This window comes from Ulvibacter sp. MAR_2010_11, assembly GCF_002813135.1.
GTDB lineage: Bacteria > Bacteroidota > Bacteroidia > Flavobacteriales > Flavobacteriaceae > Altibacter.
The window spans coordinates 807,230-863,305 of the sequence record NZ_PHTY01000001.1 but is presented as its reverse complement, the minus strand read 5'-3'; the positions used below and the strand labels follow the sequence as shown (position 1 = coordinate 863,305).

Genomic DNA, 56,076 nt, shown 5'->3' with positions numbered 1-56,076 from the left:
GCTATCGCCTCAATTTGTTATAACGAACCCGCGGCGGTGGTTGATGGAAACGTCTATAGAGTACTTTCCCGGGTCTTTGGCATTTTTACTCCTATAAATGAAACTCGGGGCATTAAGGAATTTAAAGCCTTGGCACAGGAATTAATAGACCCTGAGCAACCGGGAAGGTACAATCAGGCGGTTATGGAATTTGGAGCCCGCTATTGTGTGCCTCAAAATCCCGATTGTGAAGGTTGTATTTTTAATGATCGTTGCGAGGCATTCAGGATGAAAAAAGTTGGTGAGCTACCGGTAAAAATCAAGAAGCTACAAATTAAAAAACGCTACTTTAATTATATAGTACCAATTTCGGCAGACAATAAAACAATTTTACAACAGCGCAAGGGTAAAGGAATCTGGCAGCAACTGTATGAGTTTCCTCTTATTGAACAGCCTTCCGCAGTAAATATTGAAGAGCTAAAACAACTGGAAGAGTTTCAAACCTTTTCAGCAAATTATTGCGCGGAAGATACGGCCTTGTATAATGAAACACCGATTGTGCATAAACTATCGCACCAGCACTTGTATACCCATTTTTGGATTGTGGAAGTATCCAACTTAGAAGAGAAGGGGATTCCATTTTCTGAAGTTTCCGACTTTGCTGTTCCCGTACTAATACAAAACTTTATTTCAAATTTTTCTCAATGGAATCATTGAAAAATTAGCTATATTTAAAACGCATGCTATACCTTTGTATATTAATTTAATTTGAAGATTATGAGTGGGACATTAAACAAAGTAATGCTGATTGGGCATACGGGAGATGACGTAAAAATGCACTATTTTGAAGGCGGTGGGAGTATAGGTAGATTTCCACTTGCAACCAACGAGTCGTACACCAATCGTACTACCGGTGAAAAGGTAACCAATACCGAATGGCATAATATTGTAGTGCGGAATAAGGCTGCTGAAATTTGCGAAAAGTACTTAAAAAAAGGAGATAAGATTTACGTAGAAGGTAGGTTAAAGACCCGTAAATGGCAGGATGACCAGGGCAACGATCGCTACAGTACCGAAATTCAATGTGTCGATTTCACCTTCTTAACACCCAAGGGTGATATGGGAGCAATGCCCGACAACAATTCGGCAGCGTCCAATGCTTCGGCTGAATCGAACAATAAGGCACCTCAGGTTGAGCATTCTATTGGAGAGGACAATGACGATTTGCCCTTTTAATGTTTAACGAAACCTAACACATTGGATATAGAGCCTCCTAGTTTATTATTTTTTGCTTTAGTTGACGTTACCCAAATACCCAGTATCGTTTTATTGATTGTTTTGCTAGGCTGTTCTGCACTTATTTCAGGCGCCGAGGTTGCTTTCTTTTCCCTTGTAACAACCGATTTTGAAGGAAGCGACGAGAAATCACCATCCAAAAAAATGGCGATTGTCAAAAAATTGTTGTCAAAACCCAAAAAGCTGCTGGCTACAATTTTGGTCGCCAACAATTCCATCAACATCGCTATAGTTTTATTGTTCGAATCGCTTAGTTCTATTTGGTTCGAAGATTTGAATTATCGCCTTAATTTCTACTTTTTTCAGATAGACGCGGTTTTTCTTGTTAAAATTGGAGTCGTAACCTTTCTAATTTTATTATTTGGAGAGATTCTTCCTAAAGTATACGCAAGTAGGAACAGGGTATCCTTTTCGGCACTAATGGCATATCCTCTTAATGTGTTGGACAAATTGTTTGCACCTTTAAGTCTGCCCATGCGGTCTGCGACTATTTATCTGCATCGAAAATTCGGGAAACAAAAATCCAATCTTAGCGTGGATCAGTTATCACAGGCGCTCGAACTAACAAGTCAGGCAGATACAACCCATGAGGAACAAAAGATCTTAAAGGGAATTGTTACCTTCGGAAATACCGATACCAAACAGGTGATGAAGCCTCGAATGGAAATATTCGCACTGAATGAAGAAAGTACTTTCAAAGAAATTATGCCCGACATTATTGCAAGAGGGTACTCCCGAATTCCTGTGTATAAGGACAATATCGACACCATTACAGGGGTATTGTATGTAAAGGACCTTATTCCGTTTATAGACCGAAAAGTTTTGGATTGGAAATCGTTGAAACGGGATGCTTATTTTGTTCCCGAAAATAAAAAGCTGGACGATTTGCTGAATGAATTTAAAGACATGAAAATGCACTTGGCGATTGTGGTGGATGAATATGGAGGAACCAGCGGACTTATCTCACTGGAAGATATTATTGAAGAAATTGTAGGTGAGATTAGTGACGAATTTGACGATGAGGATCTAATTTTTTCGAAACTAGACGAACACACCTTTGTTTTTGAAGGTAAAACACCTTTAAAGGATTTTTACAAAGTGATTCAGGTGGACAACGCCGAACTTTTTGAGGATGCAAAAGGCGAAGCCGAAACTCTAGCCGGTTTTCTGCTGGAAATATCCAAAGGCTTTCCGAAGAAGGACGAAGTAATATCTTTCCATCATTATGCGTTTACTATTGAAGCATTCGATAATAAACGCATCAAACAAATAAAGCTTTCCATTGTGAACTAAAACCAACTATGCGCATTTTCCTTATATTTTTTTGTATTGTTTTTTGCAGTTCCTGTGGTGACGATGTGGTGGTAAAACCCGGCGCTATGCTTCGGTTAGAATATCCTATGCCTACTTACAAAACTGTGAACATGGACTGCCCTTTTACTTTCGAAATAAACGAACACGGCTTAATGCAACTAAAAAATAATTGCTGGGTAAATATTGATTACCCGGGAATGAAGGCCACCATTTATATAACATACCGCTCCATTAAAAATAACAATCTGGATTCGTTACTGTACGATGCACAAAAGCTTACTTACGATCATACCATAAAAGCAGATGCAATTATAGAACAGCCTCGTGTGGATTCCATTCATAAGGTTTACGGAATGTTTTATATGATTAATGGAAATGCCGCAACCCAGTCTCAATTTTATGTCACCGATAGCATTCGCCATTTTGTAACAGGGTCGCTTTATTTCGAATCTAAACCCAACTTCGATTCTATTTATCCTGCTGCTGTTTATCTTCGGAATGACATACGTAATATTATGGAGACTATTTCCTGGAAGAATTAATTCCTTTCCCTTGCTGTTTTTAAAATTCAGTATTTCTCTGAAATAGAGTCTGCTTCGATAGAATTTACCAAACAATCATGCCGAAAGGTTAATAAAAATTGAATAGAAGGTTAATTCTTAATTTTTTTTCCGAAATTTATAGAAGTCATATTAGTAAAATTATGGGAAGATATTATATAAAATACAGTGTTGGCATTGCCATAGCGCTTATTGCCTATTTCTTATTGACGAAGCTCTTAGGCCTGCATAAATACCCAATATTAAGTGCGGTAAATGCAGTTATTTTTGGGGCGGGAATATTAATGGCAATGAAAAAGTACAAGTTGGACAAGGCCAATTTTAAATATGAAAAAGGTTTTCAAATAGGGCTCTTCACCGGAGGAATTGCCACAATACTGTTTGCAATCTTTATGGCGATATATATTTTCCAGATCGATACCCAATTTGCACATGCCATTTTGGATTCGTGGGGATTAAATTATAATAAGGGCGGACTTATAGTAATAACTTCACTTGTTATGATGGGCTTTTCAACGACATTGGTGCTTACTTTGGCATTTATGCAATTACTTAAAGAATCGTGGAATCCGCACTCCTAAATACCTCTCCTTTTATTTTACGGAAACTATTTGCGGTTTAATTAATTAGAATTATATTTGCACCCGCCTTAGCACAAGCAAGGTTGGCTTTTATCAGAAGGATAGAAGAATTTGTATAACTAATTATAATAAACGATTACGCTATGTACGCAATTGTAGAGATAGCAGGGCAGCAAGTAAAAGTTGCGAAAGACCAAAAAGTCTTTGTAAATCGTTTGCCGGTAGAAGAAGGAAAAACTGTTTCTTTTGACAGTGTACTTCTTATTGGTGACGGAGACAAAGTAACTATTGGCGCCCCGGCTATAGACGGCGCTCAAATTGGAGCAAAAGTCGTGAGACACCTAAAAGGTGACAAAGTTATTGTTTTCAAAAAGAAACGGAGAAAAGGCTACCAGAAGAAAAATGGTCACAGACAAGCGCTTTCTCAAATTGTAATTGAAAGCATTATAGCTTCAGGAGCAAAAAAGGCTGCTCCGGCAAAAGCTGAAAAAGCTGCGCCAAAAACCGAACCGAAAAAAGAAACCAAAGCACCTGCACCGAAAGCTGCAGTGGCTAAAGCTGAGCCTAAAAAGGCAGCAAAGGCTGAACCAAAGAAGGAAACCAAAGCTCCTGCTGCAAAAGCTGCTCCTAAAAAGGCCGCTTCGAAAGCAGACGATCTTAAAAAGATTGAAGGAGTTGGACCAAAAGCAATGGAAGCAATGGTAAGTGCAGGTTTAGATACTTTTGCGAAAGTTGCAAAGGCAAAACCTGAGGCGATTGCTACTATTTTAACCGATGCAAGTTCAAGAATGGCTCATTTGGTAACCGATACCTGGCCGGAACAAGCTAAATTAGCTGCAGACGGAAAGTGGGACGAATTAGAAGCCTTACAAGCAAAATTAGACGGCGGGAAAAAATAATCCCGTTTAAGTATAACAATATAAAATCTTAAGAAAATGGCTCATAAAAAAGGAGTTGGTAGTTCTAAGAACGGTAGAGAATCTGAATCGAAACGTTTAGGCGTGAAGATTTTTGGCGGACAAGCAGCCAATGCCGGGAACATCATCATAAGACAAAGAGGAAATACACACCATCCAGGTGAAAATGTATACGGTGGAAAAGACCATACCCTGCACGCGAGAGTAGATGGGATAGTAAAATTCACTAAAAAGAAAGATAACAAATCGTACGTTTCTATCGTTCCAAACGCAGAAGCTTAAGATCTTGTTTACAATACGTAAAAACCTCAGCCGGAAACAGCTGAGGTTTTTTTGTTTAACTACTTTTCTATTTTTTAGTGAGTCGGGAGTTTTTCAAATTCTTCCTTACTTATTGGATTGGCCAACAAAGTCCACCTAGTATTCTCCGGAAAATGAGTGAGAATAAAACTTTGTGGCTTGGTTAAAAACCAAAAGGTATCGGGAGTATTCGTTTTACCATGACTTCTCGCCATCGTTATATCAAGCAAATGCCATTTACCATCAATTTTAACCGCATTCCAGGAGTGATTTACTTTTTTAGAAGACTTTGAAATATCGTATTTTTTACTGTACCCGTGAATCACTTCGGAAGAAATCCCAACTTCTTTGCACAGGTCCTTGAATAAAAAGGCATAGCCTCCACACAAAGCTTTTTTGCGTTCCAGGGTTTTCTTAATTACATTAGCTTCGGAAGTATAGAACTCCTTTTGCAATTTTGCACTGTTGCTCAATTCATAGTCGTACGAGATATTTTTAGCAATCCAATTAAAAATGGCGCCTGCCTTTTCCAGATCGGTCGTTGAATATTTAGTAATATTCCGGGCAAGATTTGCGGTGGAATTGGTTGCTTTGGGAGCTTCTCTTGCTCCAATAACATTGCGTTGGGCAGTTGTAATTTGTACTGCGCCAACAAACAAACAGATAAAAAATATAAAGATTGCGTTCTTTTTCAATATTGTAATGCTAAGTGTAATACAAACGCAGGAATTGTTATTTTATTGAATAAAAAAACCCTCACAAGAATATGAGGGTTTGGTTATAATAAGATCTTGAATCAAGTTCAGGATGACATAAATTAGTAACGGTAGTATTCAGGCTTAAATGGTCCGTTTACGTCAACACCAATATAATCTGCTTGGTCTTTACGTAGCTCTGTAAGTTCAACTCCAATTTTTTCTAAATGGAGCATTGCCACTTTTTCGTCCAAATGCTTCGGAAGCATATACACTTTGTTTTCGTAGTTATCGCTGTTTTTCCAAAGCTCAATTTGAGCCAAGGTTTGGTTGGTAAACGAATTACTCATTACAAAACTAGGGTGTCCTGTTGCACAACCCAGGTTTACCAAACGCCCTTCAGCCAAAAGAATGATATCTTTACCATCAATGGTGTATTTATCAACCTGTGGTTTAATTTCCACTTTGGTATTTCCGTAGTTTTTATTCAACCAGGAAACAGCAATTTCATTATCGAAGTGACCAATGTTACAAACAATGGTCTTGTCTTTCATGGCTTTAAAGTGCTCGCCGGTTACAATATCCTTATTTCCGGTAGTGGTAATAACAATATCGGCCTTCTCGAGTACATTTTCCAGGCGCTTTACCTCAAAACCGTCCATGGCAGCCTGTAAGGCACAGATAGGATCGATTTCAGTAACGGTAACAATAGATCCGGCACCTTTAAATGAAGCAGCAGTTCCCTTTCCAACATCGCCATATCCGCAAACAATTACACGTTTTCCCGCCAACATAATATCTGTCGCACGTCTTACAGCATCTACTGCACTTTCGCGACAACCGTATTTATTATCGAATTTAGATTTGGTCACACTGTCGTTTACGTTAATGGCAGGCATTACCAAAGTCCCGTTGGTCATACGCTCGTACAAACGGTGTACTCCGGTTGTTGTTTCTTCAGAAAGACCTTTGATTCCCGAAGCCAACTCAGGATATTTATCGAATACCATATTGGTAAGATCTCCTCCGTCATCCAAGATCATATTTAATGGCTTACGATCTTCTCCGAAGAAAAGAGTTTGCTCGATACACCAGTTAAATTCCTCTTCGGTCATACCTTTCCATGCATACACGGGAGTACCTGTAGCAGCAATTGCAGCAGCGGCCTGATCCTGTGTAGAAAAGATATTACAAGAACTCCAGGTTACTTCAGCACCCAAAGCCTGTAATGTTTCAATTAAAACGGCTGTTTGTATGGTCATATGCAAACAACCGGCAATACGAGCTCCTTTTAACGGCTGCTCATTTTTGTATTCTTCACGCAATGACATCAAGCCCGGCATTTCGGCTTCAGCCAACTCAATTTCCTTACGTCCCCAATCTGCAAGGGAAATATCTTTTACTTTATACGCCGTGTAAGGCACTGTTTTAGTAGACATATTACTATATTTGAATTTATAATTTAATGGTTTCCGAATAACTTTTCGGATTGCAAAAATACATAATATCTGTAACATTATATGCCACTTTACAAAACTATAACAGTTACACCCGGCACTAAAGTCCTCATTTGGAAGATTGAAGAATCTTTTGAGGCACTATCCGAAGGAATTGCACTAACAGGGCATTGTAGAACACGCGTTGATGGTATGAAAAGCGACCTGCATCGCCGCGGATTTATGAGTGTTCGGCATTTATTGGCTGCTGGAGGGTATACAGACAAAGACTTGTATTACGACGAGTACGGAAAGCCACATTTAAAAGACGATAAACATATTTCGATTACTCATTCCTTTATTTTTTCGGCCATTATTATTAGTGATACCGAAGTGGGAATCGACATTGAAAAACAGCGTAACAAAATTTTAAAAATTGCACATAAGTTTACACCTATCGAAGAATATCGAACCCTTGCCAACGACGATGCCATTATGCGCAAACTTACCATGGTTTGGGGCGCTAAGGAATCGTTGTACAAAAGTTTTGCGACACCGGGAGTGAGTTTTTTGCAACATATTTATGTGGAAGATTTTATGTTGGAAGATATGGCTTCTACTGCCACAATCACTTTTACCGACAAAACCGAGACTTATAAGGTTTGGTTTTTGGAATTTGAAGGCTTCACCTGTGCCTATGCCTTAATTTCTGAAGAAGAGTAACAATGGGGCAACACCATTACCATGCATTGCTGAAGAGAATCGCGGAAGAAAAAAAAAGTCTGGCCGTCTTGATAGATCCCGATAAATTCGAAATTTCTGAAGCTGCTGCTTTTCTGAAAAAAATTCCTTTTGAAACAACTCATCTTTTCGTGGGGGGTAGTACAGTTCCTTACGGTCATTGTGAAGCTACGGTAGAAGCTCTGAAACAATATACAAATTTTCCGGTCTTTTTGTTTCCCGGGGATTATACCCAAATTACCGGCAGCGCAGACGGAATATTATTTCTCTCATTATTATCAGGGAGAAATCCGGAATATTTAATCGGGCAGCAGATAAAATCAGTTCCCAAATTACAATCAACAAATCTGGAAATAGTACCCACCGCCTATTTATTATTGGATGGCGGGAATAATTCGGCTGTGGCAAAAGTCACCGAAACAGAGCCAATAAGTCAGGATGCAATAGAGAAAATTGTACAAACCGCTTTGGCCGGACAGTATATGGGCGCTAAATTAATTTATCTCGAAGCAGGAAGCGGAGCGAAGTTTCCGGTACGACCCGAAATTATTTCAGCAGTAAAAAAAAATAGCAACATCCCACTTTTAGTGGGAGGCGGCATACGAACAGAAGTCCAAAAACAAGCTGCATACAATGCGGGAGCCGATTTGGTAGTAATGGGGACTGTGTTTGAAGAATAGTAAATAATCAAAACTCGCGACTGCCATGCCCGTTCCATGCAGGCGGGCGCTCGAAGAGACATTGTCCGGTCGAGCGCAGGCGAGACCTAATTAAAGATAGTAATTATGAATATTTCAGTAGAACTTACATTAACACCATTGCAAGACGATTACGAACCTGCAATCATAAACTTTATCAAGGCTTTGAGAGCTTCGGGATTAACAATATTGGAAAACCCGCTTAGCACACAGGTGTATGGAGAGTACGATACAGTAATGGCGGTGCTTCAAAAAGAAATGAAAATAGCTCTGGAAGCTGTTGAAAGAGGTTTGTTGTATATAAAAATTGTAAAATCGAATCGAAGCGATTATGAACCACATTTTTGAGACTCTTTTTGGGCAATACAGGGGATATGAAACCTTAGATATTGTGCTTGAAATCATTGCCATATTCTTCGGATTTTTATCGGTTTGGTTTTCTAAAGCGAATAAAATCTGGGTGTTTCCTACCGGAATGATCAGTACGGTTATTTTTGTCTACCTATTATTAAAGTGGTCTTTATTAGGCGATATGCTTATCAATGCCTATTATTTTATCATGAGTGTTTACGGATGGTACATCTGGACCCGAAAAGTGGATCCCACACATTTTACACCAATTACCACAACCACAAAAAAAGAGAAGACCTATTCGGTATTTATATTTGTGGCGACACTGCTATTTGTTTTTATTGTGTATAAGGTGTTCGATAAATGGAATCACTGGACTGCCTATGTAGACACCCTTACTACTGCCATCTTTTTTGTAGGAATGTGGCTTATGGCAAAACGGAAAATTGAAAATTGGATTTACTGGATTATTGGGGATCTCATTTCGGTGCCTTTGTATTTTTACAAAGGTTTTACTTTTACGAGTATTCAATACTTTATCTTTACCGTTATTGCGATATTCGGTTATATTGAATGGAAAAAATACCTGCACAACAAACTTCAGACTGCGTAAAAATTGTATTGTTTGGTCCCGAATCTACGGGTAAAACAACGCTAGCCAAAGACTTGGCAGCAACCTTTAATACACAATGGGTGCCCGAATATATGCGGGAATATTTGGAGAAAAAATGGAGCGATACAAAAGAAAAATGCACAAAGGAAGACCTTGTACCCATTGCCATAGGTCAGATGAACGCTGAAAATGAAGCAACAAGAAAGGTAAATCAGGTATTATTTTGTGACACTAACTTGTTGGAAATCAAAGTGTATTCTGAATATTATTACGATGGATATTGCCCTCCTGAAATTAAAAACGCTGCCCTCGATAACATCTACCATTTCTACTTTCTTACCTATATAGACACCCCCTGGGTTTTTGATAATTTACGCGATAGACCCGATGACAGGTCTGAGCTATTTTGTATTTTTGAAGCAGAATTAAAGCGTTTAGGGGTGCCCTATTTTACATTGAAAGGCTCACATTCTGAACGATTACATAGTGCCATTCACCAAATTCGAAAATTACTTAAGCAGAAGACTTGATGCTCACTAAAAAAGACCTTCAACAAATTGAAAATCATGGCTTGTCTGTTGATAGTATCGTTAAACAACTTGAGACATTTGCACGTGGAATTCCATATATACAAGTTATTACCGCAGCTTCGGTGGGAAACGGAATTGAAGTCATTCCCGAAAAGAGTGGCGAGAAACTAATCGAATTGTATGAAAAGAAGAAGAATAAACTGGAAGTTGTAAAATTCGTACCTGCTTCGGGTGCTGCTACACGAATGTTTCAGTTTTTGCATCAATTTTTGGAAGAGTACAATCCTGAAATCGAAAAAGTCAACAAATTCATTAAAAACGGTGATCGGCGAGAATTAGAGCGCTTCTTCAGCTCGCTTAAAGATTTTGCCTTTGTAAATGACGTTCGAAAAAAAATACGAATTAATTACCCCGATTATAAACACTGTACCAAGGGGACACGTTGGTATTATTTTGTAAAAACAATGTTAGAGGAAAGAGGATTGAATTATAGCAATCTTCCCAAAGGACTTGTTCCTTTTCATAAATACTCCAAATATGCAACCACAGCCTTCGAAGAACAATTGTATGAGGCCGCATTTTATGCTTCGGTAAAAGACGAAGCCTTTTTACATTTTACATTTTCGGAAGATCATGTTCCTCATTTTAAGAATAAATTTAATGATGTGCAGAAGCGGGTTAGTAGAAAAACGAAAACAAACTTCAATATATCCTATTCGTTTCAGAAAAAAGAAACCGATACCATAGCCGTGACCCCCGAAAACAAACCTTTTAGAGACGAGGAAAACAACTTGGTATTCAGACCTTCGGGACATGGTGCTTTACTTGAAAACCTGAATGAAATAGACGCGGATATTATATTCATAAAGAATATCGACAATGTGGTGGCGGAAGAATATGTGGAACAAATTACCGCCTATAAAAAATTGCTGGCAGGAAAATTACTTTGGCTTCAACAAAAGGTTTTTGCGCATTTACGACAGCTCGATAATGAAGAAATTAGTGCAGTAACGTTGAATGAAATCAAGTCGTTCTTATGGAATGAATTAAGTATAAAAGATATTCCCGAAAGCGCCGGAGAATTAAAATACATTCTTAACAGACCCATTCGCGTGTGCGGGGTAGTAAAAAATACAGGCGCTCCCGGAGGCGGCCCATTTTGGGTAAAGAGCGAAACCGGCAATATCACCTTACAGATTGTGGAAACAGCGCAGATAGATATGAACGATTCTCGTCAAGGGAGCATCGTTGCTGAAGCGACTCATTTTAATCCTGTGGACATAGTGTGTGGGGTTCGCGATTATAATGGAGACAAATTCAACCTTACCAAATTTACCAATCCGAAGGCAGGATTTATTTCAGAAAAATCTCAAAACGGAAAACATCTTAAAGCACTTGAACTTCCCGGTTTGTGGAACGGCGGCATGGCCAATTGGAATACCGCTCTCGTCGAAGTACCTATCGCCACTTTTAATCCAGTAAAAACTGTAAACGATCTTTTACAAAAGGAACATCGTCCCAACGCATAATGAATGCCGAATTACTTAACAGAGAGTTTCAATACAAGGCGGTCCGCAGTAGTGGCCCGGGCGGACAGCATGTAAATAAAACCGCCACCAAAGTTGAAATAAGTTTTTATATTGACGCTTCGGAAGCGTTAAGCGACATCGAAAAAGAAAGACTAAAGAAAAAATTAGCTTCCAGAATTTCTTCGGAAGGTGTGCTAACCCTGCAATGCGGCGAAACCCGTAGTCAGTTTCGAAATAAGGCAATCGTTTTGGAGCGCATGTTAACCTTGCTGAAAGATAGTCTGAAGGTTTCCAAACCCCGAAAGAAGACAAAACCTTCACGGAATGTCATCGAACGCCGACTGCAGGCCAAAAAGACACAGGCTTTAAAAAAAACTAATCGCAAACCGCCAAAGATTGACTAATTAATTATCTTTGCCCTACATCTCAAAGGGGTGCTAATTGGTTTTGAAACTTTAAAAGTAAAAACAATTGGCTGAGATTATACCCAATGAACCTGGGCGGGTAATGCTGCCAAGGGATTTGGACACTAAGTTGTCCATAGCGTATAACCCTATTATTTCCTATGTGGATTTAATAGGTTTTTTTATGAACTATAACTAACAAAGAATAATTACCCCTTTTATTCGTAACCTATTTATTACGAATGAAACATTTCATTTTTTCTTGCCTTATTTTTTCAATCGGTTCACAACTAGTTGCACAAAGTGTAGTAGTCGATTCCACCAAAGTAGAAAGCCTTGAGGAGGTAATTGTCAAATCGGTTCGAGTGGCAGCCGATTCACCCATTACACATTCCAATCTTGAAAAGGAGGAACTGGAAAAGCGTAATTTGGGGCAGGATATTCCTTATTTGCTCAATTATTTACCTTCGGTGGTAACTACCAGTGATGCCGGAGCGGGTGTAGGGTATACCTATATTAGAGTGCGGGGGAGTGACGGTTCTCGTGTTAATGTTACCCTTAACGGAATTCCTTTTAACGACGCCGAAAGTCAGGGGAGCTTTTTTGTAAATCTCCCCGATTTTACCTCTTCGGTTCAAAATTTACAATTGCAGCGAGGCGTTGGAACTTCCACCAATGGGTCCGGAGCCTTTGGAGCCAGCTTGAATATGCTAACCGATGCAGTTTCAGAAACGGCACAGGGTGAATTTGCAAATTCCTTCGGATCGTATAATACCCGAAAGCATACAGTAAAATTTAGTACCGGTTTGCTCAAGGAACACATAGAAATTGCCGGAAGATTGTCTACTATCAAGTCTGACGGCTATATAGACAGAGCGAGATCCGATCTTAAATCCTATTTCCTACAGGCAGCGTTCAAAGACCATAACACACTTATTAAAGCGATTACTTTTGGTGGAAGAGAAGAAACCTATCAGGCGTGGAACGGAATAGATGCCGAAACACTCGTAAATGACAGAACATTTAATCCTTCAGGAATGTACACCGATGCTGAAGGAATTGTTCAGTTTTACAACAATGAAGTAGACAATTATGCTCAGGATCATTATCAGTTGTTATGGAACCAACGCTTTAATAATAACTGGAGCAGCAATCTGGCGATAAATTACACCTATGGAAAAGGTTATTTTGAACAGTATAAGGAAGACGAACCCTTTGAGTATTACAATTTTGAACCCATCGTGATAAATGGAGAGACCATTGAAACAACCGATTTGATTCGGCGAAGATGGTTGGACAATGATTTTTACGCCATAAATGCGAATGTAAATTATAGGGACAACCAAGTAGATATCACAACAGGGGCTTTTTTCAGCAAATATATGGGCGATCATTTTGGCGAGGTAATTTGGGCTCGCTTTGCAAGCGATAGTGAGATTAGAGACCGGTACTACTTTGGAACCGGAGACAAAAATGAAATTAGCATTTTTTCGAAAGCCACCTGGCGCCTCGATGACCAATGGAGTGTTTTTGCCGATTTGCAGGGTCGATTTATAACGTATGAAACGTCCGGACTCACTTCCGATAAGTTGCCGTTGGAAGTAGATGAAAGTTATCAATTTTTTAATCCGAAGGCAGGCGTTTCGTACCAGGTGAACATCAAAAATCAGTTGTATGCTTCTTACGGAAAGGCGCATCGGGAACCGCGAAGAAGTGATTTTGAACAAGGTATTTTTACCCCTGAAAAATTAGACGATTTCGAATTGGGATGGCGATATGTCTCAGAAAATACCACCGTGAACAGTAATTTGTTTTATATGGATTATACAGACCAATTAGTGCTTACGGGGGCTTTGGATGATGTAGGAGCACCCATTAGAGCAACCAGCGGAAAAAGTTATAGAGTAGGACTTGAAATTGATGCTTCTGTTTCAGTTTTACCGAATCTGCAAATACGACCTAATATTGCGATTAGCACCAACAAGAACAAAGATTTTATAACATCAAGAGATGGCGAATTGGTAAATTTAGGGAATACAGATATTTCGTTTTCACCACAATTTATTGCAGGAAATATGATAGCATATACACCTGTAAAGAATCTTGAATTAGGGTTTTTGTCGAAATTTGTCGGGGAACAGTTTATGGGAAACATTGATAGTGAAGTATCCAAACTGGATAGCTTCTTTATCAACGATCTTAGTGTTAATTATACTTTGAATCGGATTCCTTATTTGGAATCAATTGTCTTTTCGGGATTGGTAAATAATATTTTTAATGTAAAGTATGTTTCCAACGGGTATTTTTATACCTACGATGACGATTTCAGTGATCCGGGAACTATTACTACTGTTGAAGGTACCGGATATTATCCGCAGGCAACAACCAATTTTTTATTGGGAGCAACCGTGAAATTTTAGTTTGAAATTTGAATATTATTCCCCGTTCTGTTAGCGAGATATTGTAACATAGGATAGCGATTTTCATTGGTTTGGTGCTGTCCCGTAACAATATCGTACGAATTATCATCATTACAAGGGCAGGTGGCAATAATCCCCTCAACCGTCATTTTGGAGCAGTTACTGGGCGTATGGTTTGGATCGCTTAGCTCAAAGGCTGTGTATAAGTCGTTATTTACATTGTAAACTACAATACCTCTAATTCCTTGTGAATTAATAATAATGCTATTCCCGGGAAAATTTAAAGGATTGTATTCGGGCAGATTTAAATTCAGATTTAAACTTACGAGGGGATCAATCAAATACGGGTTGTCGTTTCTCACTCCATCATCCTTTTTACAGGATACAACCAGTAAAAGCGTAATTATGAATAAACTTATTTTCATAGATAAAAAAATTGTGTGGCGAAAGTACAATAAAATGCCCAAAATTAAATTTTTAGTATATTTGTGATACGAAATCCCGTTACCTATGGGATTTTTTTAATTCCTGCCAACCAACTATCGTCTGCCTGCCGCTTGGCAGACACAGGATACACAAAAGGCGGGAATCTTTATGAATAGATAGCGAGATTATTTTTTATACAAACGATGAAGTTATGAGTAAAGTATCTTATTACACTGCAGAAGGACTTAAAAAATTGAGAGATGAGCTGGATCAACTACGTGATATCGAACGACCCAAAGCCTCTCAGGCTATCGCTGAGGCACGTGACAAAGGCGATTTAAGCGAGAATGCCGAGTATGATGCGGCCAAAGAAGCGCAGGGTATGTTGGAGATGAGAATTTCGAAAATGGAAGAAACTGTTGCCAATGCGAGACTTATTGACGAATCACAACTCGACACCTCGAAAGTATTGGTGCATTCCAATGTTAAGATTAAGAATATAAGCAACGGCACCGAAATGATGTATAAATTGGTGGCGCAAAGTGAAGCCGATTTGAAAACCGGCAAGATATCGGTAGATTCCCCCATAGGGAAAGGACTGCTGGGGAAGAAAGTAGGTGATATTGCCGAAATACAAGTCCCTAACGGGGTAATGAAGTTCGAAATTTTAGAAATTTCCAGAAACTAATCATGGCGTCGATCTTTACAAAGATAATTAATGGAGAAATTCCTTGCTACAAAGTAGCAGAGGACGAGAACTTTATTGCGTTTTTGGATATTAATCCCAATGCAAAAGGACATACACTTTGTGTCCCCAAAGAAGAAGAAGATAAAATTTTCGACATGGGGGAGCATATGTACTTACAACTAATGCAGTTTTCTCGTAAAGTTGCTATTGCCTTAGAAAAAACCGTTGCTTGTAAACGCGTAGGGATGGCGGTAATTGGCCTGGAAGTACCTCATGTACATGTACATCTTATTCCTTTGAATGATATGAAAGAGATGACTTTTACATCCAAGATTGAAATGGACCCGAAGGCGTTTTCTAAACTGGCTAAAAAAATTAAAGGAAATATTTCTTAATTGCTTAACAATAACACTACAAGTGTAATAATAAGAGTAATAACTACGGCAATAAGTATATAGGTTAGCATTTTAAGCCTAATTCCCGCCTTTTTTTCAACAACCAATTTCTTGTTGTATTGATATACTCGCTCAATATCGTCGGTCCAGCTTACAGGATAGATAGTCGTTTTACAGGTATGGCAATATAGGGTTTCCGCAATGCTCGGGGAAGCTTTGGTATAGTATTTTGTATCGTGTTCTTCCTGAGAGAATGTAATTTCCAATCCGTCGGTTGCAAAGCATTCGGGACAATTATTTGTGAGGCGGGCTCTATGTAAAATATGATTTGTAACGTTCATGCTACGAATACAAACGGAATGAAATTTCCATTATTGTACCTTCTTCACGAGAGCTTTTTAAAACACGAATCTTGCCGTCGTGGTATTCTTCAACTATTCGCTTTACCAAGGAAAGTCCCAATCCCCAGCCACGGCTTTTTGTGGTAAATCCCGGTTGAAATATTTTCGAAAAATTCTTTTTCGGAATTCCTTTTCCGCTATCGGCTACTCGTACCAACGCATATTTTGAGCTGCTTTCAATAGTGACCAAAATTTTCCCTTTCCCTCTCATCGCATCGATGGCGTTTTTAACCAGATTTTCAATGGTCCAGCTGTATAACTGCGGATTTAACGCGACGTACATCGGCTCGTCCAATACTTCCAGTTCAAATTCGATAAGTTTCGAACTTCTACGCTTCAGGTAATCAAACGTTGTGCGAGTTTCGGCAACCAAATCTTTCCTTTCTAACTTCGGAATTGAGCCAATTTTCGAAAAACGTTCCGTTATGGTGCGAAGACGATCTACGTCCTTCTCTATTTCAACCACATACTCCGGATTGATATTTTCGGTTTTTAAAATTTCGGTCCAGCCTACTAACGAAGACAAGGGAGTGCCAATTTGATGCGCCGTTTCTTTCGCCATCCCGGCCCAAAGTCGATTCTGCTCGGCCGATTTCGACGTTTGATAAAAGAAATACAAGGCGACAAAGAAAAGCAGAATGATTAAAATTAAAACAGCAGGATAGTATTTCAACTTATTGATGGTGGGGGAATTTCCGTAGTAAATCGTCTGAAGCACTTCTCCTTTATACGTTACTTCAATGGGTTTATTTTCGGAAGCAAATACCTTGGTGAGCGCCTTCCTGCTTTCCCGTAATTTTGCAGGGTCTTTTTCCTTTTCAACCATATTTCGCACATCGTTATACGAATCTTCCCGGTGCGTATACACAATCATGGGCGTTGTGGTGTTACTCTGCAATACTTCCAGCACCAGATTGTTAATTTGACCCTGACCCAACCCGACCTTTTGAAATTCTTCCTGTGCAGAAGCCCAAACTTGCATTTTCGCACGTTCATTTTCCTTAAGTCGGTTGAAAAAAACATAGGTATTCCACAAAATCAAACTAATGATAAAGACCGATACGACTATAAAAAACCAGCGGGTAAGTACATTCTTATTTTGCATGCGAGGCCATCTTGTAAAATCCTTAGCTGTAATTAACCGGCCCAACCAAAAAGCAGTTCCTTTTATAAGTTGCGGCCTCCACAAAGGGGTATAAATATAAACGAAATATGTTAATATTATTGTACAATCAAATTTTTAGAAACTCTATACTTTGGGTACATTTGCAAGCAATGATTTCAATTAAGCCACAAGACATTAGCACCGGAAAATTACACGGCTACCTTTTAGGTGCTGTTTCGCCCCGGCCTATTTGTTTTGCAAGCACTATTGATGCCGAAGGCAATGTAAATTTATCGCCTTTTAGTTTTTTCAATGTTTTTAGTGCCAATCCGCCAATTATGGTTTTTTCTCCGGCGAGAAGGGTACGGAACAATACTACAAAACACACCTTAGAAAATGTTTTGGAAACTAAGGAGGTGGTAATTAATATTGTAAATTACAGTATGGTTCAGCAAATGTCGCTGGCTTCCACCGAATATGCCAAAGGCGTAAACGAATTTGTAAAGGCAGGTTTTACTGAAATTGCTTCGGAAATTGTGAAACCGCCCAGGGTTGCAGAAGCTCCCGTCCAATTTGAATGCAAAGTGTTAGAGGTGGTGGCATTGGGAGACAATGGCGGTGCAGGAAATTTGGTAGTTTGCGAGGTAGTTAATTTACATCTGGACGAAACTATTTTAAATGCGGAAGGACATATAGACCCCAACAAAATTGATACAGTTGCAAGAATGGGTGGCAATTGGTACAGTCGCGCAAAAGCGGGACTATTTGAAGTTCCCAAGCCGTTGTCCACCTTAGGAATTGGAGTAGATGCCTTGCCGGAAGCAGTTAGAAATAGTAAAGTCCTTACGGGAAATGACCTCGGGATGCTCGCCAATGTAGAAGAATTACCTGCTGAAGCCCTTGTTTTTATAAATGCTTCGGAAGCAGTCCATAAAAAAACACAAGCATTTTTATGTGATGGAAAAATTACGGAAGCCTGGCAGACGCTAACAGCAAGATAAAATTTTCAGAATAAAAATAAATAGTCAATAAAATTAGAACAATGGAAGTACAAGGAAAGATTAAACTGATAGACGAAACGAAAACCTTCGGAAGCAACGGTTTCAGAAAGAGAGAGCTGGTAGTTACTACCGAAGAGCAGTATCCGCAAGACATTATGATCGAGTTTGTGCAGGATAAAACCGAATTACTTAACAGCTTTCAGGTAGGACAAAATGTGAAGGTAAGTATCAATTTACGAGGCCGTGAATGGACCAATCCTCAAGGAGAGGTAAAGTATTTTAATTCTATTCAGGGATGGCGAGTTGAGGCTTTAGATGCTTCAGTATCGTCCAATATGCCGCCAATGCCACCCGAGGATGCCTTCGAACCTGCCAATGACCTTAATGAAGACGATCACGATGATCTGCCTTTTTAATACGATTACAGGTCTAAAAAGCATGAATCCCACCCACTAGTGGGATTTTTTTATTTTAGCAATTTGTGATTTGTGTAGTAAAAACTCAATAAAAATTGCTTTATAACCTTTAATTTTTGTTTCGGAAGTAGTGTATTATTATTGGGTCTGTGGTTACATTAAAAGAGAAACCCCGTTTATATTATACTGTTAAATACAATAGTAACGAGGTTAGTTTAGTGGTTATACTTTTTTGAAAAATCGAATACAATGATGACTAATTAACTGTATCAAAAAAGTATTTAAAGATTGTAAAAAAAGTTTGAACGGCAAATAAGAATTCGACTTTTAACATACCAAAAATAGCAGTAAAATGTATTTTCTTAATTCAGAAATGGTATTTCCTTCTGTCACCGAAGCTTCCGAGGACGGACTACTGGCTGTGGGAGGAGATGTTTCGGCCGAAAGACTTCTGCTTGCATACCGCTCGGGGATATTTCCCTGGTATGATGTAGACAGCCCTATTTTATGGTGGAGCCCCGACCCCAGAATGGTGTTATTTCCACACAAATTAAAGGTGTCTAAAAGTCTTCAGAAAACAATAAACAGTAAACAATTCAGTATTACATTCAACAAGGAATTTACAGAGGTAATTACAAATTGTTCCAAAGTTCAGAGGAAGGGACAGCAAGGCACCTGGATCACTCACGAAATGATAGCCGCCTATTCACAATTACATTCTTTAGGTCATGCGATCTCCGTAGAAGTATGGCAGGAATCTAAATTGGTTGGCGGACTGTACGGCGTTGATCTTGCCGATAAAAGAATATTTTGTGGAGAGAGCATGTTCAGCCATGTCTCCGATGCCTCCAAAGTAGCATTTTACTACTTGGTTGCTTTGTTACAATCGAAGGAATATCGTTTAATTGATTGTCAGGTGTATACCGGTCATTTAGAACGTTTTGGAGCCGAAGAAATCCCCAGAGAATTGTTTTTGAGCTATCTTAACTGTTAAGTTCCCAGTGTATTGTCCTAGAATAGTTTAAATAAAGTATATTCGTAATCTAATATAAAGTGTTTATTATGAAGCGTTTTTACCACGGCCTGATTTTAGTTATTATCTTTGTTTTATTCACACCTTTGGCTATCTCACAGCAAAAGGAAGTTCTTCCGAAAGGCTTCACCGATACCGAAAAGGGATTAATTTCTGAATTTCAGTTTACCTCCTCCCAATTTACACCTCCGCCTACCGGTCCGGTTCGCGCGGCAGCCGAATGGGAAGAAATAGAATATCTGGTAATTACCTGGGAATCTAATTTTCAGAATATACTTCGGCAAATTGTTGCCGTTGGTGTTGAGGAGTGTAAGGTGATTATTACCACTCAAAATGAGGCATCAGTATCTTCCTATCTCACCGCCGGAGGTATCGATCTTACCAACGTAATCTTTATGGATGAAGACTGGGATAGTATTTGGATTCGGGATTATGCCGGGAACACTATTTATTCGGACGATGTGGGTGAATTGGCTTTGACCGATTGGATTTATAATCGCCCAAGACCCAATGATAATGTAATGCCTTCGGCACATGCCAGTTTATTGGGATTGCCAATTTATATAACAGATACGGCTCCTAACGATTTGGTGAATACCGGTGGAAATTATATGTCGGACGGAATGGGAAATGCCTTTGCTTCAAATCTAATATTAGACGAAAACGCTCCCGGTAATCCATATGGGGTTTCAGCTAAAACAGAGGCCGATATCGACTTGATTATGCATGATTATATGGGAATCCAGAATTTTATTAAAATGGAAACCCTTCCTTACGACGCTATTCACCATATAGACATGCACCTCAAACTCCTGGATGAAGAAACATTGATGGTAAGTCAGTATCCTGAAGGAGTTGCAGACGGCCCACAAATTCAGGAAAATATAGAATATGTATTGAATAATTTTCAGTCACCTTTTGGCACACCCTACGATATTGTATGGATCCCTGCACCTCCGAGTGCCGGGGGACAATATCCCGATAACGGCGGTTCTTATCGCACCTATTCTAATGCAGTGTTTGTAAATAAATCTATAATTGTTCCTACCTACAGACCGGAGGTTGACGATCCGGCTTTGGCGTTATGGCAAGAGGCAATGCCAGGATATAATATCGTTGGAATTGATGTAGACAATCCGGGTGAAAACCTAATCGCTTTATTTGGTGCTATACACTGTATCACACATAGTATTGGTGTAGAAGAACCCTTGTGGATTGTGCATCAACCGGTAGACGAAGCCAATCAGAATTCCACCGTTGCCATCGATGCTATGATAAAGCATATATCGGGAGTGAACAATGCAAAGGTGCTTTGGAGAGAAGTAGGTTCGGGAACGTTTAATGAAACGCCGATGACATTTGTAAGTGGCGATAATTGGACCGCAAATCTTTCCATCACATCCAACAATATTGAGTATTATATTTTGGCGGAAGCAAATTCAGGCAAGGTATTGGCACGGCCTATTGTTGCACCGGATGGTTTTTGGACTATCAATGTTGAAAATCTTTCGGTAAGCGAATGGGCACATAATAATATTTCGGCACCCTATCCAAACCCCACCTACGGGAATGTGTCTTTTAAACTGAATAACATTGGCGGTCCCATACATGTGACTATCCATAATTTATTAGGGCAACAATTGTTCGAGACCGATATAGAGAATGGAAACGGCGTTATAAATTTAGATCTTAATTCAAATTGGAAAGGAACCTTGTTTGTAACTTTCGAAGGAGACTTCGGAAGGGTAAACAAGAAAATAATCAAGCTATAGGAAATCTTTTTAGAAAATTCAATTTTAAGGAAGTCGGGACAATATTTGGTATTGTTTCCTGTTTAAAAATATGTCTAACCTTTAAAAAACCTGCTTTTTATCGAATTTATTTGGATTACACTCAAATATATAACATATTTACCGTCAATAATTTAACGCCCTAAATTATGAAACTAAAGAACCTACTTATATTCACTGCCTTGGTATGTATTTCTTTTACAGCCATTTCCCAGACCGAAACTAAGAAAAAGACCAACGTCAACACCGATGTCGATGTGACTGTGGTGTACGAACAAGTTGTAAAAGAAGGTTATGGAACTGCCTTTATTTACAAGGAACTGGCGAATGCTTATTATTTTAAGAACAATCATTTAAAAGCCAAACAATGGTTCGAACAATTGTTCGAGGTTGAAAAACCAACCGATGAAACGCTAAAATTTCGGTATAAGCAAACCTTGAAAGCTTTGAATATTGCCATTGCTTCCAATCAGTACCTCTCTACCGCAGAAGTTTCCAATTAATCATACCTCCTCGTAACGGAAACAGCTAACCAGATGGTCATTGACCATACCGGTAGCTTGCATATGGGCGTATACCACAGTAGTTCCTACGAATTTAAATCCGCGTTTTTTTAAATCCTTGCTTATGGTATCACTTAAGGGAGTGTTTGCCGGAATTTCGGAATGGGCGTTTAATTTATTCTTAATCGGTTTGCCGTTCGTGAAACCCCAGATGTACTTACTAAAACTTCCAAATTCCTTTTGCACTTCCATAAAGGCCACGGCATTGCTAACTGCAGAATGAATTTTCAATTTATTGCGAATTATCCCGGAATCTTGAAGCAGTTTATCAATCTTAGGATGTTTGTAGGCGGCTATTTTTTTATAATCGAAATTGTCGAATGCCTTTCTGAAATTTTCGCGTTTCCGGAGAATAGTGATCCAGCTTAACCCGGCCTGAAAGGTTTCCAATATTAAAAATTCGAAAAGTGTAGCATCATCAAAAACGGGAACACCCCATTCGTTGTCGTGATAAGCCACATAAAGCGGGTCTTCCCCACACCACGTGCATCGTTGTTTTTTCATAGCCAAAAGATAGGAAGAATTCAAAAAAACAACTTATTGTTGCCCCGGAAAATTATAGCTTATGGTACCGAGTTGTTGTGTATTTCCTGGATCGGTTGTAAAACGGGCTTCCTTGGCGTATTCCAAGGCGCTGTCTATAAGACATTCGTTGGCAGTGGTAGAGGCGCTTTTGTTATATGCGGTTTTTACAACCTTCCCTAGATTATTAACCTCGATAGTAATAACTACTTTTCCCGAGCCTTCACAGGTATATACCGGATTTGGGAGATACAAGGCTTTACGATCCACAAGACTGTAGCTTATGGTAGTTTTCCGGCTTTTTGCCTTGCTCGCAGTAATCTTATCCAGTTGTTTGTTAGAACTTACTATTTTTTCCTGCGCTTCTTTAATTTTTTCCTTTGCTTTTTCCCGCTCCAAGCCATAAGTAGCGCCGGCATTATCGATGGCCTCATTCATGGCTTGCAGTTTCTCTTCGGTAGTTTCTTCGGGCTCATCGCGATTTTCTTCGAGTTCCGAAATAAACTTTTCTGCTTCATTATAGGCTCTATTGGTCTCAATAGTCACTTTTTCAGTGGCTATAGTAGCCAAATTGGTCTCCTCAGGATCAAGTTCTTCCAAAGCGTATTCTACATCGTATTGCTCCTGGGCTTCCTCGGTATACCGGGAGAGCTTAATACTATACATTCCTAAAAACAAAATCCCGAAAAGTAGGGACGTAATTAAAAAGGCGCGATATGAATAATTAAAATTCATGGGTGCAAGTACCGAAATTTTCGGTGAAAAACGGTAAAAGTGCTTAAAATTAAGTCTATTTTAACTAGTAAATTGTGCTTCAAAAGCTTCAGGTGTGATGGCATTTTCCACCGAAAAATCCCCTATTTTAGTCCGTCGTAATACCGAAAGATGCGCGCCGTTGTCCAATGCCTTTCCGAAGTCGTTGGCAAGTGACCGAATATAGGTTCCTTTGCTGCATACCACCCGAAAATTTACCAGTGGAAGATCAATTTTGGTGATTTCAAACTCTGAAATCATTACGGTGCGCGTTGGAATTTCCACCTCTTCACCTGCTCGGGCAAATTCGTACAACCGCTTGCCGTCTTTTTTTAATGCTGAAAAAACAGGGGGTTGTTGTTGGATGTCGCCAATAAATTGCTGAGTGGCGGCTTCAATTTTTTCGGAAGTAATCCCCGAAATATCGAAAGTTTGATCAATTGCTGTTTCCAGATCGTAGCTGGGCGTAGTGGCTCCCAAGGTAAAAGTTCCGGTGTATTCCTTTACCTGCGCCTGATAGGTATCTATTTGCTTGGTAAACTTCCCTGTGCAAAGTATTAATAAACCTGTTGCCAAAGGATCCAGCGTTCCGGCATGCCCTACCTTTATCTTTTTTAAATTGAATTGTTGTCTAATTAACCAACGCACCTTGTTCACCACCTGAAAGGAAGTCCATTCTAAAGGCTTGTCTATTAAAATTACTTGTCCGGTGGTATAATCTTCAGCCGTCATTAGTAAAAACTTAATACAATTGCAAGGAGTCCCACCACTATACAGTAAATGGCAAAATAGCGCAATTTGCTTTTCTTCACCAGAGAAATCATCCAGGTACAGGCTATTAATCCGCAGATAAAAGCAGCAGCAAATCCTAATCCGAGTGTCGTTAAATTAGTGCTTTCGGCAGAAAGCTCACCACTAAAAATGTCTTTGGCGATCTTTCCGAAGATTAAAGGGACCACCATTAAAAAGGAGAAGCGTGCCGCCTTGCTCTTGTCATTACCTAACAATACCGAAGTGGAAATAGTTGCACCGCTTCGGGAGATTCCCGGAAGCATAGCAATGGCCTGTGAAATACCAATAATCACGGCATTCCCAAAAGAGACTTTCTTGTCTGTATCCTTGGCTCTGTCTGCCATCCATAACAAGATTGCTGTAACAATAAGCATACAGCCTACAAAGGCAATGTTTCCGCCAAAAAGGGATTCCAGTTCTTCTTCGAAAAGCAATCCAATAACCACGGCAGGAATCATGGAAAGGCCTATTTTAAAAACGAATTGTGTTTCCTCGTTCCATTTAAATTTTAAGAGACCACTAAGTAATTCAATAACGTCCTTCCTAAAAACCACAACCGTACTCAAGGCTGTTGCAAAGTGAAGGACTACGGTAAACAATAAACTTTCTTCAGGAACCGAAGTGTCTCCTAAAAGTGCTTTGCCCAATTCCAGATGTCCGCTGGATGAAACCGGCAAAAATTCGGTAAACCCCTGAACAATACCAAGGATAATGGCTTCCCAAGCGTCCATAGGTTATTTCTTCTTATGTGGATTCAGTAAAATGGCGTAGACTTCAATACCAAAACCAATAAGTATGAGTGCAGGAGCCAGACGGATTCGTCGCCAGCTGTAGATTTCGGGATTGAAAACGTTAGGATCATCACTACCACCCCCTGTCATTAAAATAAATCCAAGCGCAATAAATGCAATGCCTATAAGCATGAATTTATAGTTTTCTCTTTCAAAAATGAAGTAACCTTTTTTTGCTTCTTCTTTTCGTTTTTGCTCTCCCATAATTATTTTAATTCTGTAATAATAATTTCGTGACTTATAGTTGTTTCAAGGCGCAAGATACCATTTTTACACAATAGTTTCTAGTAGTACAATTCATCGGTTCGCAAGTTCAGGAAACGTTGTGTGGCAAAAAATGTACTGATCCAGGTAATAAAAAATCCCATCAGGAAAATAAATAAAAACAGCACAACCAATAACAATTGATCGTCGAGTAATTGCAGTTCAGGGAAACTCCTGTTGAGGTAAAACAACACAGTTCCCATTCCAATCATCGCCAAAACAGCTCCCAGCATGCCAAGGCGTACACTGTTCCAAATAAAAGGGCGTCTAATAAACTGTTTGGTAGCGCCCACCATCTGCATGGTTTTAATGGTAAATCGCTTCGCGTATACCGAAAGACGAATGGAACTGTTAATCAGCAATACTGCAATAAAAGTGAAAAGGCCGCTTATAATCAATATCCACAGACTTATTTTCTTTACATTTTCGTTGAGCAAAGCAATGAGGGGTTTGTCGTACACCACTTCGTCCACAAAGCTTTTGGTCATAATCTCGTTGGTGATTTCTTCGAGTTTTTCGGGGGAGACATAGTCTGCCAAAAGGTGAACATCGATGCTGTTTTGCAGCGGATTGTACCCCAAAAACTCCATAAAATTCTCCCCAATGGTCGCGGTGTGCTCTTCGGCGGCCTGTTCTTTTGAAATAAATTCGGCAGATTTAGTATACTCGGCCAGTGCCAAACTTTGTTTTAGCTGTGTTATTTCAACTTCTTTGGCGCTATCCTTTAAATAGACGGTTAGGGCTATTTTTTCTTTGAAATGATCTGCTACCTTCTTGGTGTTCAAAACCAAAAGACCCAATAAGCCCAATAAAAAAAGCACAAGAGATATACTTATTACTACCGAAAAATAGGAAGAAATAAGTCTGCGTTTTTGATATTTTTCGAAAGGAGATGCCATAAATTAAAGGATTGGTGGTGTAAAAATACAATGATTTTTACATCTGCAACTATGTAACGTTTAAACTTTTGTCTTTCGTACAATAGACGTAAATTTGCTCCTTCCTGAAAGAAAGCGGATATTCCTAGAAATAAAGCAAATGAGCAAATATCATTTTAACGATATAGAGGCCAAATGGCAAAAGTATTGGGCTGAAAACCAAACTTTTAATGCTGAAAATAAAAGCGACAAGCCCAAATACTATGTCTTAGACATGTTTCCGTATCCTTCGGGCGCCGGTTTGCATGTGGGACATCCACTGGGCTATATTGCCAGTGATATTTATGCGCGATACAAACGTCACAAAGGCTTTAATGTATTACATCCTCAGGGGTATGATTCTTTCGGACTCCCGGCCGAACAATACGCCATTCAAACAGGGCAGCATCCCCGCAAAACCACCGATGAAAACATAGCCCGATATCGCGAGCAACTCGATAAAATAGGGTTTTCTTTCGATTGGAGCCGGGAAGTACGTACTTCCGATCCGCATTATTACAAGTGGACCCAATGGATTTTTATGCAGCTTTTCGAAAGCTGGTATTGTAAAAAATACGAAAAGGCCATGCCAATTTCCGAATTGGTGAAATTGTTTTCTGAAGAAGGAAATGCCAGAATTAACGCCGAATGTGAAACCAATACCACCGAATTTTCGGCAGACGAATGGAATTCCTTTTCAGAAGAACGCAAGGAAAAAATACTGCTAAAATACCGTCTTACCTACCTGGCTGAAACCGAAGTGAATTGGTGTCCTCAACTGGGAACCGTTCTTGCAAACGATGAGATTGTAAACGGGGTTTCAGAGCGTGGCGGATTTCCGGTAATTCGCAAGCGGATGATGCAGTGGAGTATGCGAATTACTGCCTATGCCCAACGTTTGCTCGACGGACTCGATACCATAGACTGGCCACAACCATTAAAGGATTCACAAACCAACTGGATTGGTCGGTCAAAAGGCGCTTCGGTACATTTTAAATTGAAGGATCACGACGGAAGCATTGAAGTGTTCACCACCCGTCCCGATACTATTTATGGGGTGAGTTTTATGACGCTGGCACCCGAACACGAATTGGTAGACCGAATCACTACCATGGAACAGCGTTTTGAAGTGTCAAAATACATTGAAGCTACAGCCAAGCGAAGTGAACGCGAACGTATGGCAGATGTAAAAACTATTAGCGGAGTGTTTACCGGAGCCTATGCCATTCATCCTTTTAGCGGAGAAGTCATTCCTATCTGGATTGGTGACTATGTGTTGGCAGGCTATGGAACAGGAGCGGTGATGAGCGTTCCCTGTGGCGATCAGCGGGATTACGATTTTGCAAAGCATTTTAATATTCCAATTCCCAATATTTTTGAAGGGGTGGATATTTCTGAAGAAGCCTTTTCAGACAAAGACACTAGCATTATTGCGAATAGCGACTTCTTAAATGGTTTAAATTATGCTGAAGCGACTCAAAAAGCAATCGAAGCTCTGGAAGCCAAGAATGCAGGAGAAGGTAAAATAAACTATCGTCTGCGAGATGCAGTTTTCTCCAGACAACGCTACTGGGGAGAACCGTTCCCGGTTTATTACAAAAACGGTTTGCCGAAACTAATCGATGCGAAACATTTACCGCTAACACTTCCCGAAGTAGAAAAATACCTTCCCACCGAAGACGGCGAACCGCCTTTGGGCCGTGCCGATGTCTGGGCATGGGATGCCAAACAGTTTAAAGTTGTAAGTAATCAGTTGATAGACAATGAAACTGTTTTCCCTCTAGAACTCAATACCATGCCGGGCTGGGCAGGTTCCAGTTGCTATATGTTCCGCTATATGGATCCTCATAACACCAAAGCGTTGGCTTCGAAAGCAGCAATGGAGTATTGGGAAAACGTCGATTTGTACGTTGGGGGAAGTGAACATGCTACCGGACATTTATTGTACAGTAGATTTTGGGTAAAGTTTTTATTCGACAGAGGGTTTCTTCCTGTAGAGGAACCGTTTAAAAAGTTGATCAACCAGGGGATGATTCTGGGGGAGAGTGCGTTTGTGCATCGTTTGGAAGGTGAGAATGTATTTGTTTCAAAAAGTAAGATTTCGGGTAGAGCTACTCAGCCAATCCACGCAGATGTCTCATTTGTAAATCTTCAAAATGAACTGGATATCAACGCCTTTAAAAACTGGAGAGAAGATTATAAGGATGCCGAGTTTATTACAGAAGACGATGGCACTTTTAAAGTTTCCCGTGAGGTCGAAAAAATGTCCAAGTCTAAGTACAACGTAGTAAACCCCGATTCGATTTGTAAGGATTATGGGGCCGATACCCTGCGGATGTATGAGATGTTTTTAGGGCCTTTGGAACAAGCAAAACCATGGAATACCGCAGGAATTACAGGCGTACATAGTTTTCTGAAAAAACTGTGGAAATTATACCATACAGGGCCGGATGAGAGCTTCGGATTCTCCTACGAAGCACCCACCAAGAACAATCTAAAAACACTGCATAAAACCATTAAAAAGGTGCAGGAGGATATTGAAAACTTCAGTTTTAATACTTCGGTTTCCACTTTTATGATTGCCGTAAACGAGTTGACCACTCAAAAATGTACTACCAAAGACATTTTGGAGCCTTTGGCTATTTTAATTTCACCCTATGCACCTCATATTGCGGAAGAGTTGTGGGAGAAATTGGGTCATAGGGAAAGTATTTCAACGGCAGCGTTCCCGAAATTTGATGCAAGTCATTTGGTGGAAAATACCAAGGAATACCCTGTTTCCTTTAACGGAAAGATGCGATTTACGTTAGAATTACCTCTCGACTTGTCCAAAGATGACATAGAGGCAGCCGTGATGTCACACGAGAAAACTGCCCATTATTTGGAGGGTCGCACCCCTAAAAAGATAATTATCGTGCCCGGAAAGATTGTAAATATTGTTGGCTAATTCCTGCGTAGGCAGGAATCGTATCTCGAAAACAAATTTGCACGATATTTGCTATCTTAAATTAAACAAATTTTAAAAATTATGATTGGATATTATATACTGGCAGGAATTATTTTTTTGGTGAGCATGTACGTAAGCAACAAGCTAAAAAGTAAATTCAAGAAATATTCTCAAACTCGTTTGCAAAACGGAATGAGTGGAAAAGAGATAGCCGAAAAGATGTTAAGCGACAATGGCATTACCGATGTACAGGTAATTTCGGTGGCAGGGCAATTGACAGACCATTACAATCCGGCGACAAAAACCGTAAACCTTAGCGAACCTGTTTACGAACAACGCAACGCGGCAGCAGCTGCAGTAGCGGCTCACGAATGTGGTCACGCGGTGCAACACGCAACAGCCTACAGCTGGTTAAAATTGCGTTCGGCCATTGTTCCGGCAGTTGGAATCTCAAGTAAGCTTTCCAATTTTGTGATCATGGCGGGATTGATTTTATCGGTTTCGGGATCACTTATTGGCAATACTATTTTCCTTGTTGGAATTATACTTTTTGCCATGACAACCGTTTTTGCTTTTATTACGCTTCCGGTTGAATTTGATGCAAGCAAGAGAGCTTTGGTCTGGTTGGAAACCAATAATATGGTGACCAAAGAAGAGCACGCAGGGGCAAAAGATGCCTTAAAATGGGCCGCAAGAACCTATGTGGTGGCAGCTTTGGGCTCTTTGGCGACCTTACTCTACTTTATAAGTATTTTCCTCGGAAGAAGATAATTTATTGAAAGAAAAAAAGGCCGCTTTTAAGCGGCCTTTTTTATTATCCTGAAACGTTATTGGGGTTGTACCCCATATACGGAACATGCTTTTCATTGAAGGTGATTCCGAAGGACTCCAATTCTTTTAGAATGGGTTCGTAGACTTCTTTGGCAATAGGAAGCAAAACTCCCGGAGTTGTAATTTCTTCATTTAGAATTTTTAACGCAGCTATTGCAACCGGTAAGCCAACAGTCTTGGCCATAGCGGTTTGAACCTGATCATCCCCTTTAATAACCATCGTGCTGTCTATTTGTTTCTTTTCACCATTAAGTTCGTAGCCGAATTTGTGATACATCACAATCATGTCTTTGTCATGCTTCTGAAGCGTCCATTTGTCTTCTAAAATACGTTGAAGCGCCAGTGCAGGCGTCGCATCTTTGATGCCTATCTTTTTTTCAGCATTAAAAATATCCAACTCCTCTAGCTTACCCCACATCAAATCGTCCTGATCAATTTTCAAATTATGACGCATTTTCAGCTCTACAGAATCGGTTGGAGAATACGGCAAGAAGAGGTTTACAAATCCTCTGTAGGTTAGATTTTCAGAATTGGGAATGATATAACTATCGTCTGTCATCCCAAGTTGCACAAACATATTCCAGGCCTTGCTAAAACCCAGGTGACGGATGGTTCCTCTGTACAGGGTTAAAATATTTTCAAGTCCGTAAATTTTTCGGTATTTCAATGAATTTCTATTGGCATACCCTTCAAATCGGCCGTGACCTTCCACGTCCAGGAATTCTGTTCTACGGAATAATCTATGATACGGAATGTACTTATACGTCCCTTCCTGAATAAATTCGGCTGCGCCTCCTTGTCCTGCCAAAATTACATTTCGGGGGTTCCAAGTAAACTTATAATGCCACAAATTGTCGTCACTTTCCGGGGCAATGAGTCCACCGGTAAACGATTCGAACAATAACATTTTTCCGCCTTCAGCTCTAATTCGGTCAATCACCTGCATGGCACTCATATGGTCGATTCCAGGATCGAGCCCTATTTCATTCATAAAAACCAAACCTTTAGCCTTTGCCTTTACATCCAGCAATTGCATTTGATCGCTTACATAAGAAGCCGTAACCAAATGTTTCCCGAATTCGATACAGTCTTTCGCCACTTCAATATGAAAGCGTGCCGGAAGCATTGAAATTACCAAATCGCTGTCATCGACAGCCTTTCTGCGCTGCGCCTCGTTAAAAACATCCAGTAAAATACCTCGGCAGTTGGGGTGCCCGTCGGTAAATTTTTGAGCGTTCCCAATGGAGATATCACCGATGGTAATAAAGAGCTCTTCGGCTTCCGATTTGTCTAGTAAATACTGAATTAAACTCGTGGCAGAGCGACCTGCGCCAATAATCAAAATGTGTCTCATTCGTGGCTTTTTTGTTACCTTTATAAAATGATTTCAGAGGGACGAAAGTACTAATTGTAAGTGTATTTTATGGAAAATATCGATAAAAAAATTGTGGTAACCGCATCGGTTTTGGCGGCAGTGACTATTGCACTTGGTGCCTTTGGAGCACACGGTTTGAAGGAATTAATTGACACAAAGGCCTTAGAGACTTTCGAAACCGGAGTTCGATATCAGATGTATCATGTTTTGGCCCTGCTAATTGTAGGATTTGCAAACGGAATTCCTATGACCACCAAAAAATGGGTTTTTCGCTTTTTTGGCTTCGGAATTCTTTTGTTTTCGGGCTCGCTTTATTTTCTAGCGTTACAAGATGTGCTCTCATTTTCGATGACATTTTTAGGTCCGGTGACACCAATCGGGGGCTTGTTGTTTATCTTGGGTTGGTTGCGATTGGTCTATGGTTTATTAACAATCAAGTAGGGATAATTATACTTTTTTAACGAATTTATCTCTGGAGGATTTACTATTTTTGTATCCAGAACAATTAAAACAAGTTATGGTCGATAAAAACCAAGCTACAAAAACAATTTCGTTGGATCAATACGGAATTAAGAATGCAAAAGTTAAGTATCAATTATCTTCACAAGAACTTCATAACGAAACACTACGGAAAGGACAGGGGACAGAAGCAAGCAGCGGGGCATTAGCGGTGAATACCGGCGAGTTTACCGGTAGGTCACCCAAGGACAGATTTATAGTTAAAGACGATATTACCCGTGATAAAGTGTGGTGGGGAAATATAAATATTCCCTTTCCTGCGCCTATGTTCGATGCATTATACGACAAGGTGACGGACTATCTTTCTGAAAAGGATGTCTATGTACGTGACTGTTTCGCCTGCGCCGATGCGGAGCATCGCTTAAGCATTCGTGTTATAAACGAATATCCCTGGTCTAACATGTTTGCATATAATATGTTTTTGCGACCGACGGAGACCGAATTGGAGCAGTTTGATGCAGATTGGTTGATAGTAAATGCACCCGGATTTATGGCAGATCCTGAAGTAGACGGAACGCGTCAGCACAATTTTGCCATTCTAAACTTTACAAAAAAAATCGCCTTGATTGGTGGTACAGGATATACCGGAGAAATTAAGAAAGGAATTTTTTCTGCGCTTAATTTTATCCTTCCGGTCGATAAGAATACCATGCCGATGCACTGTTCGGCCAATGTGGGGGATAACGGGGAAACTGCTGTTTTCTTCGGACTTTCGGGAACAGGGAAAACAACGCTTTCGGCCGATCCCGATAGAAGACTTATTGGTGATGACGAACACGGCTGGACGGCAGAGAATACCATTTTCAATTTTGAAGGAGGTTGTTACGCCAAGGTGATAAACCTTTCAGAAGAAAACGAACCCGATATCTATCACGCCATTAAACCGGGTGCTATTTTGGAAAATGTGATCATGGATGAGAATGGAGTCGTAGATTTCGCCGACACCTCCATCACTCAGAATACTCGTGTTAGCTATCCTATTTATCATATAGACAACATTCAGGAGCCTTCAATTGGGCACAATCCTAAAAATATTTTCTTTTTAACAGCCGATGCCTTTGGGGTATTACCTCCAATTTCTAAGTTAACACCCGGGCAGGCGGCCTATCACTTTATTAGTGGATATACCGCCAAGGTAGCAGGAACCGAAGAAGGTATAAACGAGCCCACGCCTAATTTTTCGGCCTGTTTTGGAGCGCCTTTTATGCCGTTGCATCCTACCAAATACGGGGAGATGTTGAGCAAGAAGATGAAAAATGCAGGCGTGAATGTCTGGTTAATAAATACAGGTTGGACCGGTGGTCCTTACGGTGTTGGATCACGTATGAAGTTAAAGTTTACGCGCGCCATGATTACTGCTGCACTTAACAACCAACTGGAAGATGTACAATATGTGCAGCATCCTATTTTTGGTCTGCAGGTACCGCAAACTTGTCCCAATGTCCCGAGTGAGGTTTTAAATCCGAAGGACACCTGGAAAAATCAGAAAGCCTACGATATTCAGGCGCAAGAATTGGCTACTTCGTTTAAAGACAATTTCAAAAAGTTTGAAGAGTTTGCCAACGACGAAATTTTGTCGGGAGCTCCCAATGGAAAATAAAGAAGCAACTTTTTATCATAAAAAAGGCTCCGCATTGCGGAGCCTTTTTTAGTATAAGTGTTTTAGAATTTATTTCTTGTTAACTTCTTTGATGTATTTTTCTAAAGCCATGGTCATGGATGGAGTTTCGGGCGTAGGAGCCTGAATGTCTACTCGCAATCCACTTTCGGTCGCGGCTTTTACAGTAGTATTTCCAAAGACCGCAATACGGGTTTCGTTTTGTTTGAAATCGGGGAAATTTTGCAGTAAGGATTCAATTCCGCTAGGGCTGAAAAACACCAAAATATCGTAATACACATCGCGTAAATCGGACAAGTCACTTACCACAGTTTTATAGAAAGTAGCCTGCTTCCAATCTACAGCCAAATCGTTGAGGACTGATGGAATTTCAGGCTTTAACTTATCGGAAGAAGGTAGTAGGAATTTTTCGTTTTTGTATTTTTTTATGAGCGGGGAAAGTTCGGTAAAGGTTCTTTTTCCCACATAGATTTTTCGTTTTCTATACACTACATATTTCTGAAGGTAAAACGCCACGGCTTCACTCTGACAAAAATACTTCATGGTATCTGGCACCTTAAATCGAAGTTCTTCTGCAATTCTGAAAAAGTGATCGACAGAGTTTCTGCTGTTTAAAATGATGGCCGTGTACTTTGTTAAATCAACTTTTTGATTACGTACATCTTTACCTGAAACACCTTCAACATGAATAAAAGGCCTGAAATCTATCTTTACTTTTTGTTTTTCAATTAAATCGAAATAAGGAGAATTTTCAACCTTAGGTTCAGGTTGAGAAACTAAAATAGTTTTCACTTTCATAAGCAGCAGTTTTTTTAAATTTACATCCTATACCAGCGCTTTATAGAGGATGATATATGGGGAAATTTCAAGTGCGCAAAGATACAAAATAAAATAAAAGAAATTGTTTAAAATTATTGTACCGTTTGTTTTGTAGCTGTAAAACAGCGCAATACAATTAAGCACTAATAACGTCAAAACAAAGATTGTCAATAGGGTTTGCGAGGGTTGATAGGTGTAAAAAAATACAAGATTTCCTACAAAAAAAACCATCGCAAAAAGGTTTCTATAGCTTAATTTCTGATATAAATAGCCGTTTATTAGGGCATCAATCGAAAAAATAGAGCCAATTATCTTCTCTATGGCGAATTTTATGCCTACAAAGACAAAATACGCTGTACAAATTTGAACAAAAAGCCAAGGATTGTTTTTTGGTATTTCCGGATTGAAAACCTTAATACACAAGTAGATAAATAGGCTAACCGAAACTACTTGACAAACAAAAAGAAGAAGGTTAAAAGGATGCTGAATTTCATCATTTCTCCCCTGGACCAAAAAATATTTATTGGTAATAGGCAGCATTACAAATTCCTGAAACCTTTTGGGGTACATTTGTTTTGCTATGGCAAGCAACACCACGCATCCAACCAGAAGAAGTGTAATCCAGTCCAATGATACAACCTGTCGCTCTACGTATTGCATGCCAATTTTAAGGTAAAGGTACTTCAAAATTGGTTTCGTAAAAGGGTTCAATTAGAATTTCTTTCACATACTATTTACTCAAAAAGAGGTACATTTGCCCAAAAAAAAAGGGGAGTATGTCCAAAGCGGTGGTGGTAATACCCACTTACAATGAAATTGAGAACATCGAACGCCTAATTCGCAATATCTTTTCGTTACAGCGAGCGTTCGATATTCTTGTGGTGGACGATAACTCGCCGGATGGAACCGCACAGGCCGTTACCAATTTGTTCGAGACGTTTCCTAACAGACTGAATATACTGGAAAGAAAAGGGAAAATGGGACTGGGGACAGCTTACATTGCAGGATTTAAATGGGCTTTGGCACGGGATTACGACTATGTTTTCGAAATGGACGCCGATTTCTCGCACAATCCCAACGATTTAATAAGATTGTACAATACGTGTTCTAAAGAGGGTGCAGATCTGGCAATTGGTTCTCGTTATGTCAAAGGAGTAAATGTAGTGAACTGGCCCATGAGTAGAGTGTTGTTGTCGTGGCTGGCTTCAATATATGTACGTTTTGTCACAGGAATGAATATTTACGATACAACTGCCGGATTTGTGTGTTACAAGCGCGCAGTATTGGAAAAAATAAATCTTGAGAAAATACAGTTTGTAGGGTATGCGTTTCAGATTGAAATGAAATTTAAGGCGCACCTGCACAAATTTAAAATTACTGAAATACCCGTGGTTTTTACAGATAGAACCAGAGGTGAATCAAAAATGAGCGGGGGGATTATTTCCGAAGCTATCTTCGGAGTGATAAAAATGAAGTTTAAAAGTCTGTTTAAAGGGTACGAAATTTAATGAAGCCTATTTTAATTAAAAATGCCAACATCGTAAACGAAGGAATTATTTTTCGTGGGGATGTGCTTATTGAAAACGATCGCATCGCGGAAGTTTCTGAAAGTATTAGTGTGAAATCTGCCGATACCAAAGTGATCGATGCGGACGGACAGTATTTACTTCCCGGAATGATTGACGATCAGGTACATTTTAGAGAACCGGGACTAACGCATAAGGCTACTATCGAAACCGAATCGAAGGCCGCTGTGGCAGGAGGAATTACTTCGTATATCGAAATGCCCAACACGGTCCCTCAAGCAACCACTATTGCCTTACTGGAAGACAAGTTTGCCATCGCCGAAAAAACCTCCTGGGCCAATTATTCCTTTATGTTCGGCGGGACGAACGACAATCTTTCGGAAATTTTAAAGGTGGACGAAACCAAGGTTGCCGGCCTTAAATTGTTTTTAGGATCTTCTACCGGAAACATGCTGGTAGACAATCCCAAAGTTTTGGAAAAAATCTTCAGTAAGACCAAATTGCTTATCTCGGCACATTGTGAAGACGAGGCTACCATTCAAAAAAATCTGGCCAAACAGATCGAAAAGTACGGAGATGATATTCCCATAGAAATGCATCCCAAAATACGAAGTGAAGAAGCATGCTATATTTCGTCTTCAAAAGCAATCGAACTGGCCAAAAAAACCGGAGCCAGATTGCATGTATTTCACCTTTCCACCGAAAAGGAAACCAAACTCTTCAGCAATAAAAAACCGCTTTCAGAAAAGAAAATTACTGCCGAGGTATGTATTCACCACCTGTGGTTTACCGAGGAAGACTACAAAACCAAAGGCACAAAAATTAAGTGGAATCCTGCCGTAAAGACCGAAAAGGACAGAGAGGGTCTTTGGAAGGCACTTAACGATGACCGCATCGATGTGATTGCCACAGATCACGCGCCACACACGCTGGAGGAAAAGGACAATGTGTATACAAAGGCTCCTTCAGGTGGACCTTTGGTACAACACGCTCTGGAAGCACTTTTTGAAATGCATCACAGAGGCCGTATTACTGTGGAGAAAATTGTTCAGAAAACAGCGCATAATCCTGCCATTTTGTTTCAGATTAAGGAACGTGGCTACATAAAAAGAGGCTTTAAAGCCGATTTGGTGTTGCTGGATCCTAATTCGCCATGGACGGTAAACAAAGAGAATATTGCCTACAAATGCGGCTGGTCTCCTTTTGAAGGCACAACGTTTAAATCGAGAGTTACACATACCTTTGTAAATGGGGCTTTGGTATACGAAAACGGAAAGTTCCCTAATCCCGGAAAGGGAGAACGTTTAACTTTTAACAGAGGATGAGATATTCTGTAATCATAATAATGTTATTCCTTTTAGGAGCCTGTCAGGATGTAAAACGCCCTGAAAAACCGGACGATTTAATTCCGAAGGAAAAGATGGTGGACATTTTTACCGATGCCTATATGATGAATGCAGCGCGTAGCATTAACTTAAAAGTGCTTAACGATAACGGAATAAAACTGGATTCGGTGCTTTATACAAAATACGGAATAGACAGTCTGCAATTTGCCAGAAGCGATGCTTATTATACTTCGAACCTTAACGGTTATATCGCAATTTTTGATGAGGTTGAAGCCCGGTTAACGCTATTAAAATCTGAGAAGGACAGTTTACAGCTCGCAGGGACCGAAAAAATAGAAGCCGCAATTAAGAAAGACAGCGCTAAGGCTGCGCAAGGCTTGATAGAACCGGCCCAAAGCGATTCTAACTAGGCATCCTTTTTAAAAGCTTCTGCAATTCGTCTTAAGGTTTCTTGGTGAGGCGTGTACGTGAAATCCACTTCGCCTTCTATTTTTGAACCGTCGTAAAATGAAACTTTACACAACGATCTTACCGTAGATTTTACGAGATGTCGTCTGCTGCCAAAAAGGCGGGATGAAAATCCGTCGAGAATCCTTAAAAACGTAAGTATGTTTTTTGAAAGCTGTTTGAAAGGAGGATTTTTGTTGAACAGAACGGCCAATTCTGAAAGCAATTCTTTATAATAAATATTTTTTGCTACTAGAACGAAATTCTTGTTGACGACAGGACTGTTCATTAAGGCGATCATTGCTTTTACAACATCGCGAACATCTACAATACCGGTACCTCCCGAAGTGTAGTAGCTTGTATTTTTTGAAGCTCTTTTAAAAATAATTCCGCTGCCGGAATCCCACAACCCTTCTCCCAAAACCACTCCGGGATTTACAATCACAGCATTCAGACCTTCCTGAGTTCCTCGCCATACCTGCATTTCGGCGCCGTATTTTGTAATGGCATACACACTGTTGTCGTCTTCGGGATTCCAAGCCGATTCTTCGTTCATCAAGAAACCGCTAGGCTCTGCACCCAATGTAGCCACCGAACTTACATAACACAATTTCTTTATACTATTTGCCAAACACAGATTTACAATATTGGCAGTGCCTTCTACATTGGCTTTTTTAAGTTTTCGATAGTGTTTGGGGTTAAAGCTAATGTAGGCGGCGGCGTGATAGACATGGGTAACTCCTTTAAATGCTTCGGTAAGGGTGGGAATGTCCAAAATATTAGCTTCCACCCATTCAATTTTTTTAAATAGCACTTCAGCATCATGAGTGTAATAGGAAAAGACTTTTTTTACGGCTTCCAGATCGCTGTCTTTGCGGTGGATAGCCCGTACCGTATTGTTGTCTTTCAGCAAGGAATACAACAAATGCGAACCTACCAAACCTGTACCGCCGGTGACTAATATCATGCTACGAAAATACTCTTTTTTGCAATACGCTTTCCTCTTTTAAAGCTTCCACCTATCTTTGCGGAAATCTTTAAATACACCACCTTGAAACTTAAGAATTTCGTTGAAGAGCTACAATGGCGCGGTATGGTTCACGATGTGATGCCCGAAACCGAAGCACACCTTATGGAACAGATGCGCGCTGCCTATGTGGGGTTCGATCCTACGGCCGATTCGTTACACATAGGAAACCTGGTTCCTATCATGCTTCTGGCGTTCTATCAGCGTTGTGGTCATAAGCCCTTTGCCTTGGTTGGAGGGGCTACGGGAATGATTGGCGACCCTTCGGGGAAGTCGAGTGAACGAAATTTATTGGATGAAAAAACGCTGCGTCACAATCAGGAGTGTGTGAGAGCACAATTGTCGCAGTTTTTAGATTTTACATCGGGAGCCGAAAATCAAGCCGTGATGGTAAACAATTACGACTGGATGAAGGAGTTTTCCTTTTTGGGCTTTATTCGCGATGTGGGAAAACACATTACCATCAACTATATGATGGCAAAGGATTCGGTAAAAAACAGAATTACAGGTGACGATACCGAAGGGATGTCCTTTACCGAATTTACCTATCAATTGGTACAGGGCTACGACTTTCTGCACTTGTATAAAAACCATCATTGCACCCTACAGATGGGCGGAAGCGACCAATGGGGAAATATCACCACGGGAACCGAATTGATTCGCAGAATTGGTGGTGGAAAGGGGTACGCACTTACTTGTCCGTTGATCACAAAAAGCGACGGCAGTAAATTCGGGAAAAGTGAAGGTGGCAATGTATGGCTTAGTGCCGAACGCACTTCGCCCTATAAATTTTACCAGTATTGGCTGAATACCAGCGATGAAGATGCCGAAAAGTATATTAAAATCTTTACTTTTTTAGACCAGAATACAATCGAATCTCTGGTAAAGGAGCATCAAGAAGCACCACATCTTAGGTTGCTTCAGAAGCGCTTGGCCGAAGAAGTAACCACTACGGTACACAGCGAAGAAGAATTGGAAAAGGCAATAAAAGCTTCCGAGATATTGTTCGGGAAATCTACTTCCGAAGATTTAAAAACACTGGACGCCAATACCTTTTTAGACGTATTTGAAGGCGTCCCACAGGCCGAGATTGCAGCTTCGGAAATTAAAAATGGGGTCGATATTATAGCAGCTTTGGCCGAAAGTACCGGATTTTTAAAGTCGAATGGCGAAGCGAGACGCGCCTTAAAAGAGAATTCCATTTCAGTAAACAAAGAAAAAGTACAAGAAGGCTATTCGATAGGGGATTCAGACCTTATCAACGGACAATTTGTACTGTTGCAGCGGGGAAAGAAGAATTATTATATCATAAAGGTTGTTTAAAGACGAAAGCCCCATCATCTAAACGATAATGGGACTTTCTACATTAACTAACTAACCAACCAAATTATGAAAAACATCTATGTTTACATAACACCTAGTTGGTCTTATTTACGATAAAAACCTTACAACGGTTTTACAAATAATTTGTTACTTCGGGATAAGGTATCATAGAGCTTATAAGCAAGGCGATGCTGTCTTTTACGATAAGGGTGATACTTATTAATATTGCCACAACAATTATCGCCACCGAGAGATTGTTTTTCTTAATTTCCTTGTACTCGTTGATTCCCTTAGTAAGGATGGAAAACAGAAAGAAAACCGTTCCGTTTATAAATACTGCCATGACAAAGCCTATAAAGAGATAAAATCCCGAATATTTGGCGATGGTAATCACGTCGATGGTCTCGGTATGATTGAGCGATAAACGCACCACGTTCGTAATAGAAGGTAAAATTTCACTTAAAATAATACCAATGGATAGTACGATCCCGGAGGTAAAAATGGTGAAAGCCAAATTGGAACCTCTTATATCCTCTTTGTTGAAAAATAGCCGAATTAGCATTTTATAGGAAATAAAAATGATAATGACTGTTACAATGAGGGACAATAATATTTCCAAAAGTGCGAGTGTAAACAGTTGTGTATTCATAGGTGTTTTATTTACTGGTTAGTACCACATCCCAATAGTTTACATCGTCCCAACCGGGGGAGAGATACCCTACTTCAAAGAATTTGGCTGTGGTTTCCCACAAAATGTATTTTTTTCCGTTGTGAATTTTTGTCAGGCCGCTTGCCGGTAGGTTAATTCCTATTACCGAGTGTCTGTAAAAGTCACTGTTGACAATGGCCACATCGTAATTAAAATGTTTTAAAATAGAATAGATTAGGACGGTGCGGGTGTCACAATCTCCTTTTAAATTATGAAGAAAGGACACAGGGTTTTGTATGCCGTACAGCACGTTTCCAATACAGCATTCGGGACATTTCTGTAAAATCTTCTTGATGGAATCTTCATAATAACTCGCCGGGTAACATTGGTTTTCAAAGACGAATGAGTAGGGAATATCCTGTATGCAGCTAACTACCATTTCTGCAAATTCCATCTGGTTGAGTTGCTTTTCGGCATTAATGGCTGCAAAGGTGCTTAGCACCAGATCCAGACTGGGCGTGTCGGTTCGGTCTATATAATCGTACAAACTTCCCCAAAAATTTCCGCCCTTAGGAGGAGCATATCTCTTAATATGGTCTTTCAGATTAAAAAAGTCACGCTCCCTAATCGTAAGACTACCACTGTAATCGTTACCGTAATTGTCTTTCCAGTTACGTTGGCTACTGAAAACCGGAATGGTGTCCAGCCCTTCAACATAGATGGTTTCCTCAACTACATCTTCGGTAGTAAAAGTGACCTGCCGACTATTGTCTTTAATGAAATTGGTGATAAAATCTACCGCGGATTTAAGAACCATAAAAACAACGAAAACTATAATTCCATTGATTAAGAACCATTTGAAGGAAGGCCTTCCAAATATTTTAAGGGTTAAAAGTATTGCTGGAATTAAAGCAAGTATCAAGGAAACAATCCCTGGGAGATTGATAAAAATTTCGATTACCCCAAAGAAAACAAGGGTAATTACAACCACAAAAACAAACCATAGACAACCGTTGGCAGGTTTTTTTGAAGAAGGACTCATTATAGTACCATTAAATTGCAGCCGCGAATATCGCTGGTGTCAAATCTACCCAAAATTTCGAAACTTCCGTCCTTATAAATTTTTCCCAGATCCTGAGTGGCTATAAACGCACAGGAATACAGGTTGGCCAGATCGATCACATTAATTCCTCCTGTTTTGTCAATAAGCTGTGTGAGGGCATCTTCAGGGTCGCGAGTGGTAATTTTCATCCATGGCGGACAAGTAAAAATGTTATTACCCTTGGAATACGCTTGTGAGAGTAATTCGGTCATGCCGTATTCGCTATGAATTTCATTTACGCCAAAACCCTCCTTTAAAACGCTGTGTAATTCGTCTTTTATCATTTCTTTCCGTTTGCCTTTCATGCCACCGGTTTCCATAATTATGGTATGTTGCAGCTGAAATTTTTGCCGTTCGAGTAAATCCAATAACGCATAGGAAACTCCAATTAAAATGGTTTTTTGCTTGGAAGCTTCCAAAAACCGAATCTTTTCTATTAATGCTGACGTATTGTCTAAATAAAATCCACTATTCGAATTCCCGCTTGCTTTTATCAGGAAATCGACCATATACACCAGCGACGATCCGCCTCTTTCCAGATAGGAGGGCAACAATGCCAGAATAGTGTATTCTGAAGGCTTTCCATAAGCCTGAGTAAAAGCTTCGGTGAACGATTTTTCGTAGAGGTTTAGGTTTGCCACATGGTGTGTACTAGGAATACTACCGGTGGTACCGCTGCTTGTAAATTTTTTTGCTACGGAAGTGTTTTCGGCCAAAACCGTATGACTTTTAAAGAATTGAATGGGTAGAAAAGGAATCTCTGAAACCTGTTGCACAGATGCTTCGGAAACCGACAAATAATCGCAAAACTCTCTGTACACCGGAACGTTTCGGTATTGAAAGCGGAACACTTCAAGTGCGGTCGTTTCAAAAGCTTCCGAAGAGGAGATTGTAAAAATATCTTTTTCTAACATGATTCTTTTAGCGGCAATCCAATTCAAAAATAGGGAATAAAAAAAGCTTCTACATAAGCAGAAGCTTTAAAATTAACAGGGAGCGTGAACTTACTTCACTATTAATTTTTTAACTGTAGTTTTATTTTCTTGCGTTAATTTCACAAAATAGACGCCGCTTGTAAGGGCTGAAATGTTCAGCAGCGAATGGGAAATTATTCTTTCCAATACTTTTTCCCCAAGAGAATTATAAATACAAACTGAAGCTTGAGAAATTTCTGAAGCTGAAATATGTACAAAGTCTGTCGCAGGATTGGGATATAATACGACTGCATTTTCAGAAATGTCTGCAATTCCCAAAAGACCTTCAAAATGTACCGAATCGAAGAAAAAAGCTTCAGCCCCTGAGTTGTTTCTGGCTTCAATAATGAGTTGGACGGTGATATCGGGACTGTTGTCAATGGTAACCGAAGCAGTTTGCCAAACCCCTTCAATTCCCAGATCGTTGATATCGTTGCCGGTTGTGTCCAATAAATCGTATTCAACTGCACTATTTATGTCTTTTACATAGATTCGCAATCGGTCTGATGCCGAAACATTGGCAGTGCCATCGCCTTCGTAACCTGTTTCAGAAACAAAATAGGCAATGGAAATGGTAGGAGAGGAAATTTGTACCGGATCGAATTCCAGAATAAAATTGCCGTCGACGTCGCTAATTTCATAGCCGTTGAGTCCGTCGGGAAACGGATTCGAGTTGTTGGGCGGACTGTCGGTCACACCAACAGTATCTCCGTCCGTAAGTCCAACCCCCGGCGTATCGTAGGGTTCGTAACGGGCGTTGAAGCCAATTTCGCTTCCGGAGGGAGCAAAATCTACAAAGGGTTCGTTGGTATTGTTAAGTAAGTCGTGAGCCACAGTGGCATCGCCGGTATCTGTGTAAGGATCGTTGAAAATTTCGGGAACCTCAAAACCGGTCCCAAAAACTTGAGCAATGGCGGAAACTCCTAAAAATAAGGGTAACCAAAAAATAATAGTTTTCATCTTTTAACAGGTATAAAAAGAAGTTAGTATATACCCGGGGAGCCATTAAAATAGCCTTGAAGTAACAAGATACTACATTTTAAAGATCAAGATGGACGTATGTTCTCGAGATTAATGAATTGTTATGTAATGGTTAACAATTGGAGTTTCAGATTACCAAAAAGTAATTAGTAGTATCTTTGATTTCTATAATGATTCAGTGATACGATGAAACGAAAAGACACAAGAATATTGTTAGTAGATGATGAGCCGGATATTCTGGAAATTGTAGGCTATAATCTTTCTTCGGAAGGGTATCAGATTGTCACGGCCGATAATGGTGTAAAAGCCATAAAGCAGGCCAAAAAGCACAAGCCCCACCTAATTATTCTGGACGTGATGATGCCCGAAATGGACGGCATAGAAGCCTGTGAGAAATTGCGAAACATCCCGGAACTCTCCGAAACAGTCATCACTTTTCTAACTGCCAGAGGCGAAGATTATTCCCAGGTGGCAGGATTTGATGCCGGAGCCGACGATTATATTACCAAGCCTGTAAAACCCAAAGTGTTGCTGAGTAAAGTAAAGGCCTTGTTACGTCGTTTTAAAGAACCCGATGAAGGCGAGACTTCCTTACAAGTAGGCGACTTGATCATAAACCGGGAAGAATATAAAATTGTAAAAGGCGAAGAGGAAATTGTCCTACCACGCAAAGAATTTGAGTTACTTTCGTTATTGGCGTCAAAACCCGGAAAGGTTTTTAAACGCGAAGAGATTCTGGACAGTGTTTGGGGAAATGAAGTTGTGGTAGGAGGTAGAACCATCGATGTTCATATTCGAAAACTACGCGAAAAACTGGGCGACGATAAATTTACAACTGTAAAAGGCGTAGGGTATAAGTTTGTAGTGTAATGGCAGGTATTTTCAAAAAAACGTACAAGTTTGCTGCATATACTTCGGCGGTAATCACACTTTTTTTGACTCTTGCCATGAGTGTTTTCTTCTATTTTAATGAATCACTTAATTATTGGTTTCTTGCAGGCTTTGTAGTTGTTTGCTATTTCTTTTCATTTTTTATTATCCAGTACAGGGTCGAGCGTTTTATCTATAAGCGAATTAAAAAAATATACGACGATGTAAGCTTGTTGGACGCCACCAGCTTGCAACCCAAGCAAATTACAACCGATATGGCGACGCTTACCAAAGAAGTGGAACGTTTCGCACATGATAAAAAGCTGGAAATAGAAACCCTGAAAGTTCGCGAAAACTACCGGAAAGAGTTTATTGGAAACATTTCACATGAGCTAAAAACACCTTTGTTTACGGTCCAAGGCTATATTCTAACCTTGTTGGACGGAGCCATGAAAGACAAATCGGTGCGTAAAAAGTATTTGCAACGCGCCAATAAAGGTGTAGAACGCCTTATCTACATCATCAAGGATCTGGATATGATTACCAAACTTGAAGTTGGGGATCTTAATCTTCACAAAGAGGACTTCAATATTCTCGATTTAATCCAGAATGTTTTCGATCTTCTGGAAATGAAAGCAGCCAAAAAAAGTATTGCCCTTACTTTCGACATCGATTACCAGGCGCCTATTTTTGTGAATGCAGACCGAGAACGAATTCAGCAGGTATTGTCTAATCTTATTGTAAATTCTATAAAATACGGAAAGTCCAACGGTACCACGGAGGTAAGCGTAGAAAAATTAGTTCGCAATAAGGTAATTGTTCGTATTACAGATAATGGAGAAGGGATTGAAAAATCGCATATTCCACGTCTGTTCGAACGATTTTATCGTGTGGATAAGAGTGGTTCCAGAAAAGAAGGTGGCAGTGGCCTGGGGCTTTCAATTGTAAAACATATTGTGGAAGCCCACGATGAAAAAATCTATGTTGAAAGTCAGATAGGCGTTGGGTCCGAATTTTCATTTACGCTCGAAAAGTCTAAATAAGGTTTCAAAATCAACTCTTTCGTTGAGGTTTTTCAATCCTTTGTAAAGTGGCACTTTTTTTAGTTTATTAAAGCTAAAATTCTCTTGTTTACACGAAGGTACCAATCCTAAACTCTTAAGTCGTTTTGCCAGGTATTTCTGCTCGTACTGTCCGGGTGTTGGAATAAAAAAGGCTTTTTTTTCCATCGCAGCAAGATCCATCACCGTGGTATAGCCCGATCTTGAAATAACCAGATCGCTTGTGTTGATAGCCTCTTCCAACTGCGCCGTTTCCATAAAATTAACAACGGTAATATTTTCAATTTGCTGTGATTGTTGCTCTTTTTCTACCATGCCTTTTACCAAAAGCACCTTGCATTGCTTTCCTTTTAATTCGGTTATCAATTTTTCTTCCAGAAGGGTACGTTGTGGTTCGGGCCCTGAAAGCAAGGCCAGAATATCGTATACCTTAGGAATATTTTTCACCTTCATTCTGCTAAGGGGGCCCAAATATTTTATGGGAAAATCGGGGTTTTTAAGATGTCCTAATTTTCCACTGAGGTTAGGACTATGCTCACAATCGGGCACCCAACACTCGTCAAATTTTTTGATACTTCTCTGGTGGATTTTACTACTAAAAAGGGTGGTGTTGCCACTTAAAACATTCAGTTGATGGGTAATAAAAACCGAAGGTATTTTTTTGTTCCGTACTCCAAATCGGTTGTCACTTATACTACCATCGATCTTACCTTCAGAAACCAGTTGTGCGATTATTTTTTTTTCTGAAGCCATTGTTTTTCGAATGTGGGGTAGTTTCAGAAAAATAGCCCATTTAAAACGACTCCCTTTTTTTGAATAAGTGATGTTATAGGAAGGTAATTCAACCGAAGTGAGCTGCGGAAACTCCTTTTGAAGCAGTAATAACGCAGCCCCGTCTGAAGCAATTATCACACTAAAATTGTGTTGCAACAGCGCATTTATAATGGGAATACAACGGGTGGCATGACCTAGTCCCCAGTGTAAAGGTGCAACCAAGATGGTTTTCTTTTCAGCCATAAAAACAAAGGTAATGATATTAGTGTGGCTTTATTATTTCCTTAATTTTACCAAATAATTACGAATACTAAGAAATAATAGCAGCGTGGGGAGTAAAAACAAATTAAAACGCTTTAGAGAAAATGAAACTTTTGCCAATGTGGTGCAACCCACTCGCGAAGAAGTTTTTAAAAATTCACATCAACTAAAAGGCAATTGGAGGGCAGGTTTTTTCAAAAACAACAACCCTATTGTGCTTGAATTGGGTTGTGGTAAGGGAGAATATTCGGTGAATTTAGCCAAAGCCTATCCTGAGAAAAACTTTTTAGGGGTAGATATCAAGGGAGCCAGATTTTGGCGAGGTGCAAAGACTGCTTTGGAAGAAAATTTGACGAACGTAGGGTTTTTACGTACACAAATTGAGCTGATAGACCATCTTTTTGCCGAAAATGAGGTAGACGAAATCTGGATTACCTTTCCCGATCCACAAATAAAATACAAGCGGACCAAACACCGACTTACCAATAAAGAATTTTTAGATCGCTATAAAAAAATTCTCAAGCCCGAAGGGGTAGTACATCTAAAAACCGACAGCGAGTTTATGCACGGATATACCTTGGGATTGCTACACGGACTTGAGGAAGAAATAGAATACGCACACCACGATGTGTACGGAACAGACCACGCTCCCAAAGAAGTTACACAGATTCAGACCTATTATGAAAGTCAGTATTTAGAGGTGAATAAAAAGATTACCTACGTTAGATTTAAATTCCGTTCCGTTTAATTTTTTTATATTCACAGGACTAACAAACCACCAATGTCTCTTATTTTAAATTTCGCGATAGGTTTTATAGCTGCATTTGTAGGTGTGATACCGCCGGGTTTTCTCAATATGTCGGCAGCTAAAATAAGTATGGCGGAAGGGCGTAAAAAGGGCCTTCTTTTTTCGATTGGGGTTTGTGTCACGGTAATAATTCAAACCTATGTTGCTCTTTTATTCGCGCGTTATTTAGACAAACATCCGGAGGTTGTCGATACGCTTCAGAAAATGGCGTTGGGGATATTTATTTGTATTACTATTTACTTCTTTTTTATAGCTAAGGACACGCGTAGAGCTGTGCCAAAGGAAATTAATAAATCTAAAACCAGCCGTTTTTTTTCAGGAATGTTTTTAGGAGCCCTTAACCTGTTGCCCTTACCGTATTGGGTGTATATTAGCATCACTTTTGCAGGCTTTGGATGGTTTACATTTACCCAACCCGAGCTTTGGGCCGCTGTCGTAGCTTCAGGATTAGGAACCTTTGTAATGCTGGGATTGTATGTGCAATTTTTTAAGAAGAAGGAAAATCAGGAAAGGCAAAGGGTAAATATGAATTATATAATTGGCGCGATTACGACGGTGATTTCGATAATTACGGCCTTCAAAATATTTAGTTACTTTTAGTATGACCGAACCGGGTTTTTTTGAAAAGGTATATCAGGTCGCTGCGCTTATTCCCTACGGAAAGGTGACTTCCTATGGCGCTATTGCGAATTATCTGGGTGCTTCCGGCAGCGCTCGAATGGTGGGTTGGGCCATGAACAATAGTCATAACAAGGATAATATTCCCGCACATCGAGTAGTGAACCGAAAGGGCTTGCTTACGGGCAAGCATCATTTTGACGGAACAAATTTAATGCAGCAATTGCTGGAAAGCGAGGGTATTGATGTAATTAATAATCAGATTCAGGATTTTGAGAAGCTGTTTTGGGACCCTTCAAAAGAGTTGTAACAGCGCCAAATCATTTCAATCTCACCACTTCATTTTCCGAAGATTTACCACTATATTTGCACTTAGAATCAATCTAAATTAGTGAGACCCAATTTTGAAGAGCTAAGCGAATTCAAAATTGCCGGTCGAACTAACCCCGACGAAGGTCGGGGTCTCAAGAGATTAAGACTCAAAAGTTTTGAAGAGCTAAGCGAATTCAAAATTGCCGGTCGAACTAAATTGTTGGTCGAACTAAGGAACATGATTGATTTGCTTATAAAAAAAAATTGAATTGTAGGAATGACTCTAAACAAACAAGACATACTAAAAGCCCTGGAAACGATCACCGTTGCGGGGGAAGGAAAAAATATGGTGGAGAGCGGTGCCGTGCAAAACGTGGTTACATTCGCCGATGAAGTAATTGTAGATCTTATCTTAACCACTCCGGCTTTACACATAAAAAAACGAGCAGAGGCCGATGTGATTAAGACCATCAAAGAAAAGGTCTTTGCAGAAGCACAAGTACAGGTTAATATCAAGGTAGAAGCTCCTGCCAAACCACAGAACCCAAATCTTATAAAAGGAAAACCAATTCCAGGGATTCAAAATATTGTAGCTGTTGCTTCGGGAAAGGGTGGAGTTGGAAAATCTACTATCACCGCTAATTTGGCCGTAACGCTGTCAAAAATGGGCTTTAAAGTTGGAATTTTGGATGCCGATATTTACGGCCCTTCTATTCCCATTATGTTCGATGTTGCTTTGGAGAAACCACTTTCGATAAATGTCGACGGGAAAAGCAAAATGAAACCCATAGAAAATTACGGCGTTAAAATTCTGTCTATCGGCTTCTTTACGCAACCCAATCAGGCGGTTATCTGGCGTGGCCCAATGGCAGCAAAAGCTTTAAATCAGTTGATTTTTGATGCGGCCTGGGGCGAACTGGACTTTATGTTGATCGATTTACCTCCGGGTACGGGTGATATCCACCTAAGCATTATGCAATCATTGCCAATAACAGGAGCTGTTGTGGTAAGTACACCTCAAAATGTAGCCTTGGCTGATGCCCGAAAGGGAGTAGCGATGTTTCAGCAGGAAAATATAGACGTACCTGTTTTGGGAATTATAGAGAATATGGCATATTTCACACCCGAAGAACTTCCGGAGAATAAATATTATATCTTCGGAAAGGAAGGAGCCAAAAACCTTGCGGAAGATTTAGAAGTTCCCTTTTTGGGTGAAATCCCCTTGGTGCAGAGTATTCGGGAGGCGGGAGATGCGGGACACCCTGCAGCCTTACAAACAGCAACTCCTTTAGAAGAGGCTTTTGAAAATATTACCAAACGGGTGGTTGAAGAAACGGTTCGCAGAAATGAGTCGCTCCCTCCCACCGAAGCAATTAAAATAACCACTATGGCAGGCTGTAGTGCAGTAAGAAAATAATATGACAACAGAAGAATTAACCATTAAAGTAGAAGAAGCACTCGATGAAATTCGTCCCTTTTTACAAAGTGACGGAGGAGATATTTCATTATTGTCCATCGACGAGGGAAAAATTGTTCGGGTGCAACTGCAAGGAGCCTGTGTGGGATGCTCGGTGAATCAAATGACGCTGAAGAGCGGGGTTGAGATGACTATTAAAAAGTATGCGCCCCAAATTGAAAGTGTTCTTAGTGTGGAGTAAACTCCCTAATTTGAAAAGGATTTTTGTAGTATCCTAACATTAACCAGGTCGTTTTACATGATAAAAACAGACATACTTATTATTGGCGCGGGACCCACGGGTCTTTTTACCGTTTTTGAAGCAGGATTATTGAAACTAAGATGTCATTTAATTGACGCCTTACCTGAACCCGGTGGACAATGTGCCGAAATATATCCCAAGAAACCTATTTACGACATTCCTGCATTTCCCGAAATTTTAGCAGGCGAATTGGTCGCCAATTTATTGAAGCAGATTGAACCTTTTCAGCCCGGATATACTTTGGGGGAGCGCGCCGAAACCATTGAAAAATTAGAGGATGGTTCGTTTATAGTTACCACCAACAAAGGAACAAAGCACCATGCTCCCATTGTGGCAATCGCCGGAGGGTTAGGGAGTTTCGAGCCCCGAAAACCTCCTATCACTAACATTGCACATTTTGAAGATCACGGGGTAGAATATATTATCCGCGACCCGGAGTTATATCGCGATAAGGATGTGATTATTGCCGGTGGTGGAGACTCGGCTTTGGACTGGAGTATTTTTCTAACCGATATTGCCTCAAGTGTCACGCTAATTCATCGTAGAAATGAGTTTAGAGGGGCATTGGACAGTGTGGAAAAAGTTCAGGAATTGAAGAATCTAGGAAAAATTGAATTGCTTACACCGGGGGAAGTAGTGGGAATCATCGGAGATTCGAAGGTGGAAGGAGTTACTATTAAATTAGGTCCTGAAGTAATTCAGCGGTCCTGTGATCATTTTATTCCACTATTCGGATTGGCACCTAAATTAGGACCTATAGCCGATTGGGGTCTGGAAATAGAGAAGAATGCTATTAAGGTGAATAATTCTTTGGATTATCAGACCAATATCCCCGGGATTTATGCTATTGGCGATGTAAATACCTATCCCGGAAAACTAAAACTAATTCTTTGCGGATTTCATGAAGCCACACTCATGTGTCAAAGTGCATACCAGCGTATTTTCCCGGACAAACGCTATGTCATGAAATATACTACTGTTGGCGGGGTAGAAGGCTTTGACGGGAGTAAAAAAGAGGCGCCGAAGGCTATCGTAAAGTCTATAGACTAGGGGTTAGGAATTAGTAAATAGTAGTTAGTAAATAGTAATTAGAGAATGGCAATTAAAAAATTTGAGGACGTTATTGTTTGGCAAAAGGCGCAAGAGTTTGCTGTTGCTATTTATTCTGAATTTACTAATTGCAAAGATTATGGATTTAGAGACCAAATAACCAGAGCTGTTGTTTCAATTTCAAATAATATTGCTGAAGGATTTGAAAGAGGAACAAATGCCGACTTTAAAAGATTTTTATATTTTGCTGTTTCGTCGAATAGTGAAGTGAGATCAATGCTTTATTTAGCCGAAAAACTTAGTTACTTAGGTATTCCACAATCTCTCATCCTTATTGAAAAGTCGAATGAAATTTCTAAAATGTTGTACGGTTTAATAAAATCAATTACTAAACCCTAACCCCTAATTACTAACTACTTAAATTGGATATAAAAATCACAATCATAGACCGCCAAGGCATCCCTCACAAAATTGATGCTCCTACCGATATGAACATGAATGTCATGGAATTGGTGCGTTCGTATGAATTGGCTCCTGATGGTACAATAGGTATTTGCGGTGGAATGGCCATGTGCGCATCATGTCAGTGTTATGTATTGAGCAATCACGAACTCCCCGAAAAAAGTGACGATGAAGATGCGATGTTAGCTGAAGCGTTTCATGTAAAAGAAAACAGCAGGTTGGGATGCCAACTTCATATTAAGCCCGAAATGGAGGGATTACAAATTGAATTGGCTCCTGAAAGTTAATTATTATTCAATTTTATAATCGGTCAAATTCTGAGGCCCTTCCAGTAAAATTCGAATCACCTTTAGCGTCCCGTCTTCAGTTGTAGCAATCTGCCATTTTATCAAGGAAATTTGTCCGTTTTCTATTTCCAGTCCGGTAATACTTCTGGGATGTACACAGCTTCCATCGTTAAAGAATGCAATTTCTCCTGGTTCGGGAAAACGGGGTCGGTGAGTATGGCCGGTTATTGTAAAAATATTGTCATTGTCAATAATCCACTTTTTTGTACGCCGCTCTACCTTTATAAGTTCACTGTAATTTTTCGCCGGACTAGTAGGATCACCAATTCCAAAAATTTGCAATTGACGCCATAAGGCCCGGACCATAAACCGATTGAATTTCCAACCTCTGTAGTTCATCCAATCTGCCTGATGCCCATGTACCATAAAAACTTCCTGGCCGGTTTCTTCATGCGTTAGCACCAAGCCTTCGGTAAAGGTAATACCCGGAAACAACGGGTCTTGCTTTCCTGTTACTTTATTAAAGTACGAAAACAGGTGTTTTTCAACATACCGCTGATTTCGATACACCATGTCGTGGTTGCCCAGCAATCTTACCAACCTGTCTTCATTATAAAAAAGACGCATTAGTTCGTATACATTCTTGTGCGCTTCCAAAATTGATTTGAATTCGATATTCTCCCACAATTCGTCACCATCGCCCAGTTCACAGTAGGTGTATCCTTCGGTGTAGTAATGTTTTAATGCGTGGTAGTAAATATTCCGGTTGTTGGCAAATTCATCTGCAAAACTATTATCGCCACGATGACAATCGCTGAAAATTATAAACTTAGAGGCATCGTTAAAAGAAATTCTTCGGGCAGTTTTATAAGCACGGGAAATTCTTTTTTGAGAAGACATAGCATTTCTTTTTTTAAAGATACTTCAAATTTCAGAATAGCTATAATTCAGAAATTAGTGAGGAATAGTGCCCTTTACTGGGTCTTCAGTTCTACTCCGTGAAAAGGGCAATACTTCCATTTTCCGGAATGTAAGACACCGTCTTTCGGACATTTTTTTTCAATCAACACACTGGCCAACGGAAGTTGCAGGTCTTTCTTAAAACGACCAAGAGACAGGGAAATGGTTTCATTTCCAACAGGATTAATGGCAAAAGTCTCTTTTGACCTATCACCTGTCATAAAAACGAAGTGCATGTTTTTCCCCATATCACCAAGCATACTTGCCATCATAGGGGAAATCATTAAAACAAAATTTTGCAAATCGGGTGCAATATCTTTTGGAGCAACTATTTTTAATTTCTCACCTTTATACGTCACACTAAAATCTTCAAGAATTTGATCCAACGAATCATAGGTTACCCCGCCAAAATATCCAATTTTACCCTTTACAACCGCAAAGAGTTCAAGCCCTTCCATAAGTTCTTTTAAGGCGTCCGCATCAGATTGTGCCGCAGTAGGATCCTGAGCATTGGATGCGTTCCAAAATTCGAAAGGAATCCACCAAACCATATCCATGGTATCGGGGTCATCACTCATAAACTGAGTTTCGGTCATTAAAGCATCGATGCTTATGTCCTTTGGATCTTTCGCCTGCCCGAATAGTGTTAATCCAAAACTTAAGAGAACGATACTAAAAATGCTTTTCATACTTTCTTACTTAAATGCGCTTAGTCCGGTAATATCAAGTCCCGTGATTAACAAATGTATATCGTGAGTGCCTTCATAGGTGATTACACTTTCCAGATTCATAGAATGACGCATAATGCTGTATTCCCCTGTAATTCCCATGCCGCCTAATATTTGTCTTGCTTCGCGAGCTATGTTAATTGCCATATCTACATTATTCCTTTTTGCCATGGAAATTTGGGGAGAAGTTGCTTTTCCTTCGTTTCGTAGCACACCCAGGCGCCAGGTTAGTAGTTGTGCTTTGGTGATTTCGGTAATCATTTCAGCCAACTTTTTTTGCTGTAACTGAAATGCTCCAATAGGTTTTCCAAACTGAATTCGTTCTTTCGAATAACGCAAAGCAGTATCGTAGCAGTCCATGGCTGCACCGATGGCTCCCCAGGCAATTCCGTAGCGTGCCGAATCTAAACAGCCAAGCGGAGCACCTAAGCCCGATTTATTAGGTAATAAATTTTCTTTGGGAACTTTTACATTGTCAAAAATAAGCTCTCCTGTTGCCGAAGCCCGAAGCGACCATTTATTATGTGTTTCGGGAGTGGTGAAACCTTCCATGCCACGCTCCACTATGAGTCCGTGGATTCTTCCGCTTTCGTCTTTTGCCCAAACAACAGCTACTTGTGCAAAGGGCGCATTGCTAATCCACATTTTGGCTCCGTTCAGTAAATAGTGATCTCCCTTATCCTTAAAGTTGGTCACCATTCCGCCGGGATTACTTCCGTGGTCGGGTTCGGTCAAACCAAAACAACCCATCCATTCACCCGTTGCCAATTTTGGCAAGTATTTTTTACGCTGTTCCTCATTCCCGTATTTCCAGATAGGATACATTACCAGTGAAGATTGTACAGAGGCAGTACTTCGCACACCACTGTCCCCACGTTCAATTTCCTGCATGATAAGTCCGTACGAAATCTGGTCCAATCCGGCTCCCCCGTACTCTTCAGGAATGTAGGGTCCAAAGGCTCCAATTTCGGCTAATCCGGAAATAATCTGTTCCGGAAATTCAGCTTTTTGAGCGTATTCTTCTATAATGGGAGATACATCACGCTTTACCCATTCACGGGCTGCGTCGCGCACTAATTTATGTTCGTCTGAAAGTAATTCGTCCAGGTTGTAGTAATCGGGAGCTTCAAATAAATCGGGTTTCATATACGTACTTTTTCGGTCGTCAAATTTAGGGTATTGCGAACGAATAACCCATTTAATTGAAGAAAAAACTTTTCAGAAAAAAGAAATCAGGCATTCAGAAATTCGGCGAGCAAACGATGAAAATGATGTACTCCTTTTTCGCGGGTGGGCGAAAAACGCCCGGCTTTATAAAACGAGGAATTCACCCCTTTTTGCACATTTTCGACTACAAATTCGTCTTCTCGTTCCACCTTTTCGAGAGCACTTCCGGCGCCTTTGTCCAGTTTGGAAGGATCGTAGACATAAGAAACAAAGGAAACCTTGGTTCTGTTCAGCGAAAGCGGTTTTACAACATTTATGGAAAGCCCCCAGGGGTAAAAATTAAACATCATATTGGGAAATACCCAATAATAATAGGCAGCAACTTTTTTTCCGTAATCGGGATGTCCTTCCGGGAAATCGAATACCTCGGTTGCCTCATTGGTATAGCCAATTTGGAGGTTGCAGTGTTCGTATACTTCGGTTTTATAAGTGCCGTAATCCAAAGTCGCGTTCAGGCCTTCATGTACAAAGGGAATATGAAATCCTTCCAGATAATTGTCGCAATACAAGGCCCAATGTGCGTGCACCAGGAAGTCTTTAGACAGAGCGTTGTTCAGTGAAAATTCGTCCAAGGGAAGAAAACCTACCCGTTCCTTCATTTTGTCCAGCACCTTTTTAAAATCGAAAGTTGGGTTGAGACCCACAAACAACAGTGGACCCCATTTTTCCAAGGGGAATTTGTGTAAATTATCACAGGGTCTCGGGAAATCGGCTGCTGTTTCAAATTCGGGCATGCTTTCAAAAGTTCCATCCAGTTTAAAGCGTCTTCCGTGATAGGTACAGATTAATTTTTTGGATTTATTAGGGTGTAAAGCCACCAGATTTCCACGGTGGGTACACACATTGGTTAAACAATGTATAGCGTCATCGGCATCCCGGGTAAGCAATAAAGGCTCTGTAAGATAGCTTTCAAGTAATACAAATGGGTAGACAGCCTGCGGAAGACTAACAAGATTCTCATCACCAATCCATTGCCAGGATTTTAAAAAAACCTTCTCCTTGATAGCGTCAAACACCTCCTGATCTCTGTAAAAGGCAGCGGGCAAGGTCTCTGCCTTAGTAATATCGGGATCTATGGTAAACTTCGCTTTCATCGATTTAATAACTGTATATTTAACATTCATTAAATGTAAGTAATTAAACTTAATTCTTTATTTCTAAAGCTAATGGGGAAAGAACCGCAAAAAATAGGACTAATAACAACGACCTCTCTAGTAGTGGGAAATATGATTGGC

General features: G+C 40.0%; 65 protein-coding genes and 1 riboswitch (2 of these 66 only partly in view). Of the genes, 41 read left to right on the top strand and 24 right to left on the bottom strand.

The window, feature by feature from the left end:
- From mutY to rpmA, 7 genes are all read left to right on the top strand, one after another.
- Positions 1-696, top strand: partial view of an A/G-specific adenine glycosylase gene (gene mutY / locus ATE92_RS04155; RefSeq protein WP_100802500.1) — the 3' portion only. The gene continues 372 nt to the left of window position 1, outside the view; the window shows 696 of its 1,068 coding nt (coding positions 373-1,068); its start codon lies off the left edge, out of view; its stop codon occupies positions 694-696.
- A 60-nt stretch (positions 697-756) separates the two neighbouring features.
- Entirely contained in the window at positions 757-1,215 is a 459-nt protein-coding gene (locus tag ATE92_RS04150; protein WP_100802499.1) for a single-stranded DNA-binding protein, read from the top strand.
- Between the two features lie 21 nt (positions 1,216-1,236).
- The gene (locus ATE92_RS04145; protein WP_100802498.1) at positions 1,237-2,568 is read left to right on the top strand and encodes a gliding motility-associated protein GldE; all 1,332 of its coding nucleotides are present in this window, start codon (positions 1,237-1,239) and stop codon (positions 2,566-2,568) included.
- Positions 2,569-2,576: 8 nt separating this feature from the next.
- Positions 2,577-3,131, top strand: a complete 555-nt coding sequence (gene gldD / locus ATE92_RS04140) for a gliding motility lipoprotein GldD (RefSeq protein ID WP_100802497.1) — start codon at positions 2,577-2,579, stop codon at positions 3,129-3,131.
- Between the two features lie 161 nt (positions 3,132-3,292).
- A complete protein-coding gene (locus tag ATE92_RS04135; protein WP_100802496.1) occupies positions 3,293-3,730 on the top strand; it encodes a DUF4199 domain-containing protein in 438 nt (145 codons plus the stop codon).
- 143 nt (positions 3,731-3,873) lie between these two features.
- On the top strand, positions 3,874-4,629 hold the full coding sequence (rplU, locus tag ATE92_RS04130; RefSeq protein WP_100802495.1) for a 50S ribosomal protein L21: 756 nt from the start codon (positions 3,874-3,876) through the stop codon (positions 4,627-4,629).
- A 36-nt stretch (positions 4,630-4,665) separates the two neighbouring features.
- A complete protein-coding gene (rpmA, locus tag ATE92_RS04125; protein ID WP_100802494.1) occupies positions 4,666-4,929 on the top strand; it encodes a 50S ribosomal protein L27 in 264 nt (87 codons plus the stop codon).
- Between the two features lie 74 nt (positions 4,930-5,003).
- On the opposite strand, the gene ATE92_RS04120 is transcribed toward rpmA, so the two are convergent.
- Positions 5,004-5,642, bottom strand: a complete 639-nt coding sequence (locus ATE92_RS04120; RefSeq protein ID WP_157809553.1) for a transglutaminase domain-containing protein — start codon at positions 5,640-5,642, stop codon at positions 5,004-5,006.
- 122 nt (positions 5,643-5,764) lie between these two features.
- Complete coding sequence (gene ahcY, locus ATE92_RS04115; RefSeq protein WP_100802492.1) at positions 5,765-7,081, bottom strand: adenosylhomocysteinase; 1,317 nt, start codon at positions 7,079-7,081, stop codon at positions 5,765-5,767.
- 81 nt (positions 7,082-7,162) lie between these two features.
- On the opposite strand from ahcY, the gene ATE92_RS04110 reads away from it, so the two are divergent.
- The 8 genes from ATE92_RS04110 to ATE92_RS04075 all read left to right on the top strand — a co-directional run bounded on the left by ATE92_RS04110 (position 7,163) and on the right by ATE92_RS04075 (position 14,364).
- Entirely contained in the window at positions 7,163-7,801 is a 639-nt protein-coding gene (locus tag ATE92_RS04110; protein WP_100802491.1) for a 4'-phosphopantetheinyl transferase family protein, read from the top strand.
- A 2-nt stretch (positions 7,802-7,803) separates the two neighbouring features.
- A complete protein-coding gene (locus tag ATE92_RS04105; protein ID WP_100802490.1) occupies positions 7,804-8,499 on the top strand; it encodes a geranylgeranylglyceryl/heptaprenylglyceryl phosphate synthase in 696 nt (231 codons plus the stop codon).
- Positions 8,500-8,604: 105 nt separating this feature from the next.
- A complete protein-coding gene (locus ATE92_RS04100; protein WP_100802489.1) occupies positions 8,605-8,865 on the top strand; it encodes a thiamine-binding protein in 261 nt (86 codons plus the stop codon).
- Entirely contained in the window at positions 8,849-9,481 is a 633-nt protein-coding gene (gene pnuC, locus ATE92_RS04095; RefSeq protein WP_100802488.1) for a nicotinamide riboside transporter PnuC, read from the top strand. Before ATE92_RS04100 ends, pnuC begins: the two co-directional genes overlap by 17 nt.
- On the top strand, positions 9,442-10,011 hold the full coding sequence (locus ATE92_RS04090) for an AAA family ATPase (RefSeq protein WP_100802487.1): 570 nt from the start codon (positions 9,442-9,444) through the stop codon (positions 10,009-10,011). The genes pnuC and ATE92_RS04090 overlap by 40 nt, the downstream gene beginning before the upstream one ends.
- Positions 10,011-11,540, top strand: coding sequence for a DUF4301 family protein (locus tag ATE92_RS04085; protein WP_100802486.1), 1,530 nt, complete (start codon positions 10,011-10,013; stop codon positions 11,538-11,540). Before ATE92_RS04090 ends, ATE92_RS04085 begins: the two co-directional genes overlap by 1 nt.
- Positions 11,540-11,944, top strand: coding sequence for an alternative ribosome rescue aminoacyl-tRNA hydrolase ArfB (gene arfB / locus ATE92_RS04080; RefSeq protein WP_100802485.1), 405 nt, complete (start codon positions 11,540-11,542; stop codon positions 11,942-11,944). The genes ATE92_RS04085 and arfB overlap by 1 nt, the downstream gene beginning before the upstream one ends.
- Positions 11,945-11,960: 16 nt before the next feature.
- Positions 11,961-12,078, top strand: a riboswitch (TPP riboswitch).
- 108 nt (positions 12,079-12,186) lie between these two features.
- Positions 12,187-14,364, top strand: coding sequence for a TonB-dependent receptor (locus ATE92_RS04075; RefSeq protein WP_100802484.1), 2,178 nt, complete (start codon positions 12,187-12,189; stop codon positions 14,362-14,364).
- Here ATE92_RS04075 and ATE92_RS04070 read toward each other — a convergent pair.
- Positions 14,361-14,789, bottom strand: a complete 429-nt coding sequence (locus tag ATE92_RS04070) for a hypothetical protein (RefSeq protein ID WP_100802483.1) — start codon at positions 14,787-14,789, stop codon at positions 14,361-14,363. The two genes, ATE92_RS04075 and ATE92_RS04070, sit on opposite strands and share 4 nt — an antisense overlap.
- Before the next feature lie 212 nt (positions 14,790-15,001).
- On the opposite strand from ATE92_RS04070, the gene greA reads away from it, so the two are divergent.
- Both greA and ATE92_RS04060 read left to right on the top strand, forming a co-directional pair.
- Positions 15,002-15,478 (top strand): transcription elongation factor GreA, encoded by a 477-nt coding sequence (greA, locus tag ATE92_RS04065; protein ID WP_100802482.1) that lies wholly within the window; start codon positions 15,002-15,004, stop codon positions 15,476-15,478.
- 2 nt (positions 15,479-15,480) lie between these two features.
- Complete coding sequence (locus ATE92_RS04060; RefSeq protein ID WP_100802481.1) at positions 15,481-15,873, top strand: HIT family protein; 393 nt, start codon at positions 15,481-15,483, stop codon at positions 15,871-15,873.
- On the opposite strand, the gene ATE92_RS04055 is transcribed toward ATE92_RS04060, so the two are convergent.
- Positions 15,870-16,214 (bottom strand): hypothetical protein, encoded by a 345-nt coding sequence (locus ATE92_RS04055; protein ID WP_100802480.1) that lies wholly within the window; start codon positions 16,212-16,214, stop codon positions 15,870-15,872. The genes ATE92_RS04060 and ATE92_RS04055 overlap by 4 nt on opposite strands.
- A 1-nt stretch (position 16,215) precedes the next feature.
- On the bottom strand, positions 16,216-17,379 hold the full coding sequence (locus tag ATE92_RS04050; RefSeq protein ID WP_100802479.1) for a PAS domain-containing sensor histidine kinase: 1,164 nt from the start codon (positions 17,377-17,379) through the stop codon (positions 16,216-16,218).
- 170 nt (positions 17,380-17,549) lie between these two features.
- Between ATE92_RS04050 and ATE92_RS04045 the strand changes: the two genes are divergently transcribed.
- From ATE92_RS04045 to ATE92_RS04025, 5 genes are all read left to right on the top strand, one after another.
- Complete coding sequence (locus ATE92_RS04045) at positions 17,550-18,380, top strand: flavin reductase family protein (protein WP_100802478.1); 831 nt, start codon at positions 17,550-17,552, stop codon at positions 18,378-18,380.
- Between the two features lie 41 nt (positions 18,381-18,421).
- Positions 18,422-18,796: a DUF3127 domain-containing protein gene (locus ATE92_RS04040; protein ID WP_100802477.1), complete on the top strand. Its 375-nt coding sequence runs from the start codon at positions 18,422-18,424 to the stop codon at positions 18,794-18,796.
- Between the two features lie 352 nt (positions 18,797-19,148).
- Positions 19,149-19,790, top strand: coding sequence for a leucyl/phenylalanyl-tRNA--protein transferase (gene aat, locus ATE92_RS04035; protein ID WP_100802476.1), 642 nt, complete (start codon positions 19,149-19,151; stop codon positions 19,788-19,790).
- Between the two features lie 68 nt (positions 19,791-19,858).
- A complete protein-coding gene (locus ATE92_RS04030; protein WP_100802475.1) occupies positions 19,859-21,601 on the top strand; it encodes an agmatine deiminase family protein in 1,743 nt (580 codons plus the stop codon).
- Positions 21,602-21,768: 167 nt separating this feature from the next.
- A complete protein-coding gene (locus ATE92_RS04025) occupies positions 21,769-22,122 on the top strand; it encodes a hypothetical protein (RefSeq protein WP_100802474.1) in 354 nt (117 codons plus the stop codon).
- Here ATE92_RS04025 and ATE92_RS04020 read toward each other — a convergent pair whose 3' ends face one another.
- The 6 genes from ATE92_RS04020 to ATE92_RS03995 all read right to left on the bottom strand — a co-directional run bounded on the left by ATE92_RS04020 (position 22,123) and on the right by ATE92_RS03995 (position 26,203).
- On the bottom strand, positions 22,123-22,686 hold the full coding sequence (locus tag ATE92_RS04020) for a DNA-3-methyladenine glycosylase I (RefSeq protein WP_100802473.1): 564 nt from the start codon (positions 22,684-22,686) through the stop codon (positions 22,123-22,125).
- A 33-nt stretch (positions 22,687-22,719) separates the two neighbouring features.
- On the bottom strand, positions 22,720-23,439 hold the full coding sequence (locus ATE92_RS04015) for a hypothetical protein (protein WP_100802472.1): 720 nt from the start codon (positions 23,437-23,439) through the stop codon (positions 22,720-22,722).
- A 60-nt stretch (positions 23,440-23,499) separates the two neighbouring features.
- On the bottom strand, positions 23,500-24,189 hold the full coding sequence (gene truB, locus ATE92_RS04010; protein ID WP_100802471.1) for a tRNA pseudouridine(55) synthase TruB: 690 nt from the start codon (positions 24,187-24,189) through the stop codon (positions 23,500-23,502).
- Entirely contained in the window at positions 24,189-24,980 is a 792-nt protein-coding gene (locus ATE92_RS04005) for an undecaprenyl-diphosphate phosphatase (RefSeq protein WP_100802470.1), read from the bottom strand. The genes truB and ATE92_RS04005 overlap by 1 nt, the downstream gene beginning before the upstream one ends.
- Positions 24,981-24,983: 3 nt before the next feature.
- Positions 24,984-25,244: a DUF3098 domain-containing protein gene (locus tag ATE92_RS04000; RefSeq protein ID WP_100802469.1), complete on the bottom strand. Its 261-nt coding sequence runs from the start codon at positions 25,242-25,244 to the stop codon at positions 24,984-24,986.
- Between the two features lie 80 nt (positions 25,245-25,324).
- The gene (locus ATE92_RS03995) at positions 25,325-26,203 is read right to left on the bottom strand and encodes an ABC transporter permease (RefSeq protein ID WP_100802468.1); all 879 of its coding nucleotides are present in this window, start codon (positions 26,201-26,203) and stop codon (positions 25,325-25,327) included.
- A gap of 139 nt (positions 26,204-26,342) precedes the next feature.
- Here ATE92_RS03995 and leuS point away from each other — a divergent pair, with 139 nt between their 5' ends.
- Together leuS and ATE92_RS03985 are read left to right on the top strand one after the other, a co-directional pair.
- Positions 26,343-29,168 (top strand): leucine--tRNA ligase, encoded by a 2,826-nt coding sequence (gene leuS / locus ATE92_RS03990; protein WP_100804350.1) that lies wholly within the window; start codon positions 26,343-26,345, stop codon positions 29,166-29,168.
- Between the two features lie 81 nt (positions 29,169-29,249).
- Entirely contained in the window at positions 29,250-29,939 is a 690-nt protein-coding gene (locus tag ATE92_RS03985; protein ID WP_100802467.1) for a zinc metallopeptidase, read from the top strand.
- A gap of 43 nt (positions 29,940-29,982) precedes the next feature.
- On the opposite strand, the gene ATE92_RS03980 is transcribed toward ATE92_RS03985, so the two are convergent.
- Complete coding sequence (locus tag ATE92_RS03980) at positions 29,983-31,353, bottom strand: saccharopine dehydrogenase family protein (RefSeq protein ID WP_100802466.1); 1,371 nt, start codon at positions 31,351-31,353, stop codon at positions 29,983-29,985.
- Between the two features lie 69 nt (positions 31,354-31,422).
- On the opposite strand from ATE92_RS03980, the gene ATE92_RS03975 reads away from it, so the two are divergent.
- Complete coding sequence (locus ATE92_RS03975; RefSeq protein ID WP_100802465.1) at positions 31,423-31,815, top strand: DUF423 domain-containing protein; 393 nt, start codon at positions 31,423-31,425, stop codon at positions 31,813-31,815.
- Between the two features lie 76 nt (positions 31,816-31,891).
- Positions 31,892-33,493: a phosphoenolpyruvate carboxykinase (ATP) gene (gene pckA, locus ATE92_RS03970; protein WP_100802464.1), complete on the top strand. Its 1,602-nt coding sequence runs from the start codon at positions 31,892-31,894 to the stop codon at positions 33,491-33,493.
- A 69-nt stretch (positions 33,494-33,562) separates the two neighbouring features.
- Here pckA and ATE92_RS03965 read toward each other — a convergent pair whose 3' ends face one another.
- Both ATE92_RS03965 and ATE92_RS03960 read right to left on the bottom strand, forming a co-directional pair.
- Positions 33,563-34,309 carry a uroporphyrinogen-III synthase gene (locus ATE92_RS03965; protein WP_100802463.1) on the bottom strand — a complete coding sequence of 249 codons (747 nt, stop codon included), beginning with the start codon at positions 34,307-34,309 and terminating at the stop codon, positions 33,563-33,565.
- A gap of 27 nt (positions 34,310-34,336) precedes the next feature.
- Complete coding sequence (locus ATE92_RS03960) at positions 34,337-35,017, bottom strand: DUF4271 domain-containing protein (RefSeq protein WP_157809552.1); 681 nt, start codon at positions 35,015-35,017, stop codon at positions 34,337-34,339.
- 89 nt (positions 35,018-35,106) lie between these two features.
- On the opposite strand from ATE92_RS03960, the gene ATE92_RS03955 reads away from it, so the two are divergent.
- Genes ATE92_RS03955 through ATE92_RS03945 form a run of 3 tightly spaced genes read left to right on the top strand, consistent with a single transcriptional unit; the run spans position 35,107 to position 37,612 of the window.
- Positions 35,107-35,838 carry a polyprenol monophosphomannose synthase gene (locus tag ATE92_RS03955; protein WP_100802461.1) on the top strand — a complete coding sequence of 244 codons (732 nt, stop codon included), beginning with the start codon at positions 35,107-35,109 and terminating at the stop codon, positions 35,836-35,838.
- Positions 35,838-37,181: a dihydroorotase gene (locus ATE92_RS03950; protein WP_100802460.1), complete on the top strand. Its 1,344-nt coding sequence runs from the start codon at positions 35,838-35,840 to the stop codon at positions 37,179-37,181. Before ATE92_RS03955 ends, ATE92_RS03950 begins: the two co-directional genes overlap by 1 nt.
- A 20-nt stretch (positions 37,182-37,201) precedes the next feature.
- Positions 37,202-37,612, top strand: coding sequence for a DUF4296 domain-containing protein (locus ATE92_RS03945; protein ID WP_157809551.1), 411 nt, complete (start codon positions 37,202-37,204; stop codon positions 37,610-37,612).
- On the opposite strand, the gene ATE92_RS03940 is transcribed toward ATE92_RS03945, so the two are convergent.
- Entirely contained in the window at positions 37,609-38,616 is a 1,008-nt protein-coding gene (locus tag ATE92_RS03940; RefSeq protein ID WP_100802458.1) for an NAD-dependent epimerase/dehydratase family protein, read from the bottom strand. The genes ATE92_RS03945 and ATE92_RS03940 overlap by 4 nt on opposite strands.
- Before the next feature lie 84 nt (positions 38,617-38,700).
- Between ATE92_RS03940 and tyrS the strand changes: the two genes are divergently transcribed.
- Positions 38,701-39,999: a tyrosine--tRNA ligase gene (tyrS, locus tag ATE92_RS03935; protein ID WP_100802457.1), complete on the top strand. Its 1,299-nt coding sequence runs from the start codon at positions 38,701-38,703 to the stop codon at positions 39,997-39,999.
- 133 nt (positions 40,000-40,132) lie between these two features.
- Here the strand turns inward: tyrS and ATE92_RS03930 are convergent, their stop codons facing one another.
- The 4 genes from ATE92_RS03930 to ATE92_RS03915 form a co-directional block, all read right to left on the bottom strand.
- Entirely contained in the window at positions 40,133-40,648 is a 516-nt protein-coding gene (locus ATE92_RS03930) for a DUF350 domain-containing protein (protein WP_100802456.1), read from the bottom strand.
- Between the two features lie 7 nt (positions 40,649-40,655).
- Positions 40,656-41,465: a hypothetical protein gene (locus ATE92_RS03925; protein ID WP_232729108.1), complete on the bottom strand. Its 810-nt coding sequence runs from the start codon at positions 41,463-41,465 to the stop codon at positions 40,656-40,658.
- 224 nt (positions 41,466-41,689) lie between these two features.
- Positions 41,690-42,664, bottom strand: a complete 975-nt coding sequence (locus ATE92_RS03920; RefSeq protein ID WP_100802454.1) for an acyl transferase — start codon at positions 42,662-42,664, stop codon at positions 41,690-41,692.
- A gap of 90 nt (positions 42,665-42,754) precedes the next feature.
- On the bottom strand, positions 42,755-43,684 hold the full coding sequence (locus ATE92_RS03915; protein ID WP_100802453.1) for a T9SS type A sorting domain-containing protein: 930 nt from the start codon (positions 43,682-43,684) through the stop codon (positions 42,755-42,757).
- Between the two features lie 207 nt (positions 43,685-43,891).
- On the opposite strand from ATE92_RS03915, the gene ATE92_RS03910 reads away from it, so the two are divergent.
- Together ATE92_RS03910 and ATE92_RS03905 are read left to right on the top strand one after the other, a co-directional pair.
- Complete coding sequence (locus tag ATE92_RS03910; protein ID WP_100802452.1) at positions 43,892-44,575, top strand: response regulator transcription factor; 684 nt, start codon at positions 43,892-43,894, stop codon at positions 44,573-44,575.
- Entirely contained in the window at positions 44,575-45,618 is a 1,044-nt protein-coding gene (locus ATE92_RS03905) for a cell wall metabolism sensor histidine kinase WalK (protein ID WP_100802451.1), read from the top strand. Before ATE92_RS03910 ends, ATE92_RS03905 begins: the two co-directional genes overlap by 1 nt.
- On the opposite strand, the gene ATE92_RS03900 is transcribed toward ATE92_RS03905, so the two are convergent.
- The gene (locus ATE92_RS03900; protein WP_100802450.1) at positions 45,592-46,653 is read right to left on the bottom strand and encodes a glycosyltransferase; all 1,062 of its coding nucleotides are present in this window, start codon (positions 46,651-46,653) and stop codon (positions 45,592-45,594) included. The genes ATE92_RS03905 and ATE92_RS03900 overlap by 27 nt on opposite strands.
- Positions 46,654-46,738: 85 nt before the next feature.
- On the opposite strand from ATE92_RS03900, the gene trmB reads away from it, so the two are divergent.
- The 8 genes from trmB (at position 46,739) to ATE92_RS03855 (ending at position 51,926) form a co-directional block, all read left to right on the top strand.
- Positions 46,739-47,419: a tRNA (guanosine(46)-N7)-methyltransferase TrmB gene (trmB, locus tag ATE92_RS03895; protein WP_100802449.1), complete on the top strand. Its 681-nt coding sequence runs from the start codon at positions 46,739-46,741 to the stop codon at positions 47,417-47,419.
- A gap of 33 nt (positions 47,420-47,452) precedes the next feature.
- Positions 47,453-48,079: a lysine transporter LysE gene (locus ATE92_RS03890; protein WP_100802448.1), complete on the top strand. Its 627-nt coding sequence runs from the start codon at positions 47,453-47,455 to the stop codon at positions 48,077-48,079.
- 1 nt (position 48,080) lies between these two features.
- The gene (locus ATE92_RS03885; protein ID WP_100802447.1) at positions 48,081-48,407 is read left to right on the top strand and encodes an MGMT family protein; all 327 of its coding nucleotides are present in this window, start codon (positions 48,081-48,083) and stop codon (positions 48,405-48,407) included.
- A 279-nt stretch (positions 48,408-48,686) separates the two neighbouring features.
- Positions 48,687-49,826 carry an Mrp/NBP35 family ATP-binding protein gene (locus ATE92_RS03875; protein WP_100802445.1) on the top strand — a complete coding sequence of 380 codons (1,140 nt, stop codon included), beginning with the start codon at positions 48,687-48,689 and terminating at the stop codon, positions 49,824-49,826.
- A 1-nt stretch (position 49,827) separates the two neighbouring features.
- The gene (locus tag ATE92_RS03870) at positions 49,828-50,067 is read left to right on the top strand and encodes a NifU family protein (protein ID WP_100802444.1); all 240 of its coding nucleotides are present in this window, start codon (positions 49,828-49,830) and stop codon (positions 50,065-50,067) included.
- A 57-nt stretch (positions 50,068-50,124) separates the two neighbouring features.
- The gene (locus ATE92_RS03865; RefSeq protein ID WP_100802443.1) at positions 50,125-51,177 is read left to right on the top strand and encodes an NAD(P)/FAD-dependent oxidoreductase; all 1,053 of its coding nucleotides are present in this window, start codon (positions 50,125-50,127) and stop codon (positions 51,175-51,177) included.
- A 45-nt stretch (positions 51,178-51,222) separates the two neighbouring features.
- A complete protein-coding gene (locus ATE92_RS03860) occupies positions 51,223-51,576 on the top strand; it encodes a four helix bundle protein (protein ID WP_100802442.1) in 354 nt (117 codons plus the stop codon).
- A 23-nt stretch (positions 51,577-51,599) separates the two neighbouring features.
- Complete coding sequence (locus ATE92_RS03855; protein ID WP_100802441.1) at positions 51,600-51,926, top strand: 2Fe-2S iron-sulfur cluster-binding protein; 327 nt, start codon at positions 51,600-51,602, stop codon at positions 51,924-51,926.
- Between the two features lie 3 nt (positions 51,927-51,929).
- Here ATE92_RS03855 and ATE92_RS03850 read toward each other — a convergent pair whose 3' ends face one another.
- From ATE92_RS03850 to ATE92_RS03835, 4 genes are all read right to left on the bottom strand, one after another.
- Positions 51,930-52,826, bottom strand: a complete 897-nt coding sequence (locus tag ATE92_RS03850; protein WP_100802440.1) for a metallophosphoesterase family protein — start codon at positions 52,824-52,826, stop codon at positions 51,930-51,932.
- 74 nt (positions 52,827-52,900) lie between these two features.
- Complete coding sequence (locus tag ATE92_RS03845; protein WP_100802439.1) at positions 52,901-53,575, bottom strand: hypothetical protein; 675 nt, start codon at positions 53,573-53,575, stop codon at positions 52,901-52,903.
- Between the two features lie 6 nt (positions 53,576-53,581).
- Complete coding sequence (locus ATE92_RS03840) at positions 53,582-54,760, bottom strand: acyl-CoA dehydrogenase family protein (RefSeq protein WP_100802438.1); 1,179 nt, start codon at positions 54,758-54,760, stop codon at positions 53,582-53,584.
- A gap of 86 nt (positions 54,761-54,846) precedes the next feature.
- Positions 54,847-55,965, bottom strand: a complete 1,119-nt coding sequence (locus ATE92_RS03835; protein WP_232729107.1) for an SRPBCC family protein — start codon at positions 55,963-55,965, stop codon at positions 54,847-54,849.
- 42 nt (positions 55,966-56,007) lie between these two features.
- Here ATE92_RS03835 and ATE92_RS03830 point away from each other — a divergent pair, with 42 nt between their 5' ends.
- Positions 56,008-56,076: the beginning of an amino acid permease gene (locus ATE92_RS03830; RefSeq protein ID WP_100802436.1), read on the top strand. 1,242 nt of this gene lie beyond the right edge of the window; 69 of the gene's 1,311 nt are visible here — the first part of the coding sequence; the start codon lies at positions 56,008-56,010; its stop codon lies off the right edge, out of view.

Bases quoted from the DNA above. Each gene is read 5' to 3' on its own strand.
- ATE92_RS03905 (WP_100802451.1), top strand. From the start codon at position 44,575: ATGGCAGGTATTTTCAAAAAAACGTACAAGTTTGCTGCATATACTTCG.
- ATE92_RS04060 (WP_100802481.1), top strand. From the start codon at position 15,481: ATGGCGTCGATCTTTACAAAGATAATTAATGGAGAAATTCCTTGCTAC.
- ATE92_RS04050 (WP_100802479.1), bottom strand. From the start codon at position 17,379: ATGCAAAATAAGAATGTACTTACCCGCTGGTTTTTTATAGTCGTATCG.
- ATE92_RS03910 (WP_100802452.1), top strand. From the start codon at position 43,892: ATGAAACGAAAAGACACAAGAATATTGTTAGTAGATGATGAGCCGGAT.
- ATE92_RS04025 (WP_100802474.1), top strand. From the start codon at position 21,769: ATGAAACTAAAGAACCTACTTATATTCACTGCCTTGGTATGTATTTCT.
- gldD (WP_100802497.1), top strand. From the start codon at position 2,577: ATGCGCATTTTCCTTATATTTTTTTGTATTGTTTTTTGCAGTTCCTGT.
- ATE92_RS03995 (WP_100802468.1), bottom strand. From the start codon at position 26,203: ATGGCATCTCCTTTCGAAAAATATCAAAAACGCAGACTTATTTCTTCC.
- ATE92_RS04090 (WP_100802487.1), top strand. From the start codon at position 9,442: ATGGAAAAAATACCTGCACAACAAACTTCAGACTGCGTAAAAATTGTA.
- ATE92_RS03945 (WP_157809551.1), top strand. From the start codon at position 37,202: ATGTTATTCCTTTTAGGAGCCTGTCAGGATGTAAAACGCCCTGAAAAA.
- ATE92_RS03840 (WP_100802438.1), bottom strand. From the start codon at position 54,760: ATGAAACCCGATTTATTTGAAGCTCCCGATTACTACAACCTGGACGAA.
- ATE92_RS03955 (WP_100802461.1), top strand. From the start codon at position 35,107: ATGTCCAAAGCGGTGGTGGTAATACCCACTTACAATGAAATTGAGAAC.
- arfB (WP_100802485.1), top strand. From the start codon at position 11,540: ATGAATGCCGAATTACTTAACAGAGAGTTTCAATACAAGGCGGTCCGC.
- pckA (WP_100802464.1), top strand. From the start codon at position 31,892: ATGGTCGATAAAAACCAAGCTACAAAAACAATTTCGTTGGATCAATAC.
- ATE92_RS04085 (WP_100802486.1), top strand. From the start codon at position 10,011: ATGCTCACTAAAAAAGACCTTCAACAAATTGAAAATCATGGCTTGTCT.
- ahcY (WP_100802492.1), bottom strand. From the start codon at position 7,081: ATGTCTACTAAAACAGTGCCTTACACGGCGTATAAAGTAAAAGATATT.
- ATE92_RS04105 (WP_100802490.1), top strand. From the start codon at position 7,804: ATGGGGCAACACCATTACCATGCATTGCTGAAGAGAATCGCGGAAGAA.
- ATE92_RS04040 (WP_100802477.1), top strand. From the start codon at position 18,422: ATGGAAGTACAAGGAAAGATTAAACTGATAGACGAAACGAAAACCTTC.
- ATE92_RS03900 (WP_100802450.1), bottom strand. From the start codon at position 46,653: ATGGCTGAAAAGAAAACCATCTTGGTTGCACCTTTACACTGGGGACTA.
- ATE92_RS04150 (WP_100802499.1), top strand. From the start codon at position 757: ATGAGTGGGACATTAAACAAAGTAATGCTGATTGGGCATACGGGAGAT.
- ATE92_RS03865 (WP_100802443.1), top strand. From the start codon at position 50,125: ATGATAAAAACAGACATACTTATTATTGGCGCGGGACCCACGGGTCTT.
- ATE92_RS03930 (WP_100802456.1), bottom strand. From the start codon at position 40,648: ATGAATACACAACTGTTTACACTCGCACTTTTGGAAATATTATTGTCC.
- ATE92_RS03885 (WP_100802447.1), top strand. From the start codon at position 48,081: ATGACCGAACCGGGTTTTTTTGAAAAGGTATATCAGGTCGCTGCGCTT.
- ATE92_RS04075 (WP_100802484.1), top strand. From the start codon at position 12,187: ATGAAACATTTCATTTTTTCTTGCCTTATTTTTTCAATCGGTTCACAA.
- ATE92_RS03850 (WP_100802440.1), bottom strand. From the start codon at position 52,826: ATGTCTTCTCAAAAAAGAATTTCCCGTGCTTATAAAACTGCCCGAAGA.
- ATE92_RS03975 (WP_100802465.1), top strand. From the start codon at position 31,423: ATGGAAAATATCGATAAAAAAATTGTGGTAACCGCATCGGTTTTGGCG.
- truB (WP_100802471.1), bottom strand. From the start codon at position 24,189: ATGACGGCTGAAGATTATACCACCGGACAAGTAATTTTAATAGACAAG.
- ATE92_RS03860 (WP_100802442.1), top strand. From the start codon at position 51,223: ATGGCAATTAAAAAATTTGAGGACGTTATTGTTTGGCAAAAGGCGCAA.
- ATE92_RS03920 (WP_100802454.1), bottom strand. From the start codon at position 42,664: ATGTTAGAAAAAGATATTTTTACAATCTCCTCTTCGGAAGCTTTTGAA.
- ATE92_RS03965 (WP_100802463.1), bottom strand. From the start codon at position 34,309: ATGAAAGTGAAAACTATTTTAGTTTCTCAACCTGAACCTAAGGTTGAA.
- ATE92_RS03940 (WP_100802458.1), bottom strand. From the start codon at position 38,616: ATGATATTAGTCACCGGCGGTACAGGTTTGGTAGGTTCGCATTTGTTG.
- greA (WP_100802482.1), top strand. From the start codon at position 15,002: ATGAGTAAAGTATCTTATTACACTGCAGAAGGACTTAAAAAATTGAGA.
- ATE92_RS04005 (WP_100802470.1), bottom strand. From the start codon at position 24,980: ATGGACGCTTGGGAAGCCATTATCCTTGGTATTGTTCAGGGGTTTACC.
- aat (WP_100802476.1), top strand. From the start codon at position 19,149: ATGTATTTTCTTAATTCAGAAATGGTATTTCCTTCTGTCACCGAAGCT.
- ATE92_RS04110 (WP_100802491.1), top strand. From the start codon at position 7,163: ATGCCACTTTACAAAACTATAACAGTTACACCCGGCACTAAAGTCCTC.
- ATE92_RS03875 (WP_100802445.1), top strand. From the start codon at position 48,687: ATGACTCTAAACAAACAAGACATACTAAAAGCCCTGGAAACGATCACC.
- ATE92_RS04135 (WP_100802496.1), top strand. From the start codon at position 3,293: ATGGGAAGATATTATATAAAATACAGTGTTGGCATTGCCATAGCGCTT.
- ATE92_RS04020 (WP_100802473.1), bottom strand. From the start codon at position 22,686: ATGAAAAAACAACGATGCACGTGGTGTGGGGAAGACCCGCTTTATGTG.
- leuS (WP_100804350.1), top strand. From the start codon at position 26,343: ATGAGCAAATATCATTTTAACGATATAGAGGCCAAATGGCAAAAGTAT.
- ATE92_RS03950 (WP_100802460.1), top strand. From the start codon at position 35,838: ATGAAGCCTATTTTAATTAAAAATGCCAACATCGTAAACGAAGGAATT.
- ATE92_RS03925 (WP_232729108.1), bottom strand. From the start codon at position 41,465: ATGGTTCTTAAATCCGCGGTAGATTTTATCACCAATTTCATTAAAGAC.
- ATE92_RS03835 (WP_232729107.1), bottom strand. From the start codon at position 55,965: ATGAATGTTAAATATACAGTTATTAAATCGATGAAAGCGAAGTTTACC.
- ATE92_RS04100 (WP_100802489.1), top strand. From the start codon at position 8,605: ATGAATATTTCAGTAGAACTTACATTAACACCATTGCAAGACGATTAC.
- pnuC (WP_100802488.1), top strand. From the start codon at position 8,849: ATGAACCACATTTTTGAGACTCTTTTTGGGCAATACAGGGGATATGAA.
- rplU (WP_100802495.1), top strand. From the start codon at position 3,874: ATGTACGCAATTGTAGAGATAGCAGGGCAGCAAGTAAAAGTTGCGAAA.
- ATE92_RS04000 (WP_100802469.1), bottom strand. From the start codon at position 25,244: ATGGGAGAGCAAAAACGAAAAGAAGAAGCAAAAAAAGGTTACTTCATT.
- ATE92_RS04055 (WP_100802480.1), bottom strand. From the start codon at position 16,214: ATGAACGTTACAAATCATATTTTACATAGAGCCCGCCTCACAAATAAT.
- ATE92_RS03890 (WP_100802448.1), top strand. From the start codon at position 47,453: ATGTCTCTTATTTTAAATTTCGCGATAGGTTTTATAGCTGCATTTGTA.
- ATE92_RS03870 (WP_100802444.1), top strand. From the start codon at position 49,828: ATGACAACAGAAGAATTAACCATTAAAGTAGAAGAAGCACTCGATGAA.
- rpmA (WP_100802494.1), top strand. From the start codon at position 4,666: ATGGCTCATAAAAAAGGAGTTGGTAGTTCTAAGAACGGTAGAGAATCT.
- ATE92_RS04070 (WP_100802483.1), bottom strand. From the start codon at position 14,789: ATGAAAATAAGTTTATTCATAATTACGCTTTTACTGGTTGTATCCTGT.
- ATE92_RS04015 (WP_100802472.1), bottom strand. From the start codon at position 23,439: ATGAATTTTAATTATTCATATCGCGCCTTTTTAATTACGTCCCTACTT.
- ATE92_RS04030 (WP_100802475.1), top strand. From the start codon at position 19,859: ATGAAGCGTTTTTACCACGGCCTGATTTTAGTTATTATCTTTGTTTTA.
- ATE92_RS03985 (WP_100802467.1), top strand. From the start codon at position 29,250: ATGATTGGATATTATATACTGGCAGGAATTATTTTTTTGGTGAGCATG.
- ATE92_RS03845 (WP_100802439.1), bottom strand. From the start codon at position 53,575: ATGAAAAGCATTTTTAGTATCGTTCTCTTAAGTTTTGGATTAACACTA.
- ATE92_RS03915 (WP_100802453.1), bottom strand. From the start codon at position 43,684: ATGAAAACTATTATTTTTTGGTTACCCTTATTTTTAGGAGTTTCCGCC.
- ATE92_RS03980 (WP_100802466.1), bottom strand. From the start codon at position 31,353: ATGAGACACATTTTGATTATTGGCGCAGGTCGCTCTGCCACGAGTTTA.
- ATE92_RS04045 (WP_100802478.1), top strand. From the start codon at position 17,550: ATGATTTCAATTAAGCCACAAGACATTAGCACCGGAAAATTACACGGC.